This is a genomic window from Desulfuromonas svalbardensis (assembly GCF_055389415.1).
Genome location: NZ_AP042416.1, coordinates 230,687 through 286,694, shown reverse-complemented (window position 1 = coordinate 286,694; position 56,008 = coordinate 230,687). Strand labels below are relative to the sequence as shown.

At 47.0% G+C, this 56,008-nt stretch carries 57 protein-coding genes (2 of these 57 cut by a window edge); 27 read left to right on the top strand and 30 right to left on the bottom strand.

Going from position 1 to position 56,008, the window contains the following annotated elements; all coding sequences use genetic code 11:
* Window positions 1-266: the end of an endolytic transglycosylase MltG gene (gene mltG, locus ACZ5KY_RS01365; protein ID WP_464242120.1), read on the top strand. The gene continues 811 nt to the left of window position 1, outside the view; only the last 266 of its 1,077 coding nucleotides appear in the window; its start codon lies beyond the left edge, outside the window; it ends in the stop codon at window positions 264-266.
* A gap of 209 nt (window positions 267-475) precedes the next feature.
* Complete coding sequence (locus ACZ5KY_RS01360) at window positions 476-2,179, top strand: SulP family inorganic anion transporter (protein WP_464242119.1); 1,704 nt, start codon at window positions 476-478, stop codon at window positions 2,177-2,179.
* Here the strand turns inward: ACZ5KY_RS01360 and ACZ5KY_RS01355 are convergent.
* From ACZ5KY_RS01355 to ACZ5KY_RS01330, 6 genes are all read right to left on the bottom strand, one after another.
* The gene (locus tag ACZ5KY_RS01355) at window positions 2,169-2,927 is read right to left on the bottom strand and encodes a response regulator (protein WP_464242118.1); all 759 of its coding nucleotides are present in this window, start codon (window positions 2,925-2,927) and stop codon (window positions 2,169-2,171) included. The genes ACZ5KY_RS01360 and ACZ5KY_RS01355 overlap by 11 nt on opposite strands.
* Window positions 2,928-2,971: 44 nt before the next feature.
* Window positions 2,972-4,294, bottom strand: coding sequence for a sensor histidine kinase (locus ACZ5KY_RS01350; protein WP_464242117.1), 1,323 nt, complete (start codon window positions 4,292-4,294; stop codon window positions 2,972-2,974).
* Window positions 4,295-4,476: 182 nt separating this feature from the next.
* Complete coding sequence (locus ACZ5KY_RS01345; RefSeq protein WP_464242116.1) at window positions 4,477-5,853, bottom strand: DegQ family serine endoprotease; 1,377 nt, start codon at window positions 5,851-5,853, stop codon at window positions 4,477-4,479.
* Window positions 5,854-5,934: 81 nt separating this feature from the next.
* Window positions 5,935-7,047 carry a sensor histidine kinase gene (locus ACZ5KY_RS01340; protein ID WP_464242115.1) on the bottom strand — a complete coding sequence of 371 codons (1,113 nt, stop codon included), beginning with the start codon at window positions 7,045-7,047 and terminating at the stop codon, window positions 5,935-5,937.
* Window positions 7,048-7,719 (bottom strand): response regulator, encoded by a 672-nt coding sequence (locus tag ACZ5KY_RS01335; RefSeq protein WP_464242114.1) that lies wholly within the window; start codon window positions 7,717-7,719, stop codon window positions 7,048-7,050.
* 91 nt (window positions 7,720-7,810) lie between these two features.
* Window positions 7,811-8,614 (bottom strand): pyruvate, water dikinase regulatory protein, encoded by an 804-nt coding sequence (locus ACZ5KY_RS01330; RefSeq protein WP_464242113.1) that lies wholly within the window; start codon window positions 8,612-8,614, stop codon window positions 7,811-7,813.
* 255 nt (window positions 8,615-8,869) lie between these two features.
* Between ACZ5KY_RS01330 and prmA the strand changes: the two genes are divergently transcribed.
* The 7 genes from prmA to yjgA all read left to right on the top strand — a co-directional run bounded on the left by prmA (window position 8,870) and on the right by yjgA (window position 13,990).
* On the top strand, window positions 8,870-9,805 hold the full coding sequence (gene prmA, locus ACZ5KY_RS01325) for a 50S ribosomal protein L11 methyltransferase (RefSeq protein ID WP_464242112.1): 936 nt from the start codon (window positions 8,870-8,872) through the stop codon (window positions 9,803-9,805).
* Window positions 9,805-10,563, top strand: coding sequence for a 16S rRNA (uracil(1498)-N(3))-methyltransferase (locus ACZ5KY_RS01320; protein ID WP_464242111.1), 759 nt, complete (start codon window positions 9,805-9,807; stop codon window positions 10,561-10,563). The genes prmA and ACZ5KY_RS01320 overlap by 1 nt, the downstream gene beginning before the upstream one ends.
* Window positions 10,564-10,627: 64 nt before the next feature.
* Entirely contained in the window at window positions 10,628-11,446 is an 819-nt protein-coding gene (locus ACZ5KY_RS01315) for an RDD family protein (protein WP_464242110.1), read from the top strand.
* Window positions 11,443-12,288, top strand: a complete 846-nt coding sequence (dapF, locus tag ACZ5KY_RS01310; RefSeq protein ID WP_464242109.1) for a diaminopimelate epimerase — start codon at window positions 11,443-11,445, stop codon at window positions 12,286-12,288. The genes ACZ5KY_RS01315 and dapF overlap by 4 nt, the downstream gene beginning before the upstream one ends.
* A gap of 3 nt (window positions 12,289-12,291) precedes the next feature.
* Window positions 12,292-12,924, top strand: coding sequence for a pyrimidine 5'-nucleotidase (locus ACZ5KY_RS01305; RefSeq protein ID WP_464242108.1), 633 nt, complete (start codon window positions 12,292-12,294; stop codon window positions 12,922-12,924).
* 3 nt (window positions 12,925-12,927) lie between these two features.
* Window positions 12,928-13,377: a D-aminoacyl-tRNA deacylase gene (dtd, locus tag ACZ5KY_RS01300; protein ID WP_464242107.1), complete on the top strand. Its 450-nt coding sequence runs from the start codon at window positions 12,928-12,930 to the stop codon at window positions 13,375-13,377.
* A gap of 91 nt (window positions 13,378-13,468) precedes the next feature.
* Entirely contained in the window at window positions 13,469-13,990 is a 522-nt protein-coding gene (yjgA, locus tag ACZ5KY_RS01295) for a ribosome biogenesis factor YjgA (protein WP_464242106.1), read from the top strand.
* 96 nt (window positions 13,991-14,086) lie between these two features.
* Here the strand turns inward: yjgA and trxA are convergent, their stop codons facing one another.
* On the bottom strand, window positions 14,087-14,416 hold the full coding sequence (gene trxA, locus ACZ5KY_RS01290) for a thioredoxin (protein ID WP_464242105.1): 330 nt from the start codon (window positions 14,414-14,416) through the stop codon (window positions 14,087-14,089).
* 172 nt (window positions 14,417-14,588) lie between these two features.
* Between trxA and ACZ5KY_RS01285 the strand changes: the two genes are divergently transcribed.
* The 5 genes from ACZ5KY_RS01285 (at window position 14,589) to hemB (ending at window position 19,540) form a co-directional block, all read left to right on the top strand.
* Window positions 14,589-15,167, top strand: a complete 579-nt coding sequence (locus tag ACZ5KY_RS01285) for an SIS domain-containing protein (protein WP_464242104.1) — start codon at window positions 14,589-14,591, stop codon at window positions 15,165-15,167.
* Between the two features lie 319 nt (window positions 15,168-15,486).
* On the top strand, window positions 15,487-16,320 hold the full coding sequence (ccsB, locus tag ACZ5KY_RS01280; protein ID WP_464242103.1) for a c-type cytochrome biogenesis protein CcsB: 834 nt from the start codon (window positions 15,487-15,489) through the stop codon (window positions 16,318-16,320).
* Between the two features lie 64 nt (window positions 16,321-16,384).
* On the top strand, window positions 16,385-17,689 hold the full coding sequence (gene hemA, locus ACZ5KY_RS01275; RefSeq protein WP_464242102.1) for a glutamyl-tRNA reductase: 1,305 nt from the start codon (window positions 16,385-16,387) through the stop codon (window positions 17,687-17,689).
* Window positions 17,690-17,692: 3 nt separating this feature from the next.
* Window positions 17,693-18,502 (top strand): uroporphyrinogen-III synthase, encoded by an 810-nt coding sequence (locus tag ACZ5KY_RS01270; RefSeq protein ID WP_464242101.1) that lies wholly within the window; start codon window positions 17,693-17,695, stop codon window positions 18,500-18,502.
* A 60-nt stretch (window positions 18,503-18,562) separates the two neighbouring features.
* Window positions 18,563-19,540 carry a porphobilinogen synthase gene (gene hemB, locus ACZ5KY_RS01265; protein ID WP_464242100.1) on the top strand — a complete coding sequence of 326 codons (978 nt, stop codon included), beginning with the start codon at window positions 18,563-18,565 and terminating at the stop codon, window positions 19,538-19,540.
* Window positions 19,541-20,099: 559 nt separating this feature from the next.
* Here hemB and ACZ5KY_RS01260 read toward each other — a convergent pair.
* Entirely contained in the window at window positions 20,100-20,570 is a 471-nt protein-coding gene (locus ACZ5KY_RS01260; RefSeq protein ID WP_464242099.1) for a DUF1499 domain-containing protein, read from the bottom strand.
* On the bottom strand, window positions 20,567-20,944 hold the full coding sequence (locus ACZ5KY_RS01255; protein ID WP_464242098.1) for a YajD family HNH nuclease: 378 nt from the start codon (window positions 20,942-20,944) through the stop codon (window positions 20,567-20,569). Before ACZ5KY_RS01255 ends, ACZ5KY_RS01260 begins: the two co-directional genes overlap by 4 nt.
* 215 nt (window positions 20,945-21,159) lie before the next feature.
* Here ACZ5KY_RS01255 and ACZ5KY_RS01250 point away from each other — a divergent pair, with 215 nt between their 5' ends.
* Window positions 21,160-21,861, top strand: coding sequence for an SDR family NAD(P)-dependent oxidoreductase (locus tag ACZ5KY_RS01250; RefSeq protein WP_464242097.1), 702 nt, complete (start codon window positions 21,160-21,162; stop codon window positions 21,859-21,861).
* A 42-nt stretch (window positions 21,862-21,903) separates the two neighbouring features.
* Entirely contained in the window at window positions 21,904-23,205 is a 1,302-nt protein-coding gene (locus tag ACZ5KY_RS01245) for a M16 family metallopeptidase (RefSeq protein WP_464242096.1), read from the top strand.
* A 15-nt stretch (window positions 23,206-23,220) separates the two neighbouring features.
* On the opposite strand, the gene ACZ5KY_RS01240 is transcribed toward ACZ5KY_RS01245, so the two are convergent.
* The 4 genes from ACZ5KY_RS01240 to ACZ5KY_RS01225 form a co-directional block, all read right to left on the bottom strand.
* On the bottom strand, window positions 23,221-25,974 hold the full coding sequence (locus ACZ5KY_RS01240; RefSeq protein WP_464244605.1) for a GPMC system transcriptional regulator: 2,754 nt from the start codon (window positions 25,972-25,974) through the stop codon (window positions 23,221-23,223).
* 143 nt (window positions 25,975-26,117) lie between these two features.
* Window positions 26,118-26,567 carry a hypothetical protein gene (locus ACZ5KY_RS01235; protein WP_464242095.1) on the bottom strand — a complete coding sequence of 150 codons (450 nt, stop codon included), beginning with the start codon at window positions 26,565-26,567 and terminating at the stop codon, window positions 26,118-26,120.
* 3 nt (window positions 26,568-26,570) lie between these two features.
* Window positions 26,571-28,436 (bottom strand): VTT domain-containing protein, encoded by a 1,866-nt coding sequence (locus tag ACZ5KY_RS01230; protein ID WP_464242094.1) that lies wholly within the window; start codon window positions 28,434-28,436, stop codon window positions 26,571-26,573.
* Entirely contained in the window at window positions 28,409-29,218 is an 810-nt protein-coding gene (locus tag ACZ5KY_RS01225) for a sulfurtransferase (protein WP_464242093.1), read from the bottom strand. Before ACZ5KY_RS01225 ends, ACZ5KY_RS01230 begins: the two co-directional genes overlap by 28 nt.
* On the opposite strand from ACZ5KY_RS01225, the gene ACZ5KY_RS01220 reads away from it, so the two are divergent.
* On the top strand, window positions 29,217-30,584 hold the full coding sequence (locus tag ACZ5KY_RS01220; protein WP_464242092.1) for a glycosyltransferase 87 family protein: 1,368 nt from the start codon (window positions 29,217-29,219) through the stop codon (window positions 30,582-30,584). The genes ACZ5KY_RS01225 and ACZ5KY_RS01220 overlap by 2 nt on opposite strands.
* Here ACZ5KY_RS01220 and ACZ5KY_RS01215 read toward each other — a convergent pair.
* Both ACZ5KY_RS01215 and ACZ5KY_RS01210 read right to left on the bottom strand, forming a co-directional pair.
* A complete protein-coding gene (locus ACZ5KY_RS01215; RefSeq protein ID WP_464242091.1) occupies window positions 30,506-31,303 on the bottom strand; it encodes a glycosyltransferase family 2 protein in 798 nt (265 codons plus the stop codon). The genes ACZ5KY_RS01220 and ACZ5KY_RS01215 overlap by 79 nt on opposite strands.
* Window positions 31,304-31,412: 109 nt before the next feature.
* The gene (locus ACZ5KY_RS01210; protein ID WP_464242090.1) at window positions 31,413-32,357 is read right to left on the bottom strand and encodes a hypothetical protein; all 945 of its coding nucleotides are present in this window, start codon (window positions 32,355-32,357) and stop codon (window positions 31,413-31,415) included.
* Between the two features lie 190 nt (window positions 32,358-32,547).
* On the opposite strand from ACZ5KY_RS01210, the gene ACZ5KY_RS01205 reads away from it, so the two are divergent.
* On the top strand, window positions 32,548-34,017 hold the full coding sequence (locus tag ACZ5KY_RS01205; protein WP_464242089.1) for a glycosyltransferase: 1,470 nt from the start codon (window positions 32,548-32,550) through the stop codon (window positions 34,015-34,017).
* On the opposite strand, the gene ACZ5KY_RS01200 is transcribed toward ACZ5KY_RS01205, so the two are convergent.
* Window positions 34,004-34,639: a LysE family translocator gene (locus ACZ5KY_RS01200; protein ID WP_464242088.1), complete on the bottom strand. Its 636-nt coding sequence runs from the start codon at window positions 34,637-34,639 to the stop codon at window positions 34,004-34,006. The genes ACZ5KY_RS01205 and ACZ5KY_RS01200 overlap by 14 nt on opposite strands.
* Before the next feature lie 122 nt (window positions 34,640-34,761).
* On the opposite strand from ACZ5KY_RS01200, the gene aroC reads away from it, so the two are divergent.
* Complete coding sequence (aroC, locus tag ACZ5KY_RS01195) at window positions 34,762-35,841, top strand: chorismate synthase (protein ID WP_464242087.1); 1,080 nt, start codon at window positions 34,762-34,764, stop codon at window positions 35,839-35,841.
* A 136-nt stretch (window positions 35,842-35,977) separates the two neighbouring features.
* Here aroC and ACZ5KY_RS01190 read toward each other — a convergent pair whose 3' ends face one another.
* Window positions 35,978-36,688, bottom strand: coding sequence for a hypothetical protein (locus ACZ5KY_RS01190; protein ID WP_464242086.1), 711 nt, complete (start codon window positions 36,686-36,688; stop codon window positions 35,978-35,980).
* Window positions 36,689-36,728: 40 nt separating this feature from the next.
* A complete protein-coding gene (locus ACZ5KY_RS01185; RefSeq protein WP_464242085.1) occupies window positions 36,729-36,911 on the bottom strand; it encodes an indolepyruvate ferredoxin oxidoreductase subunit alpha in 183 nt (60 codons plus the stop codon).
* A 203-nt stretch (window positions 36,912-37,114) separates the two neighbouring features.
* Here ACZ5KY_RS01185 and rdgC point away from each other — a divergent pair, with 203 nt between their 5' ends.
* The 3 genes from rdgC to ACZ5KY_RS01170 all read left to right on the top strand — a co-directional run bounded on the left by rdgC (window position 37,115) and on the right by ACZ5KY_RS01170 (window position 41,487).
* On the top strand, window positions 37,115-38,272 hold the full coding sequence (rdgC, locus tag ACZ5KY_RS01180) for a recombination-associated protein RdgC (RefSeq protein WP_464242084.1): 1,158 nt from the start codon (window positions 37,115-37,117) through the stop codon (window positions 38,270-38,272).
* A 932-nt stretch (window positions 38,273-39,204) separates the two neighbouring features.
* Window positions 39,205-40,839 carry an ABC-F family ATP-binding cassette domain-containing protein gene (locus ACZ5KY_RS01175; protein ID WP_464242083.1) on the top strand — a complete coding sequence of 545 codons (1,635 nt, stop codon included), beginning with the start codon at window positions 39,205-39,207 and terminating at the stop codon, window positions 40,837-40,839.
* Window positions 40,840-41,034: 195 nt separating this feature from the next.
* Window positions 41,035-41,487, top strand: coding sequence for a superoxide dismutase [Ni] (locus tag ACZ5KY_RS01170; RefSeq protein WP_464242082.1), 453 nt, complete (start codon window positions 41,035-41,037; stop codon window positions 41,485-41,487).
* A gap of 100 nt (window positions 41,488-41,587) precedes the next feature.
* On the opposite strand, the gene ACZ5KY_RS01165 is transcribed toward ACZ5KY_RS01170, so the two are convergent.
* The 7 genes from ACZ5KY_RS01165 to ACZ5KY_RS01135 form a co-directional block, all read right to left on the bottom strand.
* Window positions 41,588-42,874 carry a multiheme c-type cytochrome gene (locus ACZ5KY_RS01165; protein ID WP_464242081.1) on the bottom strand — a complete coding sequence of 429 codons (1,287 nt, stop codon included), beginning with the start codon at window positions 42,872-42,874 and terminating at the stop codon, window positions 41,588-41,590.
* Window positions 42,875-43,348: 474 nt separating this feature from the next.
* Window positions 43,349-44,299, bottom strand: coding sequence for a YbgA family protein (locus tag ACZ5KY_RS01160; protein ID WP_464242080.1), 951 nt, complete (start codon window positions 44,297-44,299; stop codon window positions 43,349-43,351).
* A 49-nt stretch (window positions 44,300-44,348) separates the two neighbouring features.
* Window positions 44,349-44,861, bottom strand: coding sequence for a lipocalin family protein (locus ACZ5KY_RS01155; protein ID WP_464242079.1), 513 nt, complete (start codon window positions 44,859-44,861; stop codon window positions 44,349-44,351).
* A 233-nt stretch (window positions 44,862-45,094) separates the two neighbouring features.
* On the bottom strand, window positions 45,095-45,922 hold the full coding sequence (locus tag ACZ5KY_RS01150; RefSeq protein ID WP_464242078.1) for an alpha/beta hydrolase: 828 nt from the start codon (window positions 45,920-45,922) through the stop codon (window positions 45,095-45,097).
* Window positions 45,923-46,221: 299 nt separating this feature from the next.
* Window positions 46,222-46,716, bottom strand: coding sequence for an RNase H family protein (locus ACZ5KY_RS01145; protein WP_464242077.1), 495 nt, complete (start codon window positions 46,714-46,716; stop codon window positions 46,222-46,224).
* 1 nt (window position 46,717) lies between these two features.
* Window positions 46,718-48,067, bottom strand: a complete 1,350-nt coding sequence (locus ACZ5KY_RS01140) for a DEAD/DEAH box helicase (RefSeq protein WP_464242076.1) — start codon at window positions 48,065-48,067, stop codon at window positions 46,718-46,720.
* 11 nt (window positions 48,068-48,078) lie between these two features.
* Complete coding sequence (locus ACZ5KY_RS01135) at window positions 48,079-48,594, bottom strand: YcxB family protein (RefSeq protein ID WP_464242075.1); 516 nt, start codon at window positions 48,592-48,594, stop codon at window positions 48,079-48,081.
* A gap of 167 nt (window positions 48,595-48,761) precedes the next feature.
* Between ACZ5KY_RS01135 and ACZ5KY_RS01130 the strand changes: the two genes are divergently transcribed.
* Window positions 48,762-49,004, top strand: coding sequence for a YheU family protein (locus ACZ5KY_RS01130; protein ID WP_464242074.1), 243 nt, complete (start codon window positions 48,762-48,764; stop codon window positions 49,002-49,004).
* A 1-nt stretch (window position 49,005) separates the two neighbouring features.
* Here the strand turns inward: ACZ5KY_RS01130 and ACZ5KY_RS01125 are convergent, their stop codons facing one another.
* From ACZ5KY_RS01125 to ACZ5KY_RS01105, 5 genes are all read right to left on the bottom strand, one after another.
* Window positions 49,006-49,329: a hypothetical protein gene (locus ACZ5KY_RS01125; RefSeq protein ID WP_464242073.1), complete on the bottom strand. Its 324-nt coding sequence runs from the start codon at window positions 49,327-49,329 to the stop codon at window positions 49,006-49,008.
* Window positions 49,330-49,340: 11 nt separating this feature from the next.
* Window positions 49,341-50,108: a c(7)-type cytochrome triheme domain-containing protein gene (locus ACZ5KY_RS01120; protein ID WP_464242072.1), complete on the bottom strand. Its 768-nt coding sequence runs from the start codon at window positions 50,106-50,108 to the stop codon at window positions 49,341-49,343.
* A 13-nt stretch (window positions 50,109-50,121) separates the two neighbouring features.
* Window positions 50,122-50,898, bottom strand: a complete 777-nt coding sequence (locus tag ACZ5KY_RS01115) for a c(7)-type cytochrome triheme domain-containing protein (protein ID WP_464242071.1) — start codon at window positions 50,896-50,898, stop codon at window positions 50,122-50,124.
* Between the two features lie 442 nt (window positions 50,899-51,340).
* The gene (locus tag ACZ5KY_RS01110; protein ID WP_464242070.1) at window positions 51,341-52,051 is read right to left on the bottom strand and encodes an RluA family pseudouridine synthase; all 711 of its coding nucleotides are present in this window, start codon (window positions 52,049-52,051) and stop codon (window positions 51,341-51,343) included.
* Between the two features lie 39 nt (window positions 52,052-52,090).
* Window positions 52,091-52,306 (bottom strand): hypothetical protein, encoded by a 216-nt coding sequence (locus ACZ5KY_RS01105; RefSeq protein WP_464242069.1) that lies wholly within the window; start codon window positions 52,304-52,306, stop codon window positions 52,091-52,093.
* A 215-nt stretch (window positions 52,307-52,521) separates the two neighbouring features.
* Here ACZ5KY_RS01105 and ACZ5KY_RS01100 point away from each other — a divergent pair, with 215 nt between their 5' ends.
* The 4 genes from ACZ5KY_RS01100 to ACZ5KY_RS01085 all read left to right on the top strand — a co-directional run.
* Window positions 52,522-53,364, top strand: a complete 843-nt coding sequence (locus ACZ5KY_RS01100; protein WP_464242068.1) for a tetratricopeptide repeat protein — start codon at window positions 52,522-52,524, stop codon at window positions 53,362-53,364.
* 210 nt (window positions 53,365-53,574) lie between these two features.
* Window positions 53,575-54,324, top strand: a complete 750-nt coding sequence (locus ACZ5KY_RS01095; RefSeq protein WP_464242067.1) for an outer membrane lipoprotein-sorting protein — start codon at window positions 53,575-53,577, stop codon at window positions 54,322-54,324.
* Window positions 54,324-55,559 (top strand): ABC transporter permease, encoded by a 1,236-nt coding sequence (locus ACZ5KY_RS01090; protein WP_464242066.1) that lies wholly within the window; start codon window positions 54,324-54,326, stop codon window positions 55,557-55,559. The genes ACZ5KY_RS01095 and ACZ5KY_RS01090 overlap by 1 nt, the downstream gene beginning before the upstream one ends.
* Window positions 55,559-56,008, top strand: partial view of an ABC transporter permease gene (locus tag ACZ5KY_RS01085; RefSeq protein ID WP_464242065.1) — the beginning only. Its footprint extends 768 nt past the window's final position; only the first 450 of its 1,218 coding nucleotides appear in the window; it begins with the start codon at window positions 55,559-55,561; its stop codon lies beyond the right edge, outside the window. Before ACZ5KY_RS01090 ends, ACZ5KY_RS01085 begins: the two co-directional genes overlap by 1 nt.

The window sequence follows — 56,008 nt, the reverse complement described above, 5'->3', positions numbered from 1 at the left end:
CTACGGTTATTTACGGTATTAAGGATTTTAACGGGAACTTGACCCGCAAGGATTTGCGTACCAGAACCCCCTATAATACCTATAGGATGCGCGGCTTGCCCGCAGGTCCCATTGCTAATTCAGGATTGTCTGCCCTGCATGCTGCCGCCTATCCTGAAGAGGGAAATTATCTTTATTTCGTTGCTACCGGTGAGGGCGGGCATTATTTCTCGCGCTCCCTTAAAGAGCACAATCGAGCGGTTCGCCGCTATCAACTAAAACGCTAATCTTCCCTTGTCATCTCTGTGAAAAAAGCCTAGGGTGTCTCCCTGCAAGACGATACCCATACCACTTAGGTTTGTTGAGTGTCGCCTATCGAGACTTGTTAATAAGGTTCGGAAGGTACCTATCACCTAGCCTCCCCTTTACGTAATCTTCTGTAAAGCTGAGACCATCTGATATCTATCTAACGATGAGCTTATCAGGAGGAGTACTGATGACTTCGCGTTTAGTGCCAGAGTTGCTGTGTTGCCTGAAAGAGGGCTACTCACGTAAAAAATTGGTTGAAGATTTAATGTCAGGGTTAATAGTTGGCGTAGTCGCGTTACCTTTAGCTATTGCATTTGCCATTGCATCGGGGGTAAAGCCTGAGCAGGGTCTGTTTACCGCAGTTATTGCTGGATTTCTTATTTCGTTATTCAGTGGTAGTCGCGTGCAAATTGGTGGGCCAACGGGTGCGTTTATTGTTGTTGTTTTTTCCATAGTTCAGCAGCATGGTTATGCAGGTTTAGCGGTTGCTACTATGATGGCGGGAGCACTGTTGATCGTGATGGGGGTGTGTCGTTTAGGTACGGCGATCAAGTTCATCCCCTATCCGATGACCGTCGGTTTTACCAGTGGCATTGCCTTGATTATCGCTATGACGCAAGTGAAAGATCTGCTTGGTTTGAGATTGGAAACAGCGGCAAGTAGTTTTGTTGGTCGTGTGGTGTTGTACTCGCATAACTTATCCTCTTTTTCCATCTATGCCGTTTTTGTCGCAGGGCTGGCGTTGGCGATTATTGTTCTATGGCCGCGTGTGACTAAAAAGATTCCCGGTTCGATTGTTGCCTTGATTGTGACCACGCTCATGGTACAGGGGTTTGATCTCCCTGTTGCAACCATTGGTAGTGCTTTCGGTCAAGTACCAACTATGTTACCTCGGCCCCAGCTGCCCCATTTTGAGTGGGCAATGATCCCCGCTTTAATTTCTCCAGCATTGACGATTGCTTTGCTCGCAGCGATTGAATCGTTGCTGTCAGCAGTGGTGGCCGATGGAATGACGGGCCATCGTCATAAATCTAATATGGAGTTGGTGGCACAGGGTATTGCAAATATTGTTTCACCATTGTTTGGTGGTATTCCAGCCACTGGAGCCATTGCTAGAACGGCAACCAATGTCAAAAATGGTGGTAAAACGCCTATTTCTGGATTAGTTCACGCGTTGACATTGCTCATGATTATGATGGTGTTTGGTCGTTGGGCCAGTCTCATCCCTTTAGCAACTTTGGCGGCAGTGTTGTTGATCGTTGCTTACCATATGAGCGAATGGCGTCACTTTGTGCGCTTATTTCGTTCGCCACGTAATGATATTTTTGTGATGCTGACCACATTTGCACTGACAGTATTTGTTGATTTAACCGTGGCAATTGAGGTCGGAGTGGTGTTGTCGGCGTTACTGTTTATGCAACGGATGGGTAGCGCAACACAGGTTCGCCACGTGAGTGGTTGTGGCGGTTTAGATGTAAATGAGGATGACGAAGAGGATGATCTCTCTATTTCGCTGTATCAAATTCCTGCGGGGGTTGAAGTGTTTGAGGTGCATGGGCCGTTTTTCTTTGGTGCCACGAATCAGTTTAAAGATACACTGAGTATTATCGAGGAGCCGCCCAAGGTTCTCATTTTACGTATGCGTCATATTTTTACGATTGATGCTACAGCTATTCGTGTTTTAGAGGATGTCTTCGAAAAAACACACAATGATAACACGCAGTTGATCTTATCAGGCGTTCAGGACAATGTGTTGATGAAGCTAAGACGGACGCATTTATATTCCGACCTTGGTGAGGAGCAGATTGCTTGTAATATTGATGCCGCGCTCAAAAGAGCGCAGGTGCTGTTGGCTTTGTCTGAAGTAGATGATGAGATCTCTACTCTTTGATTTTATTGCGTTTTTTAAACTGAATCAGCCACTCTTGCAGTTCCCGTTCTTCGTGTTCAAGCTCAAATGGATTGATTAAACCACGGTGTGTCGCAACAGAAACGGCTCTGTTGCGCGGGTTGAAGGCATCGCCAACCTTCTCCGTTTGAAATTGTTCTTGGTCGATACTGAGCTTGTTGTACAGAGAGTTCAGACGGCTCTGTACGCCTCGGCGAGAAAGGTAGCGGCGCTGGGCAATCAGGTTGTCTGTTAGTCCAAGAGAAATATCAATGAGTGCTTCGAATTCAATATCTGAAAGAGCGGTTTGACTGTGTCCTGTTCGACCTTGAACCTTTCGTACGTCTGGGTCAATCCAGCATTGTTCATCAATTAGCACGGTAACAACAGCCGAGGCGATACGACTCTTAGTGTTCGATTTTAGGATGTAACCGTAAACGGTTTCTGGCGGTACGATCTTTAGCAGCGAGCGAACATACATCTCATCTTTAAATTGACTCCAAAAAACTATCCGTGCTTGAGGCTTTTGATCCCAAAGTGCCTTGGCAAAATCAATTCCGTTCAATTCAGGCATTTGTATATCACTAATGACCAGCGGGTTTTCAACCTCCAGCGCCATTTCAAGGGCAGCCTGGCCATTTGGTGCCCGAGCAATGGTGAAATTTGCTAGGTCACAATCAGCTAAAAGCTGTTCAAGAAATTCAAAATCTTTGGGATTGTCTTCGGCGATAATAACTTTAAATGCTGGCATGGTGTCTCTCCGTTTTAATTGTCGTCTACTGGTTCCAGCGGTGTTTAAGTTGTTTCTGTTTCGGCATTTTTGCTATGTTCCATTGATACTTCAAAGCGCGTTCCTGTGGAAAAACGAGAGGAACGCCATTCAACCGTAGCGCCGATTGTACGGGCTCGCTCTTGAATGTTATGCAGACCCCGGCCTAGAGCGTCCTTTGATAGGGTGAATCCGCAACCGTTATCTTCAACCGATAGAACGATAAGTTGATTTGCTACATCAAAATTGACTTCGTAGCGTGTTGCCCCAGAGTGACGATACACATTGTGTACAGCTTCAACGATGATGCGGTAGAGCTGAAGTTGGACCGATTTTGAAAGAACAAGTTCTTCAGCTAAGTCCGAAGCATAGTAGTTGCTTTCGATACTGTGGCCATTGCCATTTTGGTGGGTTTCAATGTGAGATTGTAGCGCTGCATTGAGGCCTAACACATCTAGGGTTTGTGGATGCAAATCATCCATGACCTCCCTTAAATTATTGATAGATCCCTGTAGCTCTGTTTCGATTTTTATCGCAACTTTCGCGCATGTACCCGATTTTAATTCTTGAACGTCGCGTAGAATACTTGAGAGGTCCGAAAGAGTCTGATCGTGCAAGTCGCGAGCAATTCGCCGTCGCTCCTCTTCTGCCCCTTCAAGTAATTTTTCGGCAACAACAACACGAATCAATTTGTCGGCCATATTACCAAGGGAAACGTTGAGATCATCAAGCTCATCGCTGATTGTTTCGGGGGCGGTACTTAGTTTGCGTTCGCCACGCAGTAGGCTGCTTGCTCCAGACGAAATCAGTTGGATTCGGCGTAAAATTCTACGTGCAAAAAATAGAGATAATAAAATCCCTAAAACAATGGATGCGCTCATGACGATAAGGGAGACCAGAGCCGTTCGTGCAACCAACTCATCAATACTTTTGTTTTGTTCTCGTTTAATTTTACCGCGTTGGCTGCGAGCCGTTTCAATAAGGGTGATCACTTTAGGACGCATGACTGAGAGGGCAGAAAGAAAACGTTCTGTATCAATACCCTCACTGGGATCGAGGTCTGCGACGGCTTGATTTAATACGGTAACTGTTTCAGGTGGAACCTTTAGGTGAGTCACTGTGTGATTTATGGCTCGAGAAAGGTGAGAATAAAGTTGATCCATCTCTTCGAGGCGCGGCGCATTAACAACAAAATTACGACGCAGTGCCGTTGATAACGCGTGGATTCGCTTTGCCGCAAGATCAGCTTCAGCTAACGAGATGAACACCTTAACGAGGTCGTTCGCCTGACGACGTTTGACCGATAAATCCCAGTAAGTATACTGAAGGAAAATCAGTAAAAGTCCCATGATTAAAAGGACGGCTGCTGGGGCCATTAGGATTTGGTGTTTGAGTTTAATACGCATGGTAGAAAGGCTAGCATAGGCAATTTAATTACGCACTGTGCGAATGCACAGTGCGTGTTTGTTGCTTTTTTTGTGCCATGAGTCGCTGGCCTGTTTATTATCGCTGGTGGTTCGAATCGATACCGTTACTCAAGGTTTAATGTCGTGAAAAATAAACCGTTGCCACGTTGAATAAGGAGGCGTTGAACTCTCTCATGGTTGTCTGAAGCGATCGCCTTGTTGAGGTCGCGTTGGTTAGAGATTTGTTGATTATTGTACTCGACGATTACATCTCCGGGGAGCAGCTTAGCTTGCTCTGCAACGTCGCCCGGCAGGACCGAGGTGATCACAACGCCTTGCTCCGCATGGATGTTTAGGCGTCTTTTAATCTCATCGCTAAGGTCCATGGTTGTGATGCCGAGTGGGTTCTCTCGAACAGGTGCTGTGGCGATCTTTTCGTCAGCATCTAGTTCGCCAATGATCACCATAACATTTAGGTTCTTGCCACCGCGATAGATACCGATATTTGCGGCATCGCCAATAGCAATGTCGGCCACTAAGCGTGGCAGATCGTTGATTGTCTCGATCTTATGTTCGTCGAGAGTTACAATAATATCTCCCCGTTTTAAGCCTGACTGTTGAGCTGGTGAGCTTTCTGCAATGGAGGAGATCAGTGCTCCACTTGTTGTTTTAAGGCCAAAAGAATCGGCGAGATCTTTGGATACTTTTTGTATGGTGACACCTAGCCAGCCTCGTGTGACATGACCTGTCTCTTTAAGTTGAGGCAAAATGTTTTTCGCTGCATTAATAGGAATCGCGAAGCCGATCCCTTGTGCCCCAGAGACGATGGCTGCGTTAATTCCGACAACTTCTCCGCGTGTATTAAATAGCGGACCGCCCGAATTACCCGGGTTAATAGAGGCATCCGTTTGGATGAAATTATCATATGGTCCTGCGCCAAGAACTCTCCCTTTGGCTGAAACAATACCAACCGTTACCGTTTGCTGGAGCCCAAACGGGTTGCCGATTGCCATGACCCATTCACCAATCTCAAGTTCATCGCTGTTGCCCAGTGATACTGTTGGCAGCTTTTCATCTGTTTCAATTTTTAATAGTGCAAGATCAAGTTTTTGGTCAATGCCTTGTACTGTCGCCGAGAAGACTCTTCCTCCAGCAATTTGAACTTTGATCTCAACCGCATTGTCAACGACATGCTCGTTGGTCAGAATGTAGCCATCATCTGAAATAATAAAGCCTGATCCCAGTGATTTTTTTTGGTCATTCGGGCCATTGTATTCTTGCAGGAAGTTTTTGAAAAACTCCTCAAAGAAATCACGGTGAGTCGATGACGGTTGCTGATCACTGGAAGGCGCTGATTGGTTGCGTAATGACGTGCTGATGTTTACTACAGCAGGCTTTAGCTGTTTAGTTAATGCTACAAAATCAGGCGTATGGCTCCAAACTGTCGCTGGAACGAAGAGTGTTAAGGCCAAAAGAAGTCGAAATATGGTGATCTGTTTCATGCAGTTCCTCCATGAAATTTAATTGTTTATTTGGCCAAGTAAATAACATGTATCTCTTTGGGCGCAAGTATTATGTATGCGTTATGCTGTTTCTGATTTTGTTTTTGTTTTTGGCCCATCTACAGGGAGGCTGATTGAAAATGTGCTGCCAACATCGGGAGTTGATGTAACTCGAATCGTGCCGTTATGGGCATCGGCAACCCATTGGACAATTGCTAATCCGAGACCTGTGCCGCCAGTGCTGCGGTTGCGTGCTTCGTCAGTACGATAAAATCGTTCAAAAATATGGGGCAGATGTTTGGGGGAAATTCCGATGCCGTTATCACTGATTTCAATAATCACTTGAGTGTCTTGACGATCGACATCGATGGTTACGGTGCCGTTGTCCTGAGTATAGCGAATAGCATTGCTGATCAGATTTAGAAAAAGTTGACGTAAACGGAGGTCGTCGCCACGAATTACAATCTCTGAATTGACCTTGTGCCTCAAGGTTACCTCAATATTTTTTGGTTCAGCGAGCGTTCGCCCTTGCAGGTAAAGTTCTTGCAGTAAGTCGCTTAAGCTGATTTCACGAATCGATAATGGTAGTTCGCCTGATTCGCTTTTAGCGAGGGTCAGTAGGTCTTCAATGATCCTGCCCATCCGATCAATCTCTTCCATGTTTGATTGGAGGATGTTACGCATCTCTTCCGTCGTTTTCGCCCACCGTAAACCAACTTCAGTTTCACCGCGTAAAATTGTCAATGGTGTACGAAGTTCATGGGAAGCATCTCCTGAAAATTGTCGAATCCTTTTTGCCCCCGATTCAAGGCGGTCGAGCATCGTGTTGTATTCTGTAATTAGGACATTAGAGTCCTTACAGTTCTCGGAGTTAGGGAACCGGAGGCTGAGATTGTCGATAGTGATTTCGCGACAGCGTCGTGTTAGTGCGAATAGCGGATTGATGCAACGATCAATACGCCAGCTGAACAGCATAACAATGGTGACGAGTAAGAAGATATAAGGGATGATGAGCGGGAGAAGTATCTCGAAGTTTAGCCCTTGATTCATAGCTATTGTTCCAGCGCTAGCAGCGGCTTTCGCTACGCGGGAAGAATAGGTAAGGCAAACCACAGCGCTGGCTGTCGAAGTGACAGCCAGCGCGAGGGCAGCCCAAAGGACTAGGCGATCTTTTGCTGAATGGGGCAGGAGCAATTAGTCCTCCTTTAGGACATAACCAACACCACGGATCGTGTGAATAAGCTTTTTGGTGTGGTCCTTGTCAACCTTTTTACGTAGGTAGTTAACGTAAACATCAATGATGTTGGTGAATGAATCGAAGGTGTAGTCCCATACATGCTCAGCAATCATAGCGCGTGTTAGTACTTGATTTGGATTCCGCATAAAGTACTCAAGAAGGCCATACTCTTTGGCCGTAAGTTCGATGCTTTTGTCAGAACGCCACACTTTGTGAGTTACAGGGTCAAGGCGTAGGTCGGCAAAATAGATCTCTGCACCACGGTCTTTAGCTCCGCGACGTACCAGCGCTTTAACACGGGCCAAAAGTTCTGCGAAAGCAAAAGGTTTAGTCAGGTAGTCATCGCTGCCACTGTCGAGGCCAGCAACGATATCCTCAACACTATCTTTAGCTGTAAGGCATAATACCGGTGCGGTGATCTCTTTGTTGCGTAGCTCTTTAATGACGGTAAGACCATCTTTTTTCGGTAGCATTACGTCCATGAGGATCAGGTCGTAATGGTTAGCTTCTGCCATCGAGAGGCCCTCTTCACCGTTGGTTGCAATGTCAACGTTAAATGATTCCTCTTCAAGGCCACGCTGGATAAAGCTAGCGACCTTCTTTTCGTCTTCAACGACTAGGATTTTCATTGGTAGTACTCCTCTATCTGCAATCTCTTGCGATTGATAATGTGCAACTTACGTTGCAATGCGAAATTAAATTATCGTGATGTGCGATGAACTATTTTAATTTCAATTTAACTAAGACCTCATTTGCAGTCTCTTCAACTGCCTTTCCTGTTACGTTTATAATGGACCATTTTTGCTTGCGGAAAAATGCTTTTGCTTGTTTTAACTCTGCCTCGACTTGTTCGAAATCAGCATATGCTGTACGCGGGTCTTGACCGAGGTTGCGTAATCGTGAAGCGCGAAGTTCAACCAAGCGTTCAGGGTTAATGACCAGTCCAATCACCCGCTTATGGTCAATGCTCAATAGCTCCTTTGGCGGCTCAATACCACTAACTAGTGGGATATTCGCCACTTTCCAACCACGGTGAGCAAGGTAGATAGAAAGAGGTGTCTTGCTTGTTCGTGAAACTCCGACAAGAACAATGTCCGCCTTATTTAAAAAGCGTGTTTCTTGACCATCATCATTTCGCACCGTAAATTCAACGGCATCGATACGGCGAAAATACTCTTCGTCAACGCCATGAAGTAGACCTGGTGTTTCATTTGGCGTCGCACCAAGAAATTCTGAGCAGCGCACAAGTAACGGTGTCATAATGTCAAAGTTTGTTAATCCTAAAGCCTCACATTCGTCGTGAACCAAGCGTGATAGCTCGCGATTAACCATTGTGTAGATCACCAGTGCTCGCTGACTGACCGCCGCGTCAAGAGCTTCATACACCTGGTTTTTTGTGCGTACATTGCTAATTCGGTTCAGTTGCACTCCAGCACCACGAAATTGGGTGAGCGCTGCATTGACTAAGTTTTCAGCTGTTTCCCCTGTCGCATCGGAGAGGAGAAAAACCTTAGGATTATCCATTTTGGCCTGTATTGGTCTATTCAACGTATCATCGATTCATTAGCCTTTTTAAAGACTGTACCAGATATGAGGAGAACTGCAAGTCTCACTCGTCTGAAATTGGCTACCAATTAATGAATGGTTAAACCACTATATGGTTTATTGGAACCAAGTAGAGTATTTAGTTCATTAGTATCGGTAAAGTTAAACGCAATCGATGATTGATTGTCAAGGTTTTTTATTGCCTTTAGGGGAGAGCTTTGTTACATAAGCGAAATGACTGAAAAATGGCTTGAAATAATGTTACGTATTCCCGTGTCGACAGCGGATCTTCTGTGCCATGAGCTGAATGAGCTTGGCAGTGTGGGTGTTGTTGTCGAAGAGCGATCACTGGATACGTTTATTCCCCCCGATCCAGATGAAACAGATAGCGATATTTTTACGGTGAAAGCTTACTTTGAAGATTGTTCGCGTCAGGCTGTTTTATTGCAGGATCTTGAATTGTGCCTTCAGCGGCTCGCACTCATTCATCCCGAATTAACGGATGTCCAAATTGTTGTTGGTGAAATGGGCCAACAAGATTGGGCTGAGGACTGGAAACAGCACTTTTCGACCACTCACATAGGGGATCGGTTAGTGATTAAGCCAAGCTGGGAGGAGTATTGCCCACACGATGATGATGTCGTTGTGACCCTCGACCCCGGCATGGCATTTGGTACTGGAACGCACGGTACAACGCATCTTTGCCTTGAGACTTTGGCGCAACTCTTTGATCGCAGCTCTCCTGATTGTCCGCCGCCGAATCGTGTTTTAGATGTTGGTACGGGGTCGGGTATTTTGGCGATTGCTGCTGCGGCATTAGGGGCAAGTGAGATTATCGCCTGCGATATTGATTCAGATGCGTGTGGAACGGCACGAGATAACATCGCTCAAAATGGTTTAAGTGCTTCTATTGAGGTCACAGATACTCTTCTTGAAGAGTTGCCGGATAATTTTGATGTGATCTTAGCCAATATCCTCGCTGAAGAAAATATTCGTCTTTCTCAGCCGTTGGTGGATCGTCTTGCACCTCGGGGGACTTTGATTCTGTCAGGTATCCTTGATGAAAAAGTTGCTCTTGTCACGGAAGCATTTGCCGCGTTCAATATGATTGGGCCACAGATTTATTATGAGCAGGAATGGGCTTGTATCGTCTATACTAAGGCAGATTGATGCGTCGTTTCTTTGTTCCAGAAGGACTGATTTGCTCAACTAAAATCTCGTTACCGAAAGAGGTTGCGCATCATATTAAAACGGTTCTTCGCCTACGGCAGGGAGCCGATGTCTTACTCTGTGATGGACATGGTCAGTGTTGTCATGCTCAAATTGAAGCGCTGAGTTCAAATGGTGGTTCTGTTGTGGTTGTCGACCAATGGTTTGAGGAGGAAACAGCACTGCGATTTGAATTGATCCAGGCGCTTCCTTCTGGTGATAAGTTTGATCTGATTTTACAGAAGAACACTGAACTCGGTGTCTCAAGGTTTCAGCCTATCACAACTGATCGTTGTCAATTCTCAGTGCCAGAAAATAAGTTAGCTCGAAAAATGGAACGCTGGCAACGAATTATTAATGAAGCAGCACGGCAGTCGGGGCGCGGATGGCTACCTCTTGTCGAAACACCGTTGGCTCTTGAGCAAGTTGTGTCACTGTGCCAAGCACAGCTTAAGTTAATTTTATGGGAAGAAGCTACGCTGCCGATTCGGGATGTTTTGCCCACCCAGCCTCCTGAGAGTGTCGCTGTTATCGTCGGCCCCGAAGGGGGATTGAGTTCTGCCGAAGTTGGTTGTGCATTGAAGCATGGCTTTATTCCTGTTGGCTTAGGGCCACGGATTATGCGTACTGAGACGGCGGGTTTCGCCCTTTCAGCGATTTTACAGTTTCATTATGGTGATTTAAATCTCGTACCAAAACGAGATGCGATAACGACTTGATCTTGATGGGTGTTTTTGAATCTTAGTTAGATAAACTATCGACCATTAGGGAAGATCAAACAGTATGCGATGTTCACAATGTGGTTATAATAACTTTGACGGTTTAGAAAACTGTAAAAAATGCGGTGACTTTTTGTCCATTAATGGGGGGGGGGCTGAGAGTGCCCCGGCTGATCTGGATGGCCCAGCACAACCTTCCTTACCCTTGCCGTCCTCTAATTTATCACCGACCCAGATGGGTCAAAATAGTGTACCCTCTATGCCGCGCAAGGAGAGGGTGTTTCCCTCTTTTTTACAGTCACGTGATCACGCAGGGAACTTTATCACAGGGGTGGATGATGACATCACCAGCTTTGTACCAATGAGTGAGGAACCTTCTGTCGGTGAAGACGTGCCGCATTACGTTGTCCGCCGCATTATTGCAACAATTCTAGACCTCGTTGTTATTGCTTCGATCTGGTGTAGCTTTGTTGCTGTAGGTGCATGGGGCTTCGATCAGCTATTTCTCGACTTTTTCCACCTATTACTCGAAAACGTGTCATTGCGTATCTCGTATTATCTCATACTGATTGCATCCCTTTTGAGTTACTTCACGTTGTTGCACCGTACAGGGCAAACCGTGGGGAAAATGGTGGTTAAGCTCACTGTTGTGAGCAAAAATGGTGACTTGCTGAGTTTTGGTGAGGGAGGCTTTCGTACCGTTGGTGGTCTGTTGTCGCTGTTGTGTGGTGGTTGGGGCTATTTTCGAGTAGTGTTTGATGTAGAACAGCGAGGATGGAATGATCGTTTTGCCGGAACTCGTGTTGTGGCAAATGTTGAGACTCTCGCCGATGAAGATGACCCGTTGGCATGTGGATCAAAATGTGACGAGGTGAACGGATGAAATTTGTTAAAATGCAGGGCGCTGGTAACGATTATGTTTATGTGGATTGTTTTAACCAAACCGTTAACGATCCTGCCACTCTAGCGCAACAGGTCAGTGATCGTCATTTTGGCATCGGCTCAGATGGTTTAATTTTGATCCTCCCTTCCCAGTGCGCCGATGTTCAAATGCGTATTTATAACGCTGATGGTAGCGAAGCCGAAATGTGTGGCAATGGTGTGCGCTGCGTGGCGAAATATGTTTATGATCATGGAATTGCTGTCCAGCACAGTTTGAAGGTTGAAACACAGTCAGGCGTATTGACGTTGGAACTGTTTACTGATGACAGAGATCACGTTAATCGGGTTCGTGTTGATATGGGCCAGCCACGGTTATGTCGTCATGAAATTCCGATGCTCGGCGATGGCCAAAGTCAGGCCCTTAATGTGCCTCTTGAGGTTGAAGATCGAACTTTTGTTGTTAGTTGTCTATCTATGGGTAATCCTCATTGTGTTGTTTTTGTCGATGATGTTGAAAATTTTCCCGTCCATTATTGGGGCCCGTTGATCGAAAACCATCCGCAATTTCCCCGTCGAATCAATGTTGAATTTGTTCAAGTGGTCTCAACCACTGAGGTTCGACAGCGTACGTGGGAACGTGGTGCGGGTGAGACACTTGCCTGTGGTACGGGTGCTTCAGCTGTAACTGTTGCGGCTTTTTTAGCGGGGCACACCCAGCGTATTATTACCAATCACCTCGCTGGGGGTGACCTGCAAATGGAGTATCACGAATCGGGAGCACTCTATATGACAGGCCCTGCAGTTGAGGTCTTCAGTGGTGAATTCCCAGAGTCGAAACCTTAGGCGATGAAAGCGATTCTGTTCGATCTTGATAATACCTTGTATGGGGCAGACCGCGCGTTGTTTAACCTCATGGATGTGCGAATTAACCACTATATGCATCACGTGATTGGTATTGATAAAGATCAAGTGGACACCTTGCGCCAACGCTACTGGCAGCACTATGGTGTGACATTACAAGGCCTTATCCGTGAACACGACGCTGACCCTGAAGACTATTTAAATTACGTTCACGACATCGATGTTCCCAGTCGCTTATCTGAAAATAAACCGTTACGCGAAGTGTTAAAGAACCTTCCGCAACGTAAATTCGTTTTTACTAACGGTAGCCGTTGTCATGCTCACCGTGTCCTCAATTGTCTTAAAATAGACGACTGTTTCGAGGATATTTTTGATATTCGGGTAAGTGATTACGTCCCCAAACCCCATCGTTCACCCTATGATGCGGTGTTGACAGCAACGGGCTTAACGGGTGAAGAGTGTGTTATGGTAGAAGATTGCATTGAAAACTTATATACCGCATCAGCATTGGGGATGAAAACCATTTTAGTGAGTGACCAAGAGTCACATCATGATGTTGACGCTGTGGTTCGCTGTGCTGAAGAGGTTGGTGGCGTAATTCAAGATTGGATGGCCTAAGCGATGAGAGCTGTGATTCAGCGTGTTACCTCAGCACGTGTTGAAGTCGATCAAACCGTTACCGGTTCCATCGCCCAAGGGCTGGTGGTTTTGTTGGGTGTTGCCACAGGTGATACCGAAAAAGACCTTAATTATTTGATTGATAAAATTCTCAATTTGCGGATTTTTGAGGATGAAGAGGGTAAAATGAATCTTTCCCTCGCTCAAATTGAAGGTGAACTGCTCGCGGTGTCGCAATTTACACTGTTGGCTGATTGTCGTAAGGGGCGACGGCCCGGCTTCTCAGCGGCGGCACCACCCGAAAGCGCACGGCAACTGTATGATCTTTTTGTTGATCAGGTCCGTCAGCGCGGTATTATAGTTGGCTGTGGTGTGTTTCAAGCTGATATGCAGGTACACTTGGTTAATAATGGTCCCGTCACCATGATGCTCGATAGTAGGAAAGAATTTTAATCAAAATTGCTCATAAAAATTATGCGCAGATTGCTGTACTGTCTCTGTGATGAGTATCGACAATGTGTGCTAGCAATAAAGGATAATGCAGATGGAAGAAGCACCACAGCAACCAAGTGAAATCAGTCGTTCGTCACGTAAGCGTGACGCAAAATCTATAGAACAACTCGTACACGATTTAGTTGATATGGCTGATGCCGATTTTGCTCGCCTACCCGCTTCAGAGAAAATTTTAAGTGCGCTTGCGCAAACGCGCGTGACGAAAGGGCATGGTTCGAGAAAGCGGCAGATAAAGTTTGTCGCTGGTTTGTTACGTTCTGATCTCGATGAAGCAGACCAGCTTAAAGCATTTGTTGCGGGGGACCATCAACAGCAACGCGATGACACGCGTCTAACTCATCAACTTGAGGTCTTACGCGGGAAATTGTGTGTCACTGAAACAGCTCAGTGTGCGTTGGAAGAGGCGTGTGAACTGTTTTCAGGTTTAGATGTGATTGAGTTGAAGCGGTTGGTTAACACATACAAGGGAGCCGATGATAAGAAGAACTATCGGCAAATTTTTCGTTGCTTGCGTGATGGCAGTGATGCCACCCTTGCTGCCGATGACCAATAAAACCTAGAGAAACTAGGCGCGACGATTAATTAAATAAAAACAAAAAAGCCCAGACGGCGGAACCGGCTGAGCTTTTTATGATCGTGATGCTTAAATCTAAAGGGCTTTGTTGATCAATTCTTCTAGTTGGTTTTTAGGAATCGCACCAACCAGTTGATCGACAACTTTGCCATCTTTGAATAAAATTAAGGTTGGGATGCCACGAACACCAAATTGACCTGGGATACCGGGATTGTCATCAACATTGACTTTGCCAATTTTTACTTTGCCTTTGAAGCTGTCAGCAAGTGCGTCAATTGTTGGTGCAATGGCTTTACAGGGCGCACACCATGTTGCCCAAAAGTCAACGAGAACAGGGGTGTCTGAGTTGATGACCTCAGAGTCAAAATTGTCATCAGTAAATTCTAAAACATTGTCGCTTGCCATGAGATACGATCCTCCACGGATAGGGTTATTTATGTGTTGATTGGAATGCAATATTACATATGATTTAATAGGTGGTAATGATAGAAACACCGCTGCTAAAAAGCAAGGCTTTATTGTTGTATTCAATGTTAGAACGATTCGGATGTTTACGTTTAACCGATAAAGGGGCGATATGTCAGAGAGTCGAATATTTACCGCGTACCAACAGCATAATGAAACCCTTGAGCAATCTTTGGCGTTAAATTCAGATCTCCTAGAACAGTATGCCCAGAGCTTGTCGGAGTCTTTTGCTAATGGTAAACGCTTGATCATTGTTGGCAGTGGCCGTTTCGCGGGTGTGGCGAGCACAGTTGCCAATGCCTTTTTGTTTCAAATGGGCGAAGAGCGGCCATCTCTACCTGTTGTGGCGTTGAACCAAGATGCTGGCCTGGCGACGACCCTTGCCCAGTCTGCGGCCTTTGAACAATATTTTAGCTGCCAGTTACAGGCTCAAGCTAACGCAGATGATTGTGTGTTGTTTCTCGACTGCAATGCAAGCCCAGCAATGGTCGCTGCTTTACGGACTGCCAAAGAGGTCGGTTGTTCGACACTGGTGATGACCTGCGGCGATGATCATCCATGGAAAAAGGAAGATGCTGATCTTGTTCTCCCTATGATGGCTCCTACCCATGCGCGTGGGGTGGAAGCGGTGTTGTTTTTTTGTCAGCTCCTCTGTCAATTGGTTGAATCTGAACTGTTTGGCTTCGAATAGTACGAAATCGTGATCATTTGTGGTTCAGTACGCAAATATGCGTGCTGCGCTAAAAGAAGTTGACAGTGATTTAACGGCGCGCCTACTATGCAATGTTTGTTGGTGAATCTAGCAGGCTGTCGGACTTTACAAGAACCTACTGCGAATCAGCTGGACTTGGCCCATCTTCCCGTCCATTTTCGACAAATAGGCTCACTATTCGCTCTTAAATGGTCGAAAATCTGGTCTCAAGGAAGCTGTTTATCGCTACGGCTCGTCAAGCCCGACAGTCTGCTAGGCGGTAATCGTTATTCTTAATGCTATGAAATAGAGGGATCTCATGGATGTGAACATCCTGTTATTTAAATTAACGTTAGTCGTATATGCTGTTGCAACATTGCTTTATCTGTTTAGCGTGGTTGTTAATCGCCCCGGCAGTGACCGCTGGGGGCGCTGGTCGTTGATGGTGGCTTTTTTCATCCATACTGTGACCATTGTTACCCGCTTTATCGAAGCAGGCTATACCCCGGTCACTAATTTACACGAATCGTTTTCGTTCTTTGCGTGGACATTGGCTGGAACGTTTTTATTGGTAGACCGGCGCTTACGGATGGCTGTGCTCGCTGCAACAACATGCACCATTATTCTTGTTTTGATGTTGTTTGGTAGCTTGATGCCGATGCAGGTGCAAAATCTTAATCCTGTGCTCGATAGCTTTTGGTTGCCGGTCCATATCAGTTTTGCCTTTTTAGGCAATGCTGTTTATACCGTTGCTTTTGTCGCGGCAATTTTCTATCTGTTACAGGAACGGATGCTGAAGAGTAAAAAGTTTTCAGCTCTTTATTATCGCTTACCCTCACTTGATACCCTCGATATGATTAACTATCGCTGCCTGACCTTTGGTTTTCCGTTGATGACAATGGGGATTATTTCAGGGGCAGTATGGGCTGAAATGTCGTGGGGAACTTACTGGAGTTGGGATCCAAAAGAGACGTGGGCACTAATCACGTGGTTTATTTATGCCGCGTTATTACATGGCCGGCTAACAACAGGCTGGCGTGGACGTCGGGCTGCTGTTTTGGCTATTGTCGGATTTATCTTTGTTCTGTTCACCTTTGTCGGTGTGAACATGCTGCTGCCGGGGTTACATAGCTATAGCTCCATGGCGGGCTAAGGTTTTCACTGCGGTTATTTTGTCTTTTTGAACCAACTGTTACCGAGATTTTGCGGATTAAAATATGGATATTATTGTTGTTGGATTAAGTCATAAAACGGCACCTGTGTCAGTACGTGAGACGGTTGCGTTTCCTCCCGAGGCAATGCAAGCTCCACTTGAGCAGATGCTTGCACTGTCAGAGGTGTGTGAAGCGATCATTGTTTCGACCTGTAACAGGGTTGAGCTTTACGCTGCCAGTACCAATGGTGATTCCGCTGCCGTACAATTGAAGCAGTTTCTTGCTGATTACCATCAGATTCCACTGGACACCCTCGAGTCGCATCTGTATGCCATGCAAGGTGAAGAGGCGATTCGTCACGTCTTCAATGTGACCTCAAGTCTTGATTCAATGGTGATTGGCGAACCGCAAATTCTCGGCCAAATCAAAACCTCCTACGGTTACGCTGCCGAGCACAAGACGGCTGGCTTGATCTTAAATCGTTTTCTCCATAAAGCATTTTCCGTTGCTAAACGAGTACGTACCGAAACTAATATCGCCGGCAATGCCGTATCGGTATCGTTTGCAGCGGTTGAATTGGCGCGTAAAATTTTCGGCTCTATTGAGGGCAAAACTGTTCTCCTTATCGGTGCTGGTGAGATGTGTGAACTAGCAGCGAAACACTTTGTTAATAATGGTGTGACGCGTGTTTTGGTTACCAATCGGACCTTTGCTCGGGCCGAGAAACTGGCCGCAGAGTTCTCAGGTCAGCCCGTTTTGTTCGAAAACTTTCACGATCACCTTCATCAGGCTGATATTGTTTTATCTTCTACGGGAGCAACCAGTTTTGTTATCGAAGCGAGTCAGGTGCAGGCGGCATTAAAACAACGGAAAAATCGGCCGATGTTTTATATCGATATTGCCGTGCCGCGTGACATTGATCCCCGTGTTAACGATGTGAATAACGTTTATCTTTATGATGTCGACGACTTACAAGGGGTGGTGAATGCCAACCTTAAAGAGCGTCATAAAGAGGCGGAACAGGCTCTAGAGATTATCGAGCACGAAATTGGTCAGTTTCAAGGCTGGATGGCAGGGCTTGATGTGGTACCAACCATTGTTGCCTTGCGCCAGCAAATTGAAACCTTGCGCCAAGCTGAGCTTGAGAAAACTTTTGCCAACCTCAAGCATTTAAGTGACAGCGACCGCAAAGCGATCACCGCCATGAGTTCGGCCCTTACCAATAAATTTCTACATCCACCAACCAAGGCACTTAAGCAGGCTCAGAAAGATTCTGAAGCGCAGCAATATGTTGATGCTTTGCAAGTGTTGTTTGATTTGAAAATCGCTGTTCCTGAGGGGAAACTTAAAGCAGTTGAGAGCGATTAACTGATGGCGGGTTCACTCCCCCCAGCGACAGCCTCGCCCTTAGCTGGCAAGCGGGTATTAATTACCCGCGCGGCTCATCAAGTTGCACCGTTTGTGCACTTGCTCCACCAGCAAGGTGCGTCTGCCGAGGCGGTTCCTGTTATTGAAATTATCGCCCCAGTTAGTTGGCAGCCCCTCGATCAAGCCCTCACTCAGTTGTCGCAATACCGCTATGTGATCTTAACCTCGGTGAACGCGGTTCAGTCGGTTTATCAGCGGATGAAACATTTAGGCTTGCTCGATCAATTGAGTGGCGATGTTTCGTCACCTGTTCAGTGGGTGTGTGTCGGGCCTAAAACAGCCCAAGCCCTTCAGGAACTCGGTCGCGATACAGATCTGCAACCACAGCAATATCGTGCTGAAGCCGTCATTGAGCTCCTTTGTCAGCAAGGGGTTGAAGGGGCTAAAGTTCTTTACCCACGGGCGCAATTGGCCCGCGAACTGATTCCGACACAATTGACGAAAGCCGGAGCACTGGTCGATGATCCGATCGCCTACCAAACCGTTCCTGCTGCCAGTGGTGGCGAGCAGTTGCGAACGTTATTTAATCAGCGCCAGGTCGATGTGGTGACCTTTACTTCATCGTCCAGCGTTGAAAATTTTGTCGCCCTACTCGGCGATGATGCTGCAAGTTTAACTCAGTCCCTTGTTATGGTCTCTATCGGCCCGCTGACCACGGCTACAGCACTGCGCTTAGGGTTACATATTGATGTTGAACCGCAAGACTATACTCTTGATGGGATGGTTTCTGCGTTGCTTGATTTTTATCGTTAATCTTCCACTTTTTTTAGACCTAAATCCTCCGATCACTCGGAGCTGAGAAGGAGATTCTCCATGTATTTTCCTGAATATCGTGCTCGTCGTACGCGTTCTACCAGCAATATTCGCCGAATGGTTCGTGAAACATTTCTCCGTGTCGATGACATGATTTATCCCATGTTTAGTGCCTTTGGTGAAAACATCAAAAAAGAGATCCCCTCCATGCCGGGGATCTATCAGCATTCAATCGATAATATTGTCATCGAAGCGCGCGAAGTCTATGAATTGGGTATTCCCGCTGTCATTCTGTTTGGTATCCCCGAGTGTAAGGATGGTATGGGAACCGATGCTTATTGCGATACGGGCATCATTCAAGAGACCATCCGGGCGATTAAAAAAGAGGTTCCCGAGTTAACAGTGATTACCGACGTCTGTATGTGTGAATACACGGATCATGGCCATTGTGGAGTGATTAAAGATGGCGATGTTGATAATGATGAAACCCTCAAGTTGTTGACTGCAGAGGCACTTTCCCACGTTCAAGCTGGCGCGGATATCGTTGCTCCAAGTGATATGATGGATGGCCGTATTGCTGCCATTCGTAGGGTTCTCGATGACAATGATTTCTCCCATATCCCCATCATGAGCTACTCGGTTAAATATTGCAGCGCCTACTACGGCCCGTTCCGTGATGCCGCGGATTCAACGCCACAATTTGGTGATCGTCGTAGCTATCAAATGGATCCTGCCAATCGTCAAGAGGCATTCCGCGAGGCGGCCCTTGATGTTGATGAGTGTGCTGATTTTCTTATGGTCAAACCTGCTTTGGCTTACTTGGATATCATTCGTGATATCAAAGAGCGTTTTGACCTGCCGTTGGTGGCTTATAACGTTTCAGGCGAGTACTCTATGGTCAAGGCCGCAGCCGAAAGAGGCTGGATTGATTACGACCGCGTAATGATGGAAACCCTCATTGGTATGAAACGCGCTGGGGCTGATTTGATTATCACCTATCATGCGAAAGATGCGGCGAAGATTCTTAACGCTGAGTAGCAGTTGAATTTGAAGTGAAATGAAATGAAAAGGGCGACTCTGCTATGGCGGAGTCGCCCTTTTGTGTTTTGATGTAATAATTATGATAAGTGGTCACCGACCACTGGAGTAACCCTGCACGGCTAAAGTCTTCGCAAACAGTAACAATTCAGGTGCCACTTGGAAACTTGAGGGCCACACGGATTCAATTTCCTCTACACCATCATAACGAATTAAAACTGATTTGGAGGCCGAGAGGCCGACGAGCCGCCACGTTAACGTAAGAGGGAAACAGACTCATTGTATGTTTGGTTAGGGTCATCCCGAAGGGCAAGATTTTCAAGGCCATTTTTTGCTTACTTTTTTTTGGCCAGTCAAAAAAGTACGTCGGCTGCGGGACGAGACCCGCGAACTTGAACTTAGGTTTTAAGGGTTTGACCGTGGTACGTGATCAATTTAAATAGCACAAAACAACAATCATAGGCTGAAGTAATTCGGGGTCGCGGCCCCGACCGCCGCCATACTTTTAGTATCGATGGATTCAACCGTTCACTGCAACATAACCCGCAATTGTCTTGCCCTACGGCTTCAACGCTTGTTCTTGTTCCTCTGCAAATCTCTCCCGCAATATCTCCACCCGTTTCCGATTGACCCCTAAATCAGAGTAGCCAACTCGCGATGCCGAGCGCACATGAAACAATTTGGAGTCAGCATCAAAGCGTAGTTCCACATCATCGACAAAGCGAAATACCTTTGTCTTAAACGTCGCCCACAGATAGCGATCATCTCGCCGTTTAATCGTGCCCCCTAATCCTTCAATGGAACGCTTAAGGCACAACCACGCTTCTTCAGGTTCAACTATAACGGCCAACGGCTCAATGTACGCAGTGCTGGTGCTCATTTCACTCGATATGCAATTCGGGCTGTTGGGGCAGGGGGCAAGCTGTTCATCAATAAGACCCAAGGGGTGTTTTGTTGTCGTTGAACAGGACATGGTAGATACCGCCAAAAAAAGAATAAGGGGGAGCAGATAAACCGTTGATTTGTTCATTGCTGTTCCGATTTGCCATCGCTAAATGCACCGGCCAAGGCGGCAAAGGGTGAATGGCCTAAGGTTGGCTTCGTTGGTCCACTAGGTTTGGCTTCAGCACGTTGTTGCTCAACCTCGCGAGTATGCTCCTGATCGTGGCAATAGATACATAACAGCTCCCAGTTGCTGCCATCGGCTGGGTTGTTGTCATGGTTGTGGTCTTTATGGTGAACGGTGAGTTCTCGTACTTTTTTTGCTTCAAACTCGCGTGTGCAGCGACCACATATCCACGGGTACATTTTTAACGCTTGTTCGCGATAGCCAGCTTGATGTTGTTGGTGTTCATGGCGGATGCGATCAAGAATCTCTTCGGACGTTTCTTTACTGTTCGACATGCCGTCTCCTAAGGTGGAAATTGACTGATTACAGATGGTATTAACCTAATTATGTACTCGTAAATAAATAGCGTATCGCACTGAGATCAGTGTAGAATAAAAACTTACGATTTTTTATGACGATATCGTTTTATACACTATAACTCTAATATGGATTGCTTTTCATCATAGGTCAAAATTTTTTACAGCAATGAAAGAGATTCAGAGGGTACAACATGGCAAGAACAGTTTTAGTGACAGGTGGTAATAAGGGGATCGGCCTTGAGGTGACGCGTCGTTTTGTCGCATTAGGCGATACCGTGATTGTCGTTGCGCGCGATTTTGCTGCACGAGATGAATTGAACGCTGACCAGATTATTACAAAGAGTTTTGATCTCACTCAAGTGGATCAAATCCCCGCTTTGATCGGTTCGTTGGGTCATATTGATATTTTAGTTAATAATGCGGGGGTGATGCATGCGCTGCCGTATGATGGTTATCCTACCGATAAGCTATCTGAAATTTTAAAGCTGAATATCGAAGCGCCTGTGGCGTTGATACGCGAAGTATCGAAGAGCATGGTGGAAAACGGTGGTGGACGTATTGTTAATAACGCCTCCATTGCAGGCCAAATTGGCCATCCCGATGTGTGGTACGGCATCACCAAAGCTGGGCTGATCAATGCCACCAAGAGTTTTGCTAAAATTCTTGGCCCCAAGGGGGTGGTGATCAACGCTGTGGCTCCTGGCCCTGTTGAAACGCAGATGTTAGATGTGATCCCTGAACCACGTAAAAAAGAGATTAAAAGTGCGGTTTATTTAAATCGTTTTGCCGAAGCTGATGAGGTTGCCAATGCCATCGTATGGTTGGCGACGGACAGCCCGGAATATATGAATGGCACCTGTTTAGATGTGAATAACGGTGCTTTCCCACGTTAAATAAGGAACACGCAGTAGGTATTGATCTGCGATAAGGAATGTATGGAAGAGTATCATCGTGCCACCTACGCCAATGGGTTACGTCTGTTGGTGGCTCCCTTGCCCCATCTCCACAGTGTTGAAGTGATCTGCTATGTGGCTGTTGGGGTGCGCAATGAAACACCTGAGTTAGCGGGAGTTTCCCACTTTCTTGAGCATATGGTGTTTCGCGGTAATGAGACCAACCCCTCTGGCCCGCTCATTGAGCAAGCTTTTGAGCGCCTAGGTGGTTCAGTCAATGCGGCTACAGATGCCGAAACAACGTGCTACGATGCGACGGTTCATCCTGATTCTATCCCTGAAGCGATGAAACTTTTTGCCGATCTACTCACCGCTCCACTGTTTCTCGGTTTAGAGACTGAGCGCTCCATTGTGTTGGAGGAGGCGATGGCCGACTTCAACGAACACGGTGAAGATATCTGCCTTGATAACCGCATTGCTCAAATGATGTGGGGTGATCATCCCCTTGCGCTACCGGTGATTGGCTTTCCTGAAACCATTCGTAATCTCAGCTTAGATGACCTTAAACGCTGGCACCAGCAGTATTATGTGCCGAGCAATGTGGTGATTAGTGTCGCCGGTGCGGTAGATTTTGATGCCGTTCAACAGGCGGTTGAAAAGGCTTTTTCAGGTTGGCAAGGCGCGACACCACCACCGTTACTTCCCTATGTTGCCCCTGTCTGTGGTGATGGGCCCCGCAGTTGTTGGGTACGTGATTCAGGTTCACAGTTGGCCCTTCAGTTAGCGTGGCGAAGCGAAGGTAGCCGTTCACCCGATTCCCTCGGCACACGAGTGTTGCGGCATATTTTAGGTGATGGCGGTGCGTGTCGTTTGATGCAGCGGTTGCGCGAGCAGTCGGGACTAACCTATAGCGTTGAAGCGAGTTTAGAAGAGTATGCTGAGAGTGGCTGCTTCTCAATTGACTTAGCAACCGATCCTGAAAAATTGATTCCAGTGGTGGAGATCTTACTCGAAGAGGCTGATCGAGCGCGCGAGTTGATCACCAAAGAGGAGCTAGATCGCGTGATACAAACGGGCCTGTATCGGCTCCATTTTAGTCACGACAATGTTCAGGAACTCGCTGTGCGTTATGGTTGGGGCGAAGTGAGCGACGATATGAGAACTCTCAGTGATGATACCAACGCCTGGCAACGGGTCACACCTGAGTTGGTACAGCAAGCCGCTAAGATAACATTGTGTGATGATCGGCTGTATTTTGTCTGTGTTGGTCCGTGGCGCGAGGAAGATAAAACCACCGTCGAGGCGATGCTCAGTGAACATGCCGCGACGGTGGCTAGGGGCTAAGAGATGGATGGTAGATCACGTGATGCGGATGGTCTTATACAAAAAGTTTTTAAATTTGTAGAAGGTCTTACGCTCTTTATCGTCATCACTTTGACTGTCGCAGGCGCGTAACATGGTCGCAATTTGCGGCATGTTGTTGGCGCCCCGTTCGCGAGCAATATCAATGACCCCCGAAACCACGTCACGCGAAATGGTGTTGTTGGTGTAGGGGATGTAAATCGCCGTCCAAAAATCATTTCCCCCCGAAACAATCACATTGTAAATTTCTCGTGCAACTTGCTCGGTGAGGACGGCTGTTTGCGAAGTGCTACGTCGTATTGGGGTCGTTGGTAATGCGCGACGGATATCATCGACATTAATCACTCTGCCTTTACGGAAAAACAGCGCGCGGAGCAAAATCGAACGCAGTTCACGAATGTTGCCACTGTACTGATGCTCCTTAAGCAGCTGTTTCGCTGCGGCATTGAGGGTTGGTAATTCATTGAGTCCCTCATCGCTGCGTTTATAAACGCGAAACAATTTACCTAAAAAGTGAATGCTAAGGTCGGGAATATCCTCGCGGCGATCATTGAGAGAGGGAACCTCCATCGCTAATTCTGAAAGGCGATGATAGAGGTCTTCACGAAACTTACCCTCCTGAATCAATTGATGTAGGTCTTTATTGGTCGCGGCAACCAGCAGCACCCGAGAGTAGCGGGTGGTGTTTTCACCCAAACGAACAAAGCCACCGTTGTCGAGAAATCGGAGTAACTGCACCTGTGTTTTTGGGTCGGCATCGCCAATCTCGTCAAGGAACACTACACCGCCGTGCGCTTCCTCCAAAATCCCCTTACGGTCTGTATGTGCGCCAGTAAATGCCCCGCGTTTGTGGCCAAACAACTCTGAATACGTTAATTCACCGCTGTAAGCAGCAATATTGCTCTTTTTAACGGGTAGTTCTCGGCGTGTGCTGACCTGCTTCTGGTACATTTCGTTGAGGCGTGAATAGATATTGTTAAAGACAAACTCTTTACCGCTTCCCGTTGAACCAGTGATTAAAATCGATGGCACACCAAGAGTTGCTTCGGTACTATTCTTTTGGCTCCAAGAAGCGATGCGATTGAACATTGGCGGCGTAATTGTCTGAATGAATTCGACAGTTTCCGTTGCTTTTTCAGAGTTGCCGATAATGTTGCCGAGTTTGTATGATGAGATGTTCGGATCTTTGTAGTCAACATCAGAGCGCAGGAGGTTTACTTCACCTGTCAGCGCTTCGATCTGTTGCAGATCAGAAAGGTAACGAGCAATCATCCGCTGGATAATCTGTAAAATGCGTTTGTGTTCTTTGGTGAAATAATAGGTTTTTTCACTGTCGAGACAGATCACCGCGAGAACCTTCTCTTCGCTGATGACTGGAACCGCTAACTCACTTTTGATATTCGCCGTCAGGGTACGGTAAAAGGTATCTTTGCCCTGGATGTCGTCGGTATTGTCAATGAGTTGAGCCTCGCCTTTAAAGGCGGCATAGCCCGTTAAACTTCGATCATCGGTGGCTAGTTCGTAGCCACCAATGCGGATAGGTGGGATATTCTTTTTACGCCACTCTTTGCTTTTTGCACCAATAACTTTCCCTGTGTCATCCTCAACCTCCAGCCATTGACCATCTTCTCGATCCTGACTCAAAGCAATACTTCCAGTATCAGCACCGATCAGTTCTGTTGCTTTAGAAAGCACACGACTTAAAAAGGTTTGCGGATCGCTAAAGCGCTCTTGAAGCAAGTCGTTGATCTCTGAAAGAACTTGAATTTCCATGTGTTCGCCACCAATCTCTTGGATGACGCGCTCAGCCATTTCAGCATGATCCTCTAACAGGCCGCGCTCAAAATCAGTAAATTCATAATGCTTGTTGGTGTAGTAGTTCACGACACAGATGATGCGTCCTGTGCGCGCTTCATAGCGGGGGACAACATACAGTGATTTAAGACCGAGCTGCTCCGTTAGGTACTTCTTTTGCAGAGCTTCTTCGTGAAGGTTGGGTACATAGATCGGTTTAAAAAAAGTTTTGTCAGTGATGTAACCACTGTCAGAAATATAGCGAGAAAGCAGTGACTCGCCCTTATTGAGGCTGATGTGCTGCTCTTCCTCATAGAGGTTTCTGGCCTCTTTTTCTTCTGAATAGGAGGCCAGTATTTGCAACTTTTCTGTGTTGTCAGCGCTACTTAATGGCGAAGGAATTAGCACTGAAGCCAGCGACAGGTTGTCGATAAGGCGAACCGCTGATTTCATCATATAGAGCGCGGCAGCGTGCTTCTTTTGTTGGTCAATTCGGCGAGCGAGGATTAGTTGTTGGTGGTATTTTCGCGCTTTATTAATAGTTTGGCTAATTTGTTGTAAAAACTCATTCAGTTGATCTTGTTGCTCGAAACTGGGCGGATGGTTGGTCAGGTCGCTATCAATACACAGCACGCCAAAAGCACGGTTATTGTACAACAGTGGAATGAGGTAGGTGCTTTTGATTTGAAACTGTTCGGCGAATGAACGTGCATAGCGATTAGTAAGAGTCGCGGTGTCGGTGTGAACAACTGGGTTTTGAGTGGCGTACACTTTTGAGACTAAAAACGAATCGGTGTTGATAGGAAAGCTGCGGTTGCGTAATTTTTGCGCATGAAGCCCTGTCGCAATAGCGCAGGAAAGGCTACCGTTGGTGAAGTCTTCAAGGTAAATTCGACAGCGTTTCTGGCTGGTAATTAAATTGACCGATTCCGTCAGGACATGGAGGATCTCCTCCATGTTTTCTTTACCGTAATTGTTGATTTTATTAATGTGGGAACTGATTTGATTTGCAAGTGAGATGTTTTCGATTGCCACAGGCACTCCTGAGTATAGTGAGCAGTTAAGTTACTCAGCGAGTATATCTTGGCCTAGTGCAGATGTCAAAGTAGTGGACGACTTTCAAATAGATAGCGTTTAGGCTGCCAAGAAATAAGTTGGTCAAGATGTGTGTCGGTTGCGCCGCCACGCACGTCCTCAGCGAGGACCAACCAGATTTTACCCCGCCAGTTTGACCACTTTCCCGCCACTAATAACGTACCCTTAGCCGTGCTGGTGGCAACGGATATGATGAATCCACGTCCGCGTGGATAGCTGTCATCGCATTGAATTAAAGCGTAGTGTTGTCCCGCTTCAAGTCGTTGACCTGAACAGTTGAATGTACCCTTTTGGCGGTTAACGGTTAGTTGTGCAGTTGCTCCCGAAGTATTGATCTGCCACGTGTTCGGGTCTTTACTCACTAATAGCAGTGTCTCTTCAATCGCCATCGCGTTGCTGGGGATAAAACTGATCACGGTGAAGAACGTCGTAACGATGGCGCACAGCAACCTCATCGTTTAATCCTGCGGCTCGCGTGGCGAATCTTCCCCCTTTTTTGCAGCCCGTTTTTTCCATAAAATAGGCAACAATGACAGGGCGGTGATCAGGGCAATGCCGATAATAAACTCTTTTGAAATTTGACCTTTTAATAGCTGGCCCAGCGAACTCGACAGCGAAATAAAAGCGATGGTGGCTGGCAACATACAAATAAAAGAGGTCACCACATAATGACTAAAACGGACATTAGTCAGGCCAAAGGCGTAGTTAAGCAGATTAAAAGGAAATAGCGGGATCAAGCGAGTAAACGCCACCACTTTCCACCCTTGGCGTGCGACATCTTCATCCAACTTTTTCCAGCGTGGTGCGGTCAGTTTGCCACTAATCCAATCGCGCGCAGTGTAACGGGCGACAAGGAAGGCTATGCTGGCGCCAATAGTCGCACCAATAATCGTATAGACCACGCCCCAAATTGGTCCAAAGATGACACCCGCTAAAATTGTCAGAGGTAGACCGGGTAAAAAGAGTGCTGGGGCAATACTGTAGAGCAAGATAAAGATCACTGGAGCCCATAGCCCGTAACTACTGATCCATTGCTGTAACTGTTGCGGGTCAAGAAACTCTGCGGCACCGCTAAACTTTAGCGCAACAACGAGAGCGATCAGTGCCGTGAGCATGGCAATTTTAGGCCAGCGTTTTTTTGCTGATGCAGATGCGCTCATATTATCCTCCATGGTGGTCTGATTGAGGCCATTTCCGACCTTTTTTTTGAGCTTTAAGCGGTTGCGGTAACGTTTGATCGAACCGGCAGGGCGCGCCTTGCGGTCGAGGGCCACAAGTGGGGCGAACAACAGATCAATGAGGTGGACGGTGCGCGCCACTGGGCGTAAAAATTCAACACAGCCAGCACAGTAGGTGGTGATGAGGCGTTCTTGACTTTGTTGTGCGCGTTGATCGCGCCAACTCAAGGCAAGGTCTTTGTCGGTTGCCATAACACAACCCCCTTCGCCGCAGCACAGAGATGTTTTTCCCTTGTTGGTCATCTCTTGAATCTCAAGTCCAGATTTACTGATCAGCGAACGTACCGCTTGATGAATGTGTGGCTCAAAACGATTGACACAGGGGTCGTGAATGGTCAACATCCCCTGAGTTTTTGCACGCGGTGGCAGTGGTCCTTGATCAAGTTGCTCATACACTGTCTTAACATCGAACTGTGGTGCATAGCGTTTAAATACCTGATAGCAGTTTGGGCACGCGGTAAGAATCTGTGTCACACCTTGTTGTTGCAATGTCTGACATAGTCCACCAAATTGCGCGGCAAAATGATCTTGGTCGCCAAGGTCGTGAGACGGCTTAGTGCAGCAATCGAGAACCATGCCGAGGTGCGGAATCTGTTGTTGCAGATGACGATAAAGTTGCCATGTTTGTTGTGGTCGTGTTCCCGCTAGGGCGCAGCCGGGGAAAAAGATGCTGCTGCATTCGGCAGGCGTTTCATGGCTTCGAAATATCTTTGAGCTGCCAATCTTTTCGTAGGTGCGTAACCCTTTAAATCGTTTAAGTAGTGATGGGTCGTCAGCGACGCTAGCACGGCGCATATTGAGAAACAGCTCGACACAATCAAGTTTTTCAGGGCAAATGGCCGTGCATAAACCGCATAAACTGCACTCGAAGGCGATGCTGCTTTGGTTGTGATCATGGTTGATTTCATTGCGAGCGATGGCTCCCGGTGTGCCGTGCTTTTGTAAAAAGGCACAAGGTTTGACACAGGCACCACAGTCGGTGCAGCCGGTACTTAATTGGTCGCGGCTGTGCTGGAGATCGCTTGATGTAAAGCAGGGGATGGTCACGATATCCTCGTCTATTTGTTGGCCTGATAGTGGTCCCACTCCGCAATTCCCCCTTCAAAGTTAAACGCTGGCGGTAGATCGGTGAGGCTGTGTACCGCCCAAGTAAATCCAGAACGGATTCCACCCGTGCAATAGTACACAATCGGTTTATCGATGGGCACACCATTCTCTTGCAATAATTCTTTTAGTTGTTGGCCATCAATCAGGCGGTGCTCATCGCCATGATGAAACGACTTCCAATCGATGTGAATCGCCCCGGCAATATGACTTGGTAGCCATTCTGTCCAATAATTTCGCGTGTCGATAATGGTGTAGCAATCGGGATGGAGTGCGAGTTCACTAGCGCTGATGGTAACTGCCGCTGATTCGTGGGGTTGGTAGTCAACGCGGTCGGATTTAGCAACCAACTGTGGCGTGTGGTTGTTGACGGGCAGTCCCTCTTGTTGCCACGCTTGAATGCCGCCATCGAGGAGATAAACTGCGCCTTGATGGCCGAGCCATGCCAAGGCCCACGCTAGCCAGCCTTCACCACCCCAGCTTGAATCCGCATCGCCATAGACAAGTAATGTACTCTGTGGTGTGATCCCCATTGTCGCCAGTTTTTTGGCAAACTCGACGGCGGGTAGGGTGCGATATTTGACACCGTGTGTATCGGTTCTGGTATAGTTTTCCCAGCTCAGAGGAAATGCACCGGGAAGATGACCTAACTGCCATTGTGCTTGAGGCCTGGCATCGAGTAGAATCATATTCTCAATTTTCTCAGAGCCGCTTTGAATATCAAGACGTTGAAGTTGCAACGCCCAACTGGAGTGGTCAAACATGAGTACCATCATCAATACGAGTAAAATAAAAGATCGTGGGTTAACGCCATTGTGGCGATTTATCGCCGTATTATGTTGTGTGGTCATGGTGTGCTGTTCCTACCTATTTTTAAGTCAATGCTCTGATCTGCGCTTGTTTTTGCCTGAGTTGGTTGGTGCTAGTGCCGTAGTTATTTGTAGCGTTTCCGCGTTGTGTTGTTTGCAATGGCCAGCTTCTTCACGAGGGCTGCTGGCTGGCGTAATGCTCCTCGCGGTGGTCTTTCGATTGCTGTTGATGCAACGAGCGCCCGAATTGTCTGATGATCTGTTTCGATATCTATGGGATGGCTTGCAACTGTTGCAGGGGGCAAGCCCTTATGCTGCAGCTCCTGAAGTGATGATCCCCATCAGTGCTGCCGAACAAGCTGTCCATCCGTTTATTAATCATCCCTATTTGGTCACCATCTATCCCCCTGCTGCGCAATTATTGTTTGCTGCCAGTGGTGGGACAATCTTGGGCTTTAAGCTAGTGTGCGTCATCCTCGATACGGGGTCATGCGTTATGCTGGCGCTGTTACTTAAACGCCAGCAGCGCAGTTATTGGTGGCTCACCCTGTATGCTTGGCATCCATTGGTGCTGATTGAGGGAGCCGCGTCGGCGCATATCGATATTGCGGCACTGTTTTTTGTCTTGTTAAGCCTGTGGGCTGTCACATGGCAGGGCGCGCGCTGGCAACGCCTAGCTGGGCTTGTCAGCGGGATATGCTTAGCCACCGCAGTAATGATTAAGCTGTTTCCTATTGTGTTTGTGCCATTTTTTTATCTTTTGCTGCCTCGTAATCAAAAACGACGCTTCTTCGTGGCATTCATCGTTTGCTGTGTGGCCTACATTGTCCCTTTTTTGCCGCAGTTGAGCCATGCCCTCGTAACGCTACAGACCTACGTGAATCATTGGGAGTTTTCTAGTTTTAGTTTTCGCTTGTTACGCACGTTGTTTGGTTCAGGGCAACATGCGCGGCTGATATTGGTTACCCTGTTTGGTTGTATTGTTATCAGTCAATGGTGGAACCTGCGCCAAACCGAAGTGACATTCGATCGGTTGGTGAAAGCCTGCGGCCGCTTTTTGATGGTATTTCTGCTGTTGACGCCAACCCTGCACCCTTGGTACGCGCTCTATCTTGTTGCGTTCATCGTTCTAGCGCCATCAGCACCTGCCCTGACCTTGAGTTGGTCGGTATTGCTCAGTTATCAAGTGGTGGCCGTCGAGCATTTTAGCGGTGTATGGCAGGAAAGTTCCATCATCAGTTTTTACATCTGGTTGGCACCTGTATTCGCCCTATTGTTAACCGCAGCAGCTTTTTTGTATCGTAAAAAACGGCGGCGTTGAGTCCTTAACGACAGCACATTGTAACGATCGCGCCACGCTTCCCTTGCTACAATCCATAAAATTTTTGTTCCCGCTTGAATCACCCCAGAAAATGTTCGGCTGATTTTCGATTGCCCTGCATAGCGTGGTAGATAGGTGACTGGGATCTCTTTCCAGCGTAATCGTTGCTGTGCTGCTTTCACCTGCATCTCAACGGTCCAGCCAAAATTTGTGTCGGCCATTTTTAGGGCCATCAATGCTTGCCAACGAATCACCCGCATGGGGCCGAGGTCGCGAAAATTGTTACGCCAAATCAAACGGACTAAGCTGGTGGCCAATCGATTGCCAAAGCGTTGTTGGGGGCTGAGGGCGGCGCGAGTTTTTGGGATTCGTTGTGCCAATACCAGATCGAGATTGTCGTGTTGCAAGGTGATGATCAATTTTTCCAGCTCAGGATGGTTGTCACTGCCATCGGCATCGGCAAAAGCCACCAGATCAGGTGGGTTGTTTTGTAATTCCGCGATACCCGCCAGACACGCCTGACCATAGCCGCGTTGGGGCTCACGAACAACACGTGCTCCGAGCTTCTCTGCCAGTTTCCCTGTGCCATCAGTAGAGCCATTATCGACAACAATAACCGAAGTGATACAGTCTGGAATTGTTGCTAACACTGTTGGTAGAGATTCCGCCTCGTTATACGCAGGAATTATGAGGCAAATATTGAGTGTTTCGTTGTTCATGGTGATCCTAACGCTTGATGGCGCAACTCAACTATTATGAGATGCGCCATCCAACATGATGTGGTGCTGAGGTGGAACAGTTAAGCGCAACGCTGTCACGCCACGACGTTTAAAATAGGGTCGTAGCTATAGCAAGAGACCATGTTTCGCCTTGAGTGGTGCTGGCACCGTATAGCTCCTTAAAGTAGCTGGCTTCGAGGCAAAAGGTTGAGGTGATTTTGTAACCGCAGGTGATCTCTAGTTTACCTAAATCAATTTCGTAAGGGTTTGAATCGATCTCTGTTAGTTTACCGTCTGGACCGCTGTCGCCATTGCCAAGGTTAGCTGTGCCATCAAGTTTGCTGCGCAGGTAGAGGGCTTTGGTGATATCAATGCCCGCTTCGACAAGATAGCGAAACTCGTCAGAATACCCTTGTGAACGCCAGCGGTAACCTGCTTCTACATTCATGTAGCCGGGGACCAATGGATAGAGAGATTGACCATATTGTAATTTTAGTTCGAAATCTTCCTGACCATCGCCACGTTGAATATCGGTGGTAAAATCTTGGTCTTCCTCATCATAGGCTTCCCCTGTTTTATATAGACCTTGCAGAGATAGTGCGCCTGAATCGGTTTTGAGTAAGCGGTAACGTAGGCCAATATTGATGTCAGCCAACCCTGATGATTTCGCGGTTCTGTCAATGCCTGAATCAAATGTTGTCATGACCCCATCGACCAATTTTCTGCCATTACTCTGATAGGTCCACTCGGTCTCTTTGTAGTCAACACTGCCGATGAGGGTGAGAGCGTCAAGGATGCCGTATTCTGCATAAAATGACCATGTTTGCTCATCGTAATCGAAATCACGACGTTTGTTTTTAAATTCATCGTTGGGTGCGTAAGCGTGGGTGGTGCCGTTCTCATTGAAAAAGCGTTGTGAATCATATTCACTATACGCTAAACGGGTGTAGAGTTTTCCTTGAGGCATGGTCCATGCCCCCGCCCAAACCGAGGTACTCATAAGAATCAGTAGTAAGCTGGTACATAACACCAAGTGTGATGTGCGGTAGATCATGGCAGGTCTCCCCTAGAATAAAATTAATGATAGATAAAATAGAATGATTTCGTTGTGCGGCGAGAATGTAGCATGAGCCAATTTGCGAATACCAATAGATAAAATTGATCTTTAAGGTGGTCAGTATAGAAAATTACGATACGAGAGGGTCAGCGTAGAGTTCGCAGGATTTACATGGTATAAGCTCGCCATGATGACAACCATAATAACTATTTTATTGATTAGTGGCACGGTGATACATTTTATAAGTTTGCTAGGATTAGCGTGCTACGGCGTGCATCGTCTGTGGATGCTTTTTTGCTGGCGCAATGTGTTGTTGGCTAAAAAGGGTGCTGATAGCGCACCGTTGCCGCTTGATCATTGTCCTTACGTAACCGTTCAGTTGCCGCTATACAATGAGCGATTTGTTGCTGCGCGACTACTTGATGCTGTGGCTGCGCTTGATTGGCCTGCAGACCGATTACAGATTCAAGTCCTCGATGATTCCACTGATGATACCTTCGCTATTGTTGAACAACGTGCGGCATTTTGGCGTCAACAGGGAACCGCTATGGAGGTGGTTCACCGTCAGGATCGTCAGGGTTATAAAGCAGGAGCTATGGCGGAGGGGATGGCGAGTTGTCGCGGCGAGTTTATTGCCGTATTTGATGCCGACTTTATCCCGCAAGCTAACTTCCTACAGCGGATGATTCCGCACTTTTCGACAGAAAAGATTGCTGTTGTTCAGGCTCGGTGGGGATTCCTGAATAGCGGCAACTCGTGGTTAACCCGTATTCAGGCGCTACTTCTTGGGCCGCACTTTGGTATTGAACATCAGGTTCGTTGCCACCGTGGCATGTTTTTTAACTTTAACGGCACCGCAGGGGTGTGGCGGAGCAGTGCCATTATTGATGCGGGTGGTTGGCAAGCGGATACCGTGACTGAAGATCTCGATTTGAGTTATCGAGCGCAATTAAAAGGCTGGCAATTTGTTTATGTCGATGACATTGAAGTGCCATCAGAGTTGCCAGAATCATTGGCCGCCTTTCGTACCCAACAGCAACGCTGGTCAAAAGGTTCAATTCAAACGGCACGTAAGATCATCCCCAAGGTGCTTAAATCATCGTTGCCAGTTGCGGTGAAGTTCGAAGCTCTCGCTCATCTTTTAGCGAATCTGGGGTGGATTTTTGGCGCATTGGCTGCACTGACTGTGTTGCCATCGGTGCTGTGGCGGTTGCAACAGGGTTACACGTTGTGGATGGTGGATATTGTCCTATTCTTCTTTGCCAGCGGTGCGATCTTGTTCTACTTCTTCAGCTATGCATGGCAGCGTAATACGCGTGAGCTGTTGCCGTGGTTACCATTGTTGCCGTTGTTGACGTTGGGCCTTGCTCCAACCTTAGCTAGGGCGGCTATTCAAGGCATGTATCAACGTGGCGGTGAGTTTGTTCGTACGCCCAAACTGGGTGACCAAGTTGCCACTGCATTCAAGCAGCGTTTCAGCAGTTATCGCTATCAATGTCCACCACTGACGAATGGCCTACTCGGGCTGTATAGTCTGTGTCCGTTGTGGGTAGCGTGGGATGTCTATCACGGACTTGGGTTGGTGTTTTTGCTCTTTTTCCCCGTTGGGTTTTTTCTCGTTTTTTCTCAACAGATGATTGAAGCTAACGGTCAGTGATCGCCAACTTGATAGCCAGAGCCAAGAATACCCCCGCAGCCATGTGGTTCATTGTCCGTTGAACCCGTTGCGAACGGTTAAGCCAGCCACCAAGTTTACTGGCTAAGACAGCGATGATAAAAAAAACGATCAGAGCAATTACCATAAAGATTGCGCCGAGTGCCACCATTTGCCCAGCAACTGCGCCGTGTTTGGGGTTGGTAAATTGGGGCAAAAAAGCTAAGAAAAAAATCGACACCTTGGGATTGGTGATGTTCATGATGATCCCACGGCGATAAAGCTTTGCCAGCGAGATCGCTTGCTGTTTTCCATTCGACTTACTGGCGATGGTCAGTGACCCAGCGCGAAAGGCCTGCCACGCTAAAAAGATGAGGTAGGCTGCCCCCACCAATTTTAATATTACGAATGCCAGAGCCGATGTTTGAAACAGTATCGCGACTCCGAGTGCCACCGCAAGGGTATGAGCAATCAATCCAGTACATAAGCCAAGGGTGACCATCATCCCTGCACATTTACCATGCAGGGCCGACTGGGTGAGGACAAAGATGTTGTCAGGTCCGGGAGCGAGTGCTAGTAAAAGCGATGCTGTGGCAAAGGCCAAGAGGGTATCTAAAGGTAGCATGTCCACCGTCTCTCTGTTAGTATGCTGGATTAATTTTATTACGCTTTATTTTCCGATTTCTTTAAATTTATAGCAGGAAATTGGTATCAATATCCAGTTTAGCTTTTCTGGGAGAATAGAATATGTCGAGTTCGTTTGGTAGATTGTTTAAAGTCTCAACATTTGGGGAGTCACATTGTTCTGGCGTCGGCGCGATTGTTGATGGTGTTCCACCACGCATGTCACTCACCGCTAAAGATATTCAAGTTCAGCTCGACCGTCGTCGCCCTGGCCAAAATAAGTTGGGTACCGACCGTAATGAAGCCGATCAGGTTGAGATTCTGTCGGGGGTCGAGTTTGATAAAACCCTCGGTTCTCCCATTGGTCTGCTGGTTAAAAATAAAGATCAACGACCTGGTGATTACGGTGCGATGAGTACCATTCCACGCCCCTCCCATGCTGATTATACCTATCGGGCGAAATACGGCACCCACGCTTCGAGTGGTGGTGGTCGCTCCAGTGCGCGTGAAACCATTGGCCGAGTTGCAGCAGGAGCCATCGCCGAAAAGTTTTTGCTCGAAGAGTATGGCATTGAGATTGTTTCGTGGGTGAGTTCCGTTGGTGCGGTTGATGCCGCTCCCATTGACATGGAAACCATCAGTCGTGCTTTGGTCGATGGCAATGATGTTCGTTGCCCTGATGCTGCCGCAGCGGAATTGATGACTGCCGAGATTATGTCGGCGCGTAAAGCCAAGGATTCTGTTGGTGGGGTGTTAAGTTGTGTCTGTCGTAACGTCCCTGCTGGGTGGGGCGAACCTGCTTTTGATCGTCTTGAAGCGTTGATGGCTCACGCCATGTTATCGCTGCCGGCATCGAAAGGGTTTGAGATCGGTTCGGGTTTTGCTGGTTCACGTCAACGAGGGTCACAGCACAACGATCCCTATGTGATGAAGCCGGGAGGCCTCGGAACCGTCACCAATCTTAGTGGTGGTGTCCAAGGGGGGATCTCCAACGGTGAACCTGTTTATTTCCGTGTTGCCTTTAAGCCGCCGGCAACGATTGGTCAAGAACAGCAAACTGTTGATTACGATGGCAGCGATGTGACGTTAGCCGCTAAAGGTCGTCATGATCCTTGTGTGGTGGCGCGTGCGGTGCCCATTGTTGAGACGATGGCGGCATTAGTGTTGGCCGACTTAGCACTCATTCAACGGATGCGTCGTTAATCAATCAATATGATCACTGAATAACAAAAACGGCCCTACTCTCTAAGAGAATAGGGCCGTTTTTTATTGGTTGAAATTTTGTTGCTGGCGGCCAGTCTCCATTGCCCTTGACTGATTCAGGTGTGAATCAAGCAGTTTAAAGCGAAGACTGTGGAACACCTTTGAGGGCTTTACCAACGCCAAACTCAGCAAGTTCCTCGGCGGTCAGCCATTTAATCCCAGTCTTAAAAAACAGGCTAGCGTTGAAGAGGTTATCGCTCAAGGCCTGTTGCGTCTTGTCAAAATGACCCGCCCAAACCAGTTCTTTACTGGCGACATTGACCAAAAATACACTGAACGCTACCGATGCGGGACTATCTGCGGTCAGCGCACCACCTTCACGTTGTTTAAAGCGCCAGTTGAGGCCCACCATCACATGATCCGCATCAAGTTCATGGCCTAAGCGCACGGCAATATCACGCGGTGTCTCGTCATTACCCTTGATCATGGACAAGTAGTGCGTTGTCACGGGCGGTTGCGGCAGAACTTTGTCCTCGTAGTGCTCTACTAGCCCTTGCATCAACTGTTGCGTCAGTACCTCTTCAGCGTGAGTAAGACGGTCTTGATTCAGCAAGCACAGACCTCTCAATTCGCAGTCGAGGGTTTCGTTCAACTCTTTTATTTGGCGAGCCCCACCTTCAGCAGTGATCACGGGCATCATGAGAATCTGCTTGATCTCGCTGGCCTCTGCGGTGACGCGCTCAATTTTGGCGAACGAATTATGGGCGAATATCAGTAAAACCATCAGAGTTAGCAGTGCGACAATTGTTCTGCTCGTTAACGTAATATGGCTGTTAATCCATTTCATAAAAGGTTTCTCCTTGGCTGTCATTCAGTAACGGATACCGTTACTCATCAACCTGAGCAATACACGATACAGGGCATACCTCAGCGCAGGCTCCACAGTCGATACACACATCCTCGTCGATTAAGCGTTTGTCGTCCTCTTCGACCGAAATACAGTCAACAGGGCATACTGGCTCACATGCACCACAACTAATGCAATCCTCTTTATCAATTCGATGGGCCATGATATTTCTCCTTTACGTAACAAAAAATCGTTAGCAACTCACTATATTATGCTCTGAATTCAGCATGATGCAAGTTCCTTAATAACAACGGTTGTTTTTAACGATTTTCTCTTTGTCAATTACGGGCAACAAAGGTATCTTCAGCTCGGCCTATTTTGGTCAGCAAACCATTCAATTATTCGTAACGATTTAGGAGATTATAGATGGGATTATTATCCAATACCGTAAGTATTAGTCAGTTTGATGTTGTTGGCGATTTCCCTCAAGGCGACCTCACAACATGGGTGGGAGAAAATCTACCGAAATTTGCCTTTCAATCGATTGACAACTCAGCCGAAGAGCTAGCCCTTGGTTGGGTGGAGTTGGATGACTTTCAAAACAGTGAATTTATCGACCCCACCAGTTGGTTGCGTGATGACTATGTAACCTTCACCTTACGTCGTGATCAACGTCGCCTCCCTGCGGCACTAGTTAAAGGGGAGCTTCAGCGTGAACAGCGCCGTTTTCTCGAAGAGAACCCTACGTATAATCGGGTACCGAAAGATAAAAATGAGGAGCTAAAAGAGTTGGTGCGTAGCCGTCTGTTGGTGCGCGTATTGCCCAGCCCCACCTTGTATGATGTGTTGTGGAATATTCGCACACATCGGCTCACTTTTGCCAACCTAAGCACTCGAACTATCGATGACTTAACTGATCTATTTCAAAAGACTTTCCCCGGTCTTCGACTTGTCAGTGTGTATCCTCTCGCGCGCGCGCGTAAAGTGGTTCCTGAATCGTTACGCGAAGTACTCAACGAGGAGGCCCATTCGACCGAAGCTACCGTGATGGAGCAAATTCAGGATAATCAGTGGCTCGGTAGTGAGTTAATGATGTGGCTGATGTATCGCACCACTAACGGTGGTTGTGATTATGGTGTGCGTTGCGATGGCCCTGCTAGCCAAAGTGAAGGGTTTACAGCCTTTCTCGATGATCGCTTGCTGTTAGCAGGTAACGGCAACGAGGGCGCGCAAAAAGTAACCGTTGTTGGCCCGCAAGATAACTTTATTGAAGTGTGTGCGGCATTGCGTCAGGGTAAAGAGATCTGTGAAGCCACCATCCATTTTGAAAAATTAGAGCACCAATGGCGCTTAACCCTCAAAGGGGAGATGTTCCAATTCGGTTCATTTAAATGTCCAACGGTACGCATTGAAAAAGGCGCTGAAGTGGAAGATGAGCAACAGTCGATCTTTTACGAGCGGATGCATGTAATGGACGAAGGACTGCAATTGTTCGATAGTCTTCTTGTCGCCTTCCTCACTGTGCGCCTCGGTGGTAACTGGTCGGCAGAGTGTCAGAAGATGACACAGTGGCTAGAAGGTTAGCACTCTTGACAAGTTGGAATCAGATGTTATTATCTAGGTAAGCCAACGGGTGATCTAGATTGGGTGGATTTATCACGTTGCCCCAATAGTTCCAAGAAGCAAGAAGCAAGAAGCAAGAAGCAAGAAGCAAGAAGCAAGAAGCAAGAAGCAAGAAGCAAGAAGCAAGAAGCAAGAAGCAAGAAGCAAGAAGCAAGAAGCAAGAAGCAAGAAGCAAGAAGCAAGACGCAAGACGCAAGACGCAAGACGCAAGACGCAAGACGCAAGACGCAAGACGCAAGACGCAAGACGCAAGACGCAAGACGCAAGACGCAAGACGCAAGACGCAAGACGCAAGACGCAAGACGCAAGACGCAAGACGCAAGACGCAAGACGCAAGACGCAAGACGCAAGACGCAAGACGCAAGACGCAAGACGCAAGACGCAAGACGCAAGACGCAAGACGCAAGACGCAAGACGCAAGACGCAAGACGCAAGACGCAAGACGCAAGACGCAAGACGCAAGACGCAAGACGCAAGACGCAAGACGCAAGACGCAAGACGCAAGACGCAAGACGCAAGATTGGGGAACACACTTAATTTAGGTTATCCATGAATGCCAATAGGAGGTAGATGATATGATAGTCTCCGAGCCGCCTGGTCGCGTGCGTAAGTGAAGATAACTGAGCAACACGAAACACGTACAAAAAAAATAATTCCCGTAGGGGAATGCTGACCAGAAAATTTTGGTTGGATCCATAAATGAAAAGCCCCGGCGAAACTGACCGGGGCTTTTTTTGTTTTAACCATCTAAGGTTGCGAAAAAGCGTTGTTTGTCCTTTGCAGAAGTGGTATAGATTCGCAGCGTAACAGCCACGGGGGAAGCTCTGTGGTTTTTTGTTATGATTCGCAGTTCGTTGTTTCAGCTTATAAAAAGTTAAAAGGAAAATCCAGTCATGATCAGCACCAATAATATTTGTCTTGCCTACGGCAAACGAACCATTTTTAAAAACGTTAACATCAAATTTACCCCCGGCAATTGCTATGGCCTTATCGGCGCAAATGGTGCGGGTAAATCGACCTTTCTTAAAATTCTTGCTGGCGATATTGATCCCGATAAAGGTGATGTAAGCATCGGTAAAGGGTTACGCATGGCGGTGTTACGTCAGGATCAATTTGCTTTTGATGACGAGACGGTTTTTAACACGGTGATCATGGGTCATGAGCGTTTATATAAAGTGATGGCTGAGCGTGATGCGATTTATGCTAAGTCTGAATTTACTGAAGCGGATGGTGTACGTTCTGGTGATTTGGAAGCTGAATTTGCTGAGATGAACGGATACGAAGTTGAATCAGAAGCGGCGGTGCTGCTCAATGGTTTAGGTATCGGCGAAGAGCTGCGTCAGAAGAAGATGAAAGACCTTGAGGGCGGCGAAAAAGTTCGTGTTCTTCTCGCTCAAGCGTTGTTCGGTAACCCGGATATATTATTGCTCGATGAGCCAACTAACCACCTTGACCTCAAATCGATCCAATGGCTCGAAGAGTTTCTCGGTCGTTTTCAAAATACCGTGCTGGTTGTTTCGCACGACCGCCATTTTCTTAATCAGGCCTGTACCCATATTTCTGATATCGATTTCGGTACTATTCGTACTTATGTTGGTAACTACGATTTCTGGTACGAAGCCAGTCAGTTGGTTTTGAAGCAAAAGCAGGATGCCAACAAAAAAGCGACAGATAAAGCCACTGAGTTGAAGGATTTCATCGCCCGCTTTAGTTCTAATGCGTCGAAAGCGAAACAGGCGACATCGCGTAAAAAAATGCTCGATAAACTTGATATCGAAGAGCTACCCGTCTCCTCACGTAAGTACCCATTTATTGTGTTCAAACCTGAGCGTGCCTGCGGTGATATTATTCTCGAAGTTGAAGGCTTAAACAAAACCATTGCTGGCATTAAGGTGCTCGATAATGTCAGTTTTATCGTTAATAATGGCGATAAAATTGTTTTTGTTGGTGGCAACAGTCAAGCCAAGTCCGTATTGATGCAGATTTTAGCTGGGGAGATGGAGGCTGACAGCGGTAATATTCGTTGGGGGATCACCATCACCAGTGCCTATTTCCCTAAGGAAAATAGCAAATATTTCGAAAAAGATCTCAATCTAATTCAATGGTTATGTCAATATCCGCCCCATGAAGGGGAGAGTTTTGCTCGCGGTTTCCTTGGCCGCATGTTGTTCTCTGGCGATGAAGCGACAAAAATGACCAGCGTACTCAGCGGTGGCGAGAAAGTTCGTTGCATGTTGTCGCGTATGATGCTGACTAGCGCCAACGTGCTGCTGTTCGAAGAGCCGACTAACCACCTTGATCTTGAATCTATCACCGCCTTGAACAATAGCCTGATTCAGTTTTCAGAAGCGCTTTTGTTCACCTCTCATGACCAGAAGTTTGTTTCGACAATCGCTAACCGTGTTATTGAGTTGACACCGGGTGGGGTGATTGATCGGGTGATGGGTTTTGACGAGTATCTACAAAGTGCGGCTGTTAACGCTCTACGGGAACAGATGTGCGCCGGTGAGGTTGATTTGCAACTCTAAGCGACGCTGTTACTAAATAAACGATAAAAGCCCCTGTATTGCTAAGCAATACAGGGGCTTTTTGTTTGCTGCTGAGTTTGCTAGATTAGTTTTTTCTGTTATTAATTATAGGAGTGTGGTGGCAACTTTATGTTGAAACAATGCGAAACTGCATTGTCATTCTGAACTTGAAATGACTGAATTAAGGAGAAGAGAATGAAAAAAAATGGTATTAATTTGGTGTTGGTAGGTTTTATGACGGTACTCTTTGCTACGGCTGCACTGGCGCATTGCGAGGTTCCGTGCGGTATTTACGATGATCAGGCTCGGATTGATATGTTGTTAGAGCATGCTACAACAATTGAAAAATCGATGAATCAAATTATGGAAATTGAAAAGGCTGGTCATGGCCATTCGAACCAGTTGGTACGATGGATTATGAATAAAGAGAAGCACGCAACCCTGTTGCAGGAGATTGTTACTCAGTACTTTATGACCCAGCGGATCAAGGCAGGAGCGGATCATTACGATGAAAAATTGAAGGCGTTACACGGCATGCTTGTGTCGGCAATGAAGTGTAAGCAAACCGTTGATCTCGCACATGTCGTAAAATTGCGGGCCCTTGTTGCTGAGTTTGAAGGGCTTTATTTTGTCAAAAATAAAGTTTAGGCTGTTAACCGCTAAATTGAATAAATTTCTACTTAAGAAAAGAGCCGCTACGTTTATCACGTAGCGGCTCTTTGTTGTTTCTCAGAATTGGAACGGTACTTTATTTTTGATGATCAGCGCGCATTGCTTTCGCCATGTGCTTAATCTCACCAAGGTCTTGAACCATCATGCTCCAGCCATACCAGTAAGCGTAATCTGGATTGACGTGGAAGAATGCTTGATAGGCCCGCATCCGATGCTTGAAGTACATTTGGAACAGGATTTGATCGATCGCTGAATAGCCGTCAAAGTTCTCATCCCAGTTCGCGCCATTGGTATGCATCATAGCGAGAATAAATGGGTAGTTGTAAGGGTAGCCTTCAGGCTTAGTGATGATGCCTTCTTTGTACAATGCGGCAACGGTTTCAATCGCTTCAGCCATGAGACGGTCAGCCTTTGTCAGGATCGCATCACCCATGTCCAACTGCTCTTTAGCGTATGACGGAGCGTGACACTTGCTACACGTTGCCAGCATTTTATCACGCTCTTTTTGCCATGACACTTGATCAAGGCGAACCATATCTACGGATTTAACCGCATCCAGTATTGCAGTCGGCTCACTCGTCTCTGGGTTGAGAACACCGAGAGCTTTAAGGATGGTTACCCGGTCCGCAGCGGCTTGTGGATCTTCAGGTAATGGTAGACGAACACCGAGGAAGCCCCATGCGGTGTGGTTTTCGTGAGTACCGTCAGGAAGGTGACAAGTTTGACAGGTTGGCGCAACAGCACCTTCTGGCAAATCACCTGCTTTTTGAGCAAAGTAGCGTGTGCCGTGCTTAGAGCTCGACCACATCTCCCATTGTGGGTGATCGTAGCCCATGTGGCATTGTTGGCAAGCCTTAGGATTGTTGGCTTCTTTACGTGAAAAAGAGTGGCGCGTGTGGCACTCATCACACGAGTTTGTTTGGTAATGGTAGCCCTTAGCAAGTTGCTCCGCTTTTTGAGCCTCAGTCTTAATGCCCATGTTATGGCAACCACCGCAACCACGACCACCTTCGATTAACTCATCGGGAGCATAGTGGGTGCCTGGGATTGCATTGAGAGCAGTCCAACCGAAATTGTGCTTACCATGCGAAAACGAAGTGAACTGCTCTTCGTGGCATTCCGCACAAAGGCCCTCGTCAGGGAGTTGGGCGTTTTGTACATCGTCAGCGGTTTGATGCGCTTCACCGTGGCAGGTTGAGCAGGTAACATCTTGGCCTGCGTGCTTACTTGATTGCCAATCTTGAACTTGGCCTGGGGATACTTTGGTGTGGCATTCGACACACAGGTCAGCCGCTAGGGCACTACCCGCCATCAGCCAGCACAGTAGAGCGCATGAGAGTGCGCCGTAAATAAAACTTCTCATCGTTCATTCCTCCTTGTTACATTTGGTTACGGGCTATCCTTTAATTTGTTGCCTTTTATGCAACGAATCAAAGTCGTTTTCCCACAATAAAAGAGATACAATAACAGGATACAATTGAGCCATATTTGATCCGGATCAATTCTAGCAAAAAATAATATAAATAGCTGTAAAAACCTAAGGATAGGTTGATGTTCTTCGTGGTTTGCACTTCAAGTTGGGGTGTTTTTTCGCCGAATTGTTGCGTAATATTTGCCGCGCACAGCGATAACCTAGAGTAAATACTTAATTGATGTGTTGCTGGAATTTGGAAAATTAGCGACTCTGTGCCTTAATGAGCTCAGTGGTTGGAAAATTAAATTGTCAAAAATTTGTGGGTACCTGTTGCCGTTTTAAGAGGGGCATTTTTCTTTGGACGGTTGTTGTTTTGTTCCTGAGCTCTGTAGACGAGTGGGTCGGTTGATGACACGAATAAACTCAGACATGATTCAACAACTTCAATTCTTTTGGATGGGGGTGCAAATAGATCTGCGTTTTCAGATAAGGCTGATCATATTTGCGAACATAGTGGTTCATCAGGGTTATTGGCACGATGAGTGGCAATAAATCGTCCTTGAAATTTTGGATGATATCCATGGCCTCTTGTTTTTCATCCGCGGTAAGTTGCTTCTTAAAGTATCCGAGTATGTGATGCAGCACATTGGTATGTTTACGTGGCGTGGTTTTGAGTTGTAACGCACTGAGTAGGAGTGTTTTATAGCGCTGAGTAAATTCAGAAATTGGCAAAGAGTTTCCCTGCGCGACTAAGCGGCCCATCTCGCGAGAAATTTTCTCACTGTGGGATAAAATCAGCAACTTGTGTTGGCTATGAAACTCAACAAAGTCACCATATCTTCCAAGCTCAAGAGTTTTTCGAAATCGTTGCAGGGTGAAAATACGGCAGATAAAGTTTTCGCGTAGGCGTGGGTCGTGAAGTCGGCCCTCTTCTTCAACTGGTACCAGGGGGAAATGGTCCATAAATGCACGCGCGAAAAGTCCAACTCCGTTTTTATGTGGCATTCCACTCACGGTGTACACTTTCACCCTCTCCATTCCACTACTGGGCGAGTTGGATTTAAAAACAAACCCATCAAGTTGGTCACTTTCAAGCTCTCGAACCCGCTTTTTAGCCCATTGCTGCATTTGATCGGTAATGTCTTCGCCTGTTTTCGAGAAAACGAGGCGTACCCCTCCGTGACCATCATCAACTTGACGCAACGCAGGACGGGGGATCGACAGGCCAACTTCCACTTCAGGACAAACTGGGACAAATTCAACATATTGCCCCAAGATGTCGAGCAGATAGCGGTCTTGCTTATGTCCACCATCAAAGCGAACTTTCTGGCCCAGCAGACATGAGCTAACCCCTAATCGTATTTTATCGTTCATGGCAATACCTCTTCTGTATAATTTGTTGAACACCTTTAAAGATAGGGGCTTACGGGTGTTGAACTCGGATGAGTTTACTCACATCAAACCCTTGCTCTGTCGCTGTGGCAACAAATTCTTCATAGACACTTTTGGGCACAGAAGGTGTTCGAGAAAGAAGCCAGAGGTAGTCCAGATCGGGGCCAGCAACATAGGCATATTGATAATCTGGATCAAGGCGAAAAATAATGTAGGCACTGTACAGTGGGCCGAAAAAAGATACTTTGAGCAATCCCGTTTTTGGTGAAGCATCCAAATACGCTTTCCCTTCCGCTTCGCTCCATGTTCCCTTTTGCGTAGAATATCCTCTATTTAAAACGCGAACGCCGCCGTCTTTGCGTAAAGAATATTCCGCTGTGACTTGCTCAAGGCCTCTTTCGAAAAAGTGATCGAGGCGGGCAACTTCGTACCACTTGCCCAAGTATCGATTCAATTCAAAATTTTCTACGGGTTGTACAGGCAGGCTTCCACTGCACGCCGAAAGGAATAGAAGCACTATTGGCCAGAGTATAATGTTTTTCATGATCGAAACCCCTTTCTGATCGATGCACCGTACAAATAAAATACGGTTCGCGTAAGGTCCAAAAAAAAACAGCACTACAACCTTTATCACGTAGCGCCTGTAATCGTAGAAGAACCAAGAATATAAAATCATATCAGGGCTTCTTATATGATTTTGGCAGATGTTTCTCGATCTGCAAGGGGGGGGCTGCTAATAGTATCTATTTACCTATAAACACAAAGAACAACAATGCTTTACGATTTTTTCAGTAATGCTTCTGTGGTGAATTTCTGCCACGTCTGTTGGTAGAGTGGGGCGCCGATCTCGTAGCAGTTACTGTGCCCAGCATCTGGTACGGCTAAAAAACCTTTTGGCTCGGGAGCCAGACGGAAAAGACGCTGTGACATGGAGAATGGTACGACGGTGTCAGCATCACCATGGATCAGTAGTAATGAAGTGTTGATCAGAGGGATGCGTTTTAGATTATTGAACTCATCGGCTAACCACCAATGGAATAATTGGTATAATATGGGCGAATGAAAGCGAGCTTCTTCCCTTAGCGTGGTGAATGGCGCTTCAAGGACCAAGGCAGCTGGTGGTACTTCCAACGCCAGATGTAATGCCACTGCTGCCCCCAGAGATCGACCATAATAGATGATTTGATGAGGTTGCCAGCCGCGCTGATTTATATACTGCAAAGCAGCTAGAGAGTCTACATGAAGATCATGTTCTCCATTGGCGCGGCCCTCGCTTTGTCCAAAGCCTCGGTAGTCGAAGATGAACACTGAATAGCCTTGCTGACGTAAGTCCAACAAGTTAGGCCAGCGGTGGGTGATGTTCGCTGCATTACCATGAAAAAAGAGAACCATTGGTTGTTCCGCGGCTCCCTTAATGTACCAAGCATGCAGGCGCAACCCGTCGTTGGTTGAAAACCAAACGTCTTCATACTTGAGTGTATTACTCAGCCCATCAGGAACATTTCGTTCGGCGCTTGAGCTGAAAATAAACCCAATATTACCGTGGCACCCACAACAGAGTATCAGGAGTAAGCACGTTATAAGTGCTCCGCGAAAGTGTGTCATGGTTTTACCTTGATACTTTCAAAAAAAGACCAATATAAAGAGACAACGAGCTATCTTTTTTAATTATGCCATAGAGTATTAATATGTCATTTTATTATTAATAAAAGTGAATGTTTTGGAGCGAATCTGAAATACCCGATTACGAACATTGCGTGTATATTCCCTTTGTCGAGCATGTTGGGTTGGCACAGGTCGTGGCGGCTGTTGTCCGTAAGCCACATTTGAGGTGACATGGAATAATGCTAGAGTTGCTGCATCAAGTGTTTGGAATACCATTGGAGTAAGGCTTGAATTGTTTTTTAGGTGTTGTCGCGTAAGGTTTGCCGTGCATGGCGGTCAACCAGGGTGAAAATCTGATCGAGGTGTTGTTTGTTTTTGTTAGATTGGTGACCTCGAACTTTAATGAGATTAAGGTTGAGAGAATCGAATTGGTGAAAAAGTTGTTGGTACAGGTCGCCGTTTTTAAGTGGGATCTTTTTCTTGGAACAGTAGTTGTTTTGTTCTAAGCGTTGTCGGCGAGCCGGCAAGTTGATGATGGTTTGGCAGTCGCTATAGATGGTGAGATGATCGTGCTGAGGGTGTAGTTGCCCCGAGGCCCTTAGTTCATTGATCGCCCACAGCAGTGTTTGCAGCTCCAGCCGTGTTGAAGAGGTGTGGGTAAATCGTTTACTTACCTCCCTCCCCGCGAGTTGATCACGGGGCGGGAGGGGATTTGTTGCGACCAGATAAGCTCCATAGCCAACTTTGGAGAGCGGATCTACGCTACCGTCGGTAAATAAGCTCAGCTCGTTCAAGCTAGAACTTTCTGCCGCGACGGGTGGCTGGCTGGGACATCCCATGATTCGATGTTTGCTTGCCGCGCCGTGGTTTAGATGGCTTTTGAGTTCCCTTGCCTTTTTTAACTTGTTTTGCTGGTTTTGGTTGCGGTTTGTTTGATTTTGCCGCGGTTTTTCTTGGTTTATGGCCACTCTTCTTCTTTTTAGGCTTGAGTCGTCCGCCACGATTTACGGGTAGGGCAGGGAAGTCGGCAACTGTTTCAATATCGATAGAATATTCAAGTAACTCTTCAATCGCCTTTAAGCGAGGCAATTCGGCAGGGCAAACCAGCGACAAGGCAATGCCCTCTTCGCCAGCACGACCGGTACGACCAATGCGGTGAACATAGTCTTCGGCAACCTGTGGCAGCTCAAAGTTGACCACATGGGGAAGGTGCTGAATGTCGAGACCGCGTGCCGCAACATCGGTTGCCACAAGAACGCGTATCTCCCCATTTTTAAACTCAGCAAGGGTTCGGGTGCGGACCGATTGACTTTTATTACTGTGGATGGCTGAGGCATTAATACTATCGTACATCAGCTCTTCGGTCAGCTTATCGGCACCGTAACGGGTGCGGGTAAATACCAGTACTTGGCTCCACTCCCCTTTGCGAATGAGGTGAGACAGCATTTCGCGCTTACGACTGCGTTCAATGTGGTAAATAGCTTGCTTGACCGCGTCAGCGGCAATATTTGGTCGTGCCACCTCAATGCGTCGAGGTTGATTAAGTAGTTCGTCGGCCAACTTCTTGATGTTGTACGAGTAGGTCGCTGAAAACAACAGGTTTTGCCGTTTCACGGGTAAGTATTCGCTGATCTTTTTGATATCATCGATAAAACCAAGGTCCAGCATCCGATCCGCTTCATCTAGCACTAAAAACTCAATGCGTGATAGATCAATGGTTTCACGTTCGGCGTGATCAAGAAGTCGTCCCGGAGTGGCAACGACAATATCAACACCGCGATCTAATCGTTCAATTTGTGCTTGTATATTGACGCCGCCATAGATCATGGTGGCGCGTAGTGACAAACGGCGGCCGTAGTTTTTCATTTGGTCACTCACCTGAGCTGCGAGTTCGCGGGTCGGTACTAGCACGAGAACACGCGGTGAGCGGCGTTTGTTTTTCAGTGTTCGTTGGCTTAGCATTTGCACAATCGGCAACGCAAATGCCGCTGTTTTTCCCGTACCGGTTTGTGCACCCGCCAACAGATCGCACCCCTCGAAAATGACAGGAATCGCTTCAGTTTGGATTGGTGTTGGGGTGGTGTATCCTTGAGTAGTAATGGCACTCATTAGTTCGGGGCACAGGCCAAGAGAGTCAAAAGACATAGTGTGTTTCCTTAAGAAAAGTGATCCGCTTTCAATAGCGGGAGAGCGGTCGCATCGAGGCGCTGCTGTAGATCTTGCTGCTCTTGTGTTGACATCGCCGATGTTGGAATAAAAAAGAATGCATGGCGGTCGTGATAAAGAGCAAAACCGAGATCATAATGACGATAACCGTTGAAATTGTCCCACGGTTGGCTATATCCTTTTTGGCCACTGCGAACGGCAATTTCGTGTTCGGAGATGGTGACCGTTAATTGGTGATTAAAAAATGGGTGGCAACTCGCTTTATGCACGGCAATGAAAATGAGCAACTGTTTGGTCGATAAACCAAATAATCCCGTGGCAAACAATAGGTTGGCAACCAATGATGACGGGTAGAGACCCGCAAAGCCGATCAGGCTTGTTGCAATACACAGCGCCCCAAGTATCGTACACCACTTGAGTCCACTATCGTTCTGATAGTGGGCGGTAAAAAATTGTCGCCACAGGGTTCGACTCAGTGGATAGGTAAGCTGGATCGATTCAGACATTGCGCGAATTCCAAGTAAATGTAAGATAAAAAAAGAAGAACTCTTTACCTTACCGTATGGACAGCGATTTGTCTCGGAATTAATCTTTCTTAGCGAAGGTAATATTCGATTTTTCACTGATGGACATGATGTGGTTGTTAATTTATGAAAAATGAAGGGAATAAACTATGTATCACGAACCTGAAACCGATGAATCACTGCAATGGATCGATGTTCCGTATGAGCAACTCAATGTTGAAACTTTGCATCGGATGATTGAAGAATTTGTTACCCGTGATGGTTCCAATTGGGAGGGGAGTAGTGCTGACTTAGCAGCGAAAGTCACCCAGGTGATGGGTCAATTGAAGCAACAGAAAATAAAGGTAGTTTTCGACCTGCAATCGCAAAGTGCAAATCTTGTTGTGTGCTGAATTATTCCTCTTTTTTCTGCTGTAATTGCGATAAGTAAAGGCACATATTGCGACTTTTTTTTAAGCGAATAATGAATAATTTTTTTTGCGGATGATCACTTTGACTGATCGTACTGTTTAGGGTGTCGATGCGGGTGATTGTGTTTTGCAACTGCTCTGGCGACAGGTTCTCACCGTTCAGACATTGCTGTGCTAATTGAAATACTTGAATATTGAGAGGGGGCGTTTCCGCAGGGGACGCCAGCGTTAGCAGTGGCGTTGATAGTAGTGCAATCAACATGGGAATGATGATTTTTTTCAGACTAGTTTGGTGTGAAACAGACATGATCTACTCCCTTAATGTTCGCGCATATCAGGATGGCAAGCACGGCAATCGTCGATGGGAAGGGCAACGGAAAAGTGGCATACCCCGCAAAACTTCTTCTCTAAAATATATTCCATTCGAAAATGTTTGGTCGTTTTCTTTTTAATATTGAAAACATGCGGATGACAATTCGCACAATCTAACCACGGAGTGTGGGTGGCATGATTGAACACGGCGGGAGATACCCAACTCCATTCGGCCTTGAGAATTAACTGACGTGAAAACGAAAGCGGTTTCTCCTCGGGGCGAAACATGCTGTACTTCGGTGTTATATGACCACGCTGTTGCGCTTGAACCCAATTGATGTGGTTGCCAAATTTTGTTTGCGATAGTTTCCATAGCATATCATCGAACTGCATAAATTGATCACTGCGATCTACGTCTGGGCCAGTATGACATTTTGCACAATTTTTTTTAGTGTGTCCAAAAGCGGTTTTACCGTCATGACATGCGCCACAAAATTCACCATCACGATTATCTTCTTCGGTTACCCCAGTTTCTCCCACGACAAAGCTGAAATTTAATTCAAAATGGCAGACACGGCAGGTGTAGCGCGTGCGGTGACTCCAGTGGGAAAAAACCACCGCTTTTTGACCGTTGGCTGTAGACACGCGATCCATCACCACATCACCGTATTTGTCCGAATCTGGCAACGGCGGCAAATTGAAATATGCCGCACACGGTGATGCGAAAAGTGTGACTAGAAGCCAGAGTGCAAGTATCCGTGTGGATTTCGTCACTTAAGTCACCCTTTTAATAGACACTATCAACATGGCAACGTTGACAGTCGATATTGGGAAACGCAACTTTATCGTGGCAAGCTCCACAGTACTGGCCAGCAAAGATTTGCTGCATAGTGTAGGTCTGGCTCCCCTTTTTAACTGGGAATATTTCAGGGTGACAGGTCTCGCAACCGTTCCACTTCGCGTGCTTTTCATGGCTGAAAATGATTTTAGGCATCTGCGTAACTGAACCAGTGAGCTCGAAATCCGCTTGTCTTTTCATCGCCTTACGCTCAAAGGAAACCCCTTCTAGAAAGTCGATTAAGGTGATTTTGCCTTGATCTTCAGCGCTCATCCAGTCGATACCATTACCAAATCGCTCCCGCGGCATGGTTTTTCGAAACTCTCTAAAATTGTTTTGGAAAACGATTTCTCTACCCTGTGAATGACAGCGCTCACATTGATTGATTTTACCGTGTAGGGTGCTATCAATAACAGGGCCAAAGGCGATGGAGTTGTTGTGGCACGCGCCGCAGAACAAACCGGCATTGTTGTCTGCCTCAGTAATGTCGGTATCACCCGCTTGCATGGCAAAGCCGAGATCAACATGGCATAATCGGCAAGAATATTTGGCACGATGGAGCCAATGAGGGAAAACAACGGCAAGCTCTTCCTGCTCTTCACTGTAGTTATTGATGATAACGTTGCCAAAATCTCGCGCCTTCGGTCGTCTTACTTTTTCACCAAAGGCAAAGGATTGGCTGGCAATGAGTAGTATCAGTACAATGAGTAGTGGCATGCGGTTCATGTTTTCTCCAATATGCGAAGTTGTTTAGATGGAGGCAGGGGGGGAAGAATCTCTCCTTTTTGTTATAGATCTTGTGGCCAGTGCGTAGTCACTGTCTATTTATCGTCATTCGTTGTATTAAATTAATTTCTTAAAAATGAGCATAACTCGGTTTATGTTTTTTAGCCACAAACAGAACGAAAATGTTGATTATTTTGCTGATATATTAGCTAGTTGGGTTATTTGCCCCGATATTGATGAATGCATGTGTCTGCGGATTGAAATAAGGAGGGCTGTTGTGACTCAGCAGTTTGAACGCACAATGATCAAATCGGTACTGTTGGAAAATCGCTTTATCCGTTCAGCAACATAGGAGGGGGTAGCAGTTGGTGGGTATTATAAGGCTGAAGCACTCAAATGAAGAGAGTGCTCGGTCCATTTAGTACTATTGTGAAGAGTTCCGTTATTGTCTTGTACCAACAAGGCGAATGAAATCATCTGGCATGGCAGAAACGAAGGACATTCTTTTTTTGCTAAAAGGGTGAGTGAAGGTCAGTGATTCTGAATGCAGCATCAACCGTTTTGAACTACGTAATTCATCACCGTATTTTTGATCACCGACAACAGCGTGGCCGCTCTCGGCAAAGTGAACTCTTATTTGGTGCTTGCGACCCGTTAGCAGGTGGATGTTGACCAAGCTAAGCTCTTTTTTTTCTTTGATGACGGTATAGGCGGTTTTTGCCAACTTGCCGGTGTTTGCATCGGCGGTAGAATAAACGTTGTTGGCCTTGTTTTCGGCGAGATAAGTGGTGATCTTCCCTTGTTTTTTAGTCATCTGACCGTGGACAATGGCGAGATAGTGTTTTTCTGTTTTATCCCAATTATCTTGTAAAAAGGTTTTGGCCGCCTCACTTTTGGCAAAAAGGAGTAGCCCTGAGGTTGCTTGGTCGAGTCGGTGGACGACATATACCCGATGGCGCGATTTTGGGTTGCCCTTACGCACGTAATCGTTGAGCAGGTAGTGCGCTGTGCGTGATTTATTGCGATCACTGCCGACGGTGAGTAGCCCTGATGGTTTGTCGATGACGAGAATATCTTTATCTTCGTGAAGGATCGTAAGTCCTTTTGGTTGATACTTTTTAGGGGGCGGTGTGCAGGGCGTCAATTGATTCAATAGGGGCGATCCGATGCAAGTAAAGGGTGTTTTTTTTGGTTACTGATTTAAATTTGAAAGTAACGGCTCAATAAATGTTTCAAAGGTTACCTGTTGCTTGGATGTGAGCAGGTCGAGATTACCATCATGGTCGAGTAAAAAGGTGGCAACGCCGATAACTGTTCTCGGTAGATAACCTGATCCATCGACAATGGCTTCAATATCTCTGGTGCGGTTGGTAATTAAGTTAAGCAGTGCATCTAAATCTAGTTCCATCGACTATTCTCCATTAAAAAATTGGTTATACTTGTCATAAGGGCTAAATGGTGTGGCTCATCATCGGGATGTTGGCGCGTAATGTCAAGGTTCTGGACGGTGTTGCTGTGATTGTCGTGACGTTTTATCCATAATTCGACAGTTTGTTAGCGCGCATGGTAGGTATTGACGATGAGTCGTGTAACATAGAGCAACGATTATAGGGGTAAATGGCGATGCGAGTATCGTTAATATCAACTCTTGCGAAAATTGTTTTTTTGGTGGCGATCTCTACTTTCATGGGGTGTTCGTCGCCTCATCAGGCTGAAGTTGAGATTGGTGCCGATGTGACGATCAAGCCTGATATTTCGCCACAAGCGGATGCTGAAGCAACGGTTGAGGCAGTCTCTCAACTTGACTTGGGCCGCCAGTATGCCAAGGGTGAAGGTGTTGAACAAGATTATGATCAAGCGTTTTCGTTGATCGAACAGGAGGCAGAACAAGGAGCAGCCGAAGCGCAATACGATTTATCCCAATTTTATGCTAAAGGTTATGTGGTCGATAAAAACTTGCAAACAGCACAGTCACTGCTAAGTCAAGCCGCGGAAAAAGGGTTGGTTGAGGCACAGGTTGCGTTAGGTCGTCTTTATAGTAGTCGAAAAAAAGAGGCTCAGGATTATGCGGCGGCGCGATTATGGTTTCAGCGAGCAGCCAGTCAAGGGAGCACACAGGCGATGGAAGCGATTGCGCTGATGTGCGTTCGTGGTCAAGGCGGCGTCGAGAGCTACGAGCAGGCGGCAGAGTGGCTTCGCTTGGCTTCAGGTGCTGGTTCTCTCGGTGCAACGTATAACTTGGCGAATTATTATATGGACGGCCTTGGTGTTGAGCAAGATACTGAAATAGGGATGGATCTGCTTAAGCAAAGTGCTTCCTTGGGGTATGGTTATTCCATCGATTATCTGGTGCGCGAAGCGCAACGCAACAATGTTGATGCGCAAGATTTTTTATGTAACTTGGTGGTTGGGCCGCAATTCGATACTGAACTATGGCAATTCTACCGCTCTACACTTGATGAATGATTGTATTCCTTCGTTTGATCAATTGTTAGCAGGCTGTCAGGCTTGACGAGCCGTAGCGAGAGACAGCTGGCTTGAGACCAGATTTTAGACAATTTGAGAGCGAATAGTGAGCCTATTTGTCGAAAATTGACTGAAATGAGGGCCAAGCCCAGCTGATTCGCAGTAGGTTCTTGTGACGTCTGACAGCCTGCTAAGACGAGAGGGTTTAAAATGAGGCGATTGATTTTAAATATTCTGTTGATTTTAACCGTGTTTCCGGCTGTGGCTTTAAGTCAAACGGCAACGGATATTGTTCGAGCTTCAGACGAGAAAATGCGCGGGAAATCAAGTTTTACCGAGATCACCATGCAGATTATCCGCCCCGATTGGGTGCGCACCATGAAGATGAAAGGCTGGACAAAGGGGGAGGACTATTCCCTTATTTTGGTGCTCGACCCAGCGCGTGATAAAGGTTCAAGTTCGCTCAAGCGCGGTAAGGAGATGTGGAACTGGGTGCCACGCATTGAACGGGTGATTAAAATTGCCCCGTCGATGCTCGGTCAATCGTGGATGGGTTCTGATTTCACTAACGATGATCTGATCAACCAATCCTCCATCGTTGTCGATTACACCCATATCATTTTACGCGAAGAACGCTTTGATGACACACTGTGCTGGGTGATTGAGGCAACGCCCCTCCCCGATGCTCCTGTTGTTTGGGGCAAGTTAGTGGTGTGGGTTAGCCAGTGTGAATTGAATCAGCGTAAGGTTGAGTTTTATGATGAATTCGGCGATTTGATCAATGCCATGTCGAGTTATGATCTCAAGCTCCTTGGCGGGCGCTTGATCCCAACGCGGATGGAGATGCAACCTGCCGATAAAGAGGGGCAAAAGACTGTGCTAACTTATTCGTTGGCTGAATTCGATTTTGACATTGACGATGATTTTTTCTCTCTCGATCAGATGAGGGAGTTACGCTAATGGGCGGGTTGTTTCTTGCTAAGTTGGCGTGGCGCAATATCTGGCGGCAAAAGCGGCGCACCCTTATCACCGCCAGCACCATTGCCATGACGCTGATGTTGTCGTTGTTTATGCGCTCCATGCAAGAAGGTTCCTATTCACACAACCTCGATAATGCCACCCGATTTTATTCGGGCTATCTGCAATTGCAACATCCTGAATTTGCCGACAATCAATCCATTGATAAATTGCTCCCTGCCGATTCTACCTTTAGCCAAAAAGTTCATTCAATTTCGGGTCTGAGTCATGTGGTTCCCCGCTTGGAATCTTTTGCTTTGGGCGCTTCCGCAAGCCGCTCTAAAGGGGTGGTGGTGATGGGAGTTAGCCCGCAACTCGAGGATGAGTATTCGGGCTTGGCGGATAAAATTACTCAAGGGCGTTTTTTTAGCAGCGATGACGAAATTGGGAGCGTCATCGGCAGTGGCCTCGCCGACTATTTAGGCTTAGCGCTGGGTGATTCGTTGGTGTTGTATGGTCAAGGTTATCATGGTGTCACCGCCGCGGGATTGTACCCAGTGGTGGGTATTGTTCACTTTCCTGTCGGTCAACTTGATCAACGCATGGTTTATCTGCCCCTGCAGGCGGCGCAACAGCTGTTTGCGACCGATGAGCAGGTATCCTCGTGGGTACTCCATTTCGACAATATTAAACAACTTGATCTGCTGAAATCACAAGCGCAGACGGTGATGGGGGCTCAGGTTCGAGTACGCGATTGGGCCGATCTTTCTCCCGAACTAGAGCAGCAAGTGGCCCTCGATCGGGTCAGTGGCCAGTTTTTGATCTTTGTTCTCTACGGGGTTGCTGGCTTTGGTTTGTTTGCCACTATTATGATGATGACATTGGAGCGCCAGCGCGAGTTCGCGGTGATGTTGGCCGCAGGGATGACCCGCTTGCGCTTACAATTGCTGGTGACCTTTGAATCAATGCTCATTGCTGTGAGTGGACTAGTGCTCGGCATGGCGGTGATTACGCCAACGCTGGTGTGGTTCTATTATCATCCCATCCCCCTTTCGGGTGAGATTGCCATGACCATGGAGGAGATGGGCTTTGAGGCCATCATCCCATTTTCCCTCGACCCTGCGCTGTTTGTCAGCCATGTGGTGATTGTCTTTTGCTTGGTCTTTTTGTGTATCCTTTACCCCATTGGTCGGTTGCAACGCTTATCCATCGCTGCTGCATTGAAAGGGGGGCGCTGATGTTGATCCGTTTAGCGTGGCGCAACGTGTGGCGCAATCGCCTGCGTAGCGCAATTATGATCACTGCCACTCTGTTTGGTTTGCTCGGTGTGTTGTTGATGATCGGCTTCGTCAATGCCATGACCGAGAATATGATTGATAACGCCATCCGTTTGCAAACCTCGCATCTGCAAATTCACAGGCAGCAGTATCTCACCAATAACGAGTTTGCCGAGCAACTCCCCGCTGCCGATCAACTTAGCCAACAATTGCGCGGCCTACCTCATGTGGCCGCGGTGACCGTGCGCCAACGGGTGGATGGCATGGTGGCTTCAGCGATCACCACCCGCGGAGTAAATATTAACGGCGTTGATATGGCTCAAGAGGCCGCCGTGGTTGATATTGGCGAAAAGATCGTTGCTGGCACTCTGTTGCCCGAGCAAGGACGGAATCCGATCCTTATCAGTGGT

What these genes read in the sequence shown, in the direction of transcription:
- hemA (WP_464242102.1), top strand. Translation starts at nt 16,385, where the DNA reads ATGGATATTATTGTTGTTGGATTAAGTCATAAAACGGCACCTGTGTCA.
- prmA (WP_464242112.1), top strand. Translation starts at nt 8,870, where the DNA reads ATGACTGAAAAATGGCTTGAAATAATGTTACGTATTCCCGTGTCGACA.
- ACZ5KY_RS01100 (WP_464242068.1), top strand. Translation starts at nt 52,522, where the DNA reads ATGCGAGTATCGTTAATATCAACTCTTGCGAAAATTGTTTTTTTGGTG.
- ACZ5KY_RS01215 (WP_464242091.1), bottom strand. Translation starts at nt 31,303, where the DNA reads ATGAACAACGAAACACTCAATATTTGCCTCATAATTCCTGCGTATAAC.
- ACZ5KY_RS01135 (WP_464242075.1), bottom strand. Translation starts at nt 48,594, where the DNA reads ATGTCTGAATCGATCCAGCTTACCTATCCACTGAGTCGAACCCTGTGG.
- ACZ5KY_RS01355 (WP_464242118.1), bottom strand. Translation starts at nt 2,927, where the DNA reads ATGCCAGCATTTAAAGTTATTATCGCCGAAGACAATCCCAAAGATTTT.
- ACZ5KY_RS01125 (WP_464242073.1), bottom strand. Translation starts at nt 49,329, where the DNA reads ATGTCTGTTTCACACCAAACTAGTCTGAAAAAAATCATCATTCCCATG.
- ACZ5KY_RS01105 (WP_464242069.1), bottom strand. Translation starts at nt 52,306, where the DNA reads ATGGAACTAGATTTAGATGCACTGCTTAACTTAATTACCAACCGCACC.
- ACZ5KY_RS01320 (WP_464242111.1), top strand. Translation starts at nt 9,805, where the DNA reads ATGCGTCGTTTCTTTGTTCCAGAAGGACTGATTTGCTCAACTAAAATC.
- ACZ5KY_RS01250 (WP_464242097.1), top strand. Translation starts at nt 21,160, where the DNA reads ATGGCAAGAACAGTTTTAGTGACAGGTGGTAATAAGGGGATCGGCCTT.
- ACZ5KY_RS01175 (WP_464242083.1), top strand. Translation starts at nt 39,205, where the DNA reads ATGATCAGCACCAATAATATTTGTCTTGCCTACGGCAAACGAACCATT.
- ACZ5KY_RS01160 (WP_464242080.1), bottom strand. Translation starts at nt 44,299, where the DNA reads ATGAACGATAAAATACGATTAGGGGTTAGCTCATGTCTGCTGGGCCAG.
- ACZ5KY_RS01360 (WP_464242119.1), top strand. Translation starts at nt 476, where the DNA reads ATGACTTCGCGTTTAGTGCCAGAGTTGCTGTGTTGCCTGAAAGAGGGC.
- hemB (WP_464242100.1), top strand. Translation starts at nt 18,563, where the DNA reads ATGTATTTTCCTGAATATCGTGCTCGTCGTACGCGTTCTACCAGCAAT.
- ACZ5KY_RS01185 (WP_464242085.1), bottom strand. Translation starts at nt 36,911, where the DNA reads ATGGCCCATCGAATTGATAAAGAGGATTGCATTAGTTGTGGTGCATGT.
- ACZ5KY_RS01255 (WP_464242098.1), bottom strand. Translation starts at nt 20,944, where the DNA reads ATGTCGAACAGTAAAGAAACGTCCGAAGAGATTCTTGATCGCATCCGC.
- ACZ5KY_RS01330 (WP_464242113.1), bottom strand. Translation starts at nt 8,614, where the DNA reads ATGGATAATCCTAAGGTTTTTCTCCTCTCCGATGCGACAGGGGAAACA.
- ACZ5KY_RS01245 (WP_464242096.1), top strand. Translation starts at nt 21,904, where the DNA reads ATGGAAGAGTATCATCGTGCCACCTACGCCAATGGGTTACGTCTGTTG.
- ACZ5KY_RS01270 (WP_464242101.1), top strand. Translation starts at nt 17,693, where the DNA reads ATGGCGGGTTCACTCCCCCCAGCGACAGCCTCGCCCTTAGCTGGCAAG.
- ACZ5KY_RS01220 (WP_464242092.1), top strand. Translation starts at nt 29,217, where the DNA reads ATGAGTACCATCATCAATACGAGTAAAATAAAAGATCGTGGGTTAACG.
- trxA (WP_464242105.1), bottom strand. Translation starts at nt 14,416, where the DNA reads ATGGCAAGCGACAATGTTTTAGAATTTACTGATGACAATTTTGACTCT.
- ACZ5KY_RS01140 (WP_464242076.1), bottom strand. Translation starts at nt 48,067, where the DNA reads ATGTCTTTTGACTCTCTTGGCCTGTGCCCCGAACTAATGAGTGCCATT.
- ACZ5KY_RS01345 (WP_464242116.1), bottom strand. Translation starts at nt 5,853, where the DNA reads ATGAAACAGATCACCATATTTCGACTTCTTTTGGCCTTAACACTCTTC.
- ACZ5KY_RS01095 (WP_464242067.1), top strand. Translation starts at nt 53,575, where the DNA reads ATGAGGCGATTGATTTTAAATATTCTGTTGATTTTAACCGTGTTTCCG.
- ACZ5KY_RS01200 (WP_464242088.1), bottom strand. Translation starts at nt 34,639, where the DNA reads ATGCTACCTTTAGATACCCTCTTGGCCTTTGCCACAGCATCGCTTTTA.
- dapF (WP_464242109.1), top strand. Translation starts at nt 11,443, where the DNA reads ATGAAATTTGTTAAAATGCAGGGCGCTGGTAACGATTATGTTTATGTG.
- ACZ5KY_RS01165 (WP_464242081.1), bottom strand. Translation starts at nt 42,874, where the DNA reads ATGAGAAGTTTTATTTACGGCGCACTCTCATGCGCTCTACTGTGCTGG.
- ACZ5KY_RS01190 (WP_464242086.1), bottom strand. Translation starts at nt 36,688, where the DNA reads ATGAAATGGATTAACAGCCATATTACGTTAACGAGCAGAACAATTGTC.
- ACZ5KY_RS01170 (WP_464242082.1), top strand. Translation starts at nt 41,035, where the DNA reads ATGAAAAAAAATGGTATTAATTTGGTGTTGGTAGGTTTTATGACGGTA.
- ACZ5KY_RS01335 (WP_464242114.1), bottom strand. Translation starts at nt 7,719, where the DNA reads ATGAAAATCCTAGTCGTTGAAGACGAAAAGAAGGTCGCTAGCTTTATC.
- aroC (WP_464242087.1), top strand. Translation starts at nt 34,762, where the DNA reads ATGTCGAGTTCGTTTGGTAGATTGTTTAAAGTCTCAACATTTGGGGAG.
- ACZ5KY_RS01350 (WP_464242117.1), bottom strand. Translation starts at nt 4,294, where the DNA reads ATGGGACTTTTACTGATTTTCCTTCAGTATACTTACTGGGATTTATCG.
- ACZ5KY_RS01315 (WP_464242110.1), top strand. Translation starts at nt 10,628, where the DNA reads ATGCGATGTTCACAATGTGGTTATAATAACTTTGACGGTTTAGAAAAC.
- ACZ5KY_RS01260 (WP_464242099.1), bottom strand. Translation starts at nt 20,570, where the DNA reads ATGAACAAATCAACGGTTTATCTGCTCCCCCTTATTCTTTTTTTGGCG.
- dtd (WP_464242107.1), top strand. Translation starts at nt 12,928, where the DNA reads ATGAGAGCTGTGATTCAGCGTGTTACCTCAGCACGTGTTGAAGTCGAT.
- ACZ5KY_RS01235 (WP_464242095.1), bottom strand. Translation starts at nt 26,567, where the DNA reads ATGAGGTTGCTGTGCGCCATCGTTACGACGTTCTTCACCGTGATCAGT.
- ACZ5KY_RS01225 (WP_464242093.1), bottom strand. Translation starts at nt 29,218, where the DNA reads ATGTTTGACCACTCCAGTTGGGCGTTGCAACTTCAACGTCTTGATATT.
- ACZ5KY_RS01210 (WP_464242090.1), bottom strand. Translation starts at nt 32,357, where the DNA reads ATGATCTACCGCACATCACACTTGGTGTTATGTACCAGCTTACTACTG.
- ACZ5KY_RS01155 (WP_464242079.1), bottom strand. Translation starts at nt 44,861, where the DNA reads ATGAAAAACATTATACTCTGGCCAATAGTGCTTCTATTCCTTTCGGCG.
- rdgC (WP_464242084.1), top strand. Translation starts at nt 37,115, where the DNA reads ATGGGATTATTATCCAATACCGTAAGTATTAGTCAGTTTGATGTTGTT.
- ACZ5KY_RS01150 (WP_464242078.1), bottom strand. Translation starts at nt 45,922, where the DNA reads ATGACACACTTTCGCGGAGCACTTATAACGTGCTTACTCCTGATACTC.
- ccsB (WP_464242103.1), top strand. Translation starts at nt 15,487, where the DNA reads ATGGATGTGAACATCCTGTTATTTAAATTAACGTTAGTCGTATATGCT.
- ACZ5KY_RS01115 (WP_464242071.1), bottom strand. Translation starts at nt 50,898, where the DNA reads ATGAACCGCATGCCACTACTCATTGTACTGATACTACTCATTGCCAGC.
- ACZ5KY_RS01090 (WP_464242066.1), top strand. Translation starts at nt 54,324, where the DNA reads ATGGGCGGGTTGTTTCTTGCTAAGTTGGCGTGGCGCAATATCTGGCGG.
- ACZ5KY_RS01240 (WP_464244605.1), bottom strand. Translation starts at nt 25,974, where the DNA reads ATGGAGGAGATCCTCCATGTCCTGACGGAATCGGTCAATTTAATTACC.
- ACZ5KY_RS01305 (WP_464242108.1), top strand. Translation starts at nt 12,292, where the DNA reads ATGAAAGCGATTCTGTTCGATCTTGATAATACCTTGTATGGGGCAGAC.
- ACZ5KY_RS01285 (WP_464242104.1), top strand. Translation starts at nt 14,589, where the DNA reads ATGTCAGAGAGTCGAATATTTACCGCGTACCAACAGCATAATGAAACC.
- ACZ5KY_RS01130 (WP_464242074.1), top strand. Translation starts at nt 48,762, where the DNA reads ATGTATCACGAACCTGAAACCGATGAATCACTGCAATGGATCGATGTT.
- yjgA (WP_464242106.1), top strand. Translation starts at nt 13,469, where the DNA reads ATGGAAGAAGCACCACAGCAACCAAGTGAAATCAGTCGTTCGTCACGT.
- ACZ5KY_RS01205 (WP_464242089.1), top strand. Translation starts at nt 32,548, where the DNA reads ATGATGACAACCATAATAACTATTTTATTGATTAGTGGCACGGTGATA.